The 56414-nt window shown below is 64.2% G+C and carries 52 protein-coding genes and 7 tRNA genes (2 of these 59 running past the window's edge); 28 read left to right on the top strand and 31 right to left on the bottom strand.

Features of this window, described 5'->3' with window-relative positions:
• The 19 genes from HMPREF3151_RS05740 to HMPREF3151_RS05650 form a co-directional block, all read right to left on the bottom strand.
• Nucleotides 1–1342, bottom strand: partial view of a RelA/SpoT family protein gene (locus HMPREF3151_RS05740; protein ID WP_070474395.1) — the 5' portion only. Its footprint begins 935 nt before the window's first position; only the first 1342 of its 2277 coding nucleotides appear in the window; the start codon lies at nt 1340–1342; the stop codon falls past the left edge of the window.
• A 47-nt stretch (nt 1343–1389) separates the two neighbouring features.
• Nucleotides 1390–1965: an adenine phosphoribosyltransferase gene (locus tag HMPREF3151_RS05735; RefSeq protein ID WP_070474391.1), complete on the bottom strand. Its 576-nt coding sequence runs from the start codon at nt 1963–1965 to the stop codon at nt 1390–1392.
• A 17-nt stretch (nt 1966–1982) separates the two neighbouring features.
• On the bottom strand, nt 1983–3605 hold the full coding sequence (locus HMPREF3151_RS05730; RefSeq protein WP_070474389.1) for an ABC transporter substrate-binding protein: 1623 nt from the start codon (nt 3603–3605) through the stop codon (nt 1983–1985).
• 13 nt (nt 3606–3618) lie between these two features.
• Nucleotides 3619–4836, bottom strand: coding sequence for a protein translocase subunit SecF (gene secF / locus HMPREF3151_RS05725; RefSeq protein WP_083290207.1), 1218 nt, complete (start codon nt 4834–4836; stop codon nt 3619–3621).
• A gap of 2 nt (nt 4837–4838) precedes the next feature.
• The gene (gene secD, locus HMPREF3151_RS05720) at nt 4839–6761 is read right to left on the bottom strand and encodes a protein translocase subunit SecD (RefSeq protein WP_070474384.1); all 1923 of its coding nucleotides are present in this window, start codon (nt 6759–6761) and stop codon (nt 4839–4841) included.
• A gap of 156 nt (nt 6762–6917) precedes the next feature.
• A complete protein-coding gene (gene ruvB / locus HMPREF3151_RS05715; protein ID WP_070474378.1) occupies nt 6918–7994 on the bottom strand; it encodes a Holliday junction branch migration DNA helicase RuvB in 1077 nt (358 codons plus the stop codon).
• 12 nt (nt 7995–8006) lie between these two features.
• Nucleotides 8007–8621, bottom strand: a complete 615-nt coding sequence (gene ruvA / locus HMPREF3151_RS05710; protein ID WP_070474371.1) for a Holliday junction branch migration protein RuvA — start codon at nt 8619–8621, stop codon at nt 8007–8009.
• Nucleotides 8618–9151 (bottom strand): crossover junction endodeoxyribonuclease RuvC, encoded by a 534-nt coding sequence (gene ruvC / locus HMPREF3151_RS05705; RefSeq protein ID WP_070474368.1) that lies wholly within the window; start codon nt 9149–9151, stop codon nt 8618–8620. Before ruvC ends, ruvA begins: the two co-directional genes overlap by 4 nt.
• Nucleotides 9152–9276: 125 nt before the next feature.
• Nucleotides 9277–10029 (bottom strand): YebC/PmpR family DNA-binding transcriptional regulator, encoded by a 753-nt coding sequence (locus HMPREF3151_RS05700; protein ID WP_070474365.1) that lies wholly within the window; start codon nt 10027–10029, stop codon nt 9277–9279.
• Between the two features lie 66 nt (nt 10030–10095).
• Nucleotides 10096–10551: a hypothetical protein gene (locus tag HMPREF3151_RS05695; protein WP_070474362.1), complete on the bottom strand. Its 456-nt coding sequence runs from the start codon at nt 10549–10551 to the stop codon at nt 10096–10098.
• Entirely contained in the window at nt 10548–11639 is a 1092-nt protein-coding gene (locus HMPREF3151_RS05690; RefSeq protein WP_070474358.1) for a glycosyltransferase family 4 protein, read from the bottom strand. The genes HMPREF3151_RS05695 and HMPREF3151_RS05690 overlap by 4 nt, the downstream gene beginning before the upstream one ends.
• A gap of 5 nt (nt 11640–11644) precedes the next feature.
• On the bottom strand, nt 11645–12589 hold the full coding sequence (locus HMPREF3151_RS05685) for a phosphatidylinositol mannoside acyltransferase (protein ID WP_070474355.1): 945 nt from the start codon (nt 12587–12589) through the stop codon (nt 11645–11647).
• On the bottom strand, nt 12590–13225 hold the full coding sequence (gene pgsA, locus HMPREF3151_RS05680) for a phosphatidylinositol phosphate synthase (protein ID WP_070474352.1): 636 nt from the start codon (nt 13223–13225) through the stop codon (nt 12590–12592). It abuts the gene before it with no gap.
• Nucleotides 13218–13838 carry an ATP adenylyltransferase gene (locus tag HMPREF3151_RS05675; RefSeq protein WP_246815212.1) on the bottom strand — a complete coding sequence of 207 codons (621 nt, stop codon included), beginning with the start codon at nt 13836–13838 and terminating at the stop codon, nt 13218–13220. The genes pgsA and HMPREF3151_RS05675 overlap by 8 nt, the downstream gene beginning before the upstream one ends.
• Nucleotides 13810–15864, bottom strand: a complete 2055-nt coding sequence (thrS, locus tag HMPREF3151_RS05670; RefSeq protein WP_070474346.1) for a threonine--tRNA ligase — start codon at nt 15862–15864, stop codon at nt 13810–13812. The genes HMPREF3151_RS05675 and thrS overlap by 29 nt, the downstream gene beginning before the upstream one ends.
• Nucleotides 15865–15973: 109 nt before the next feature.
• Nucleotides 15974–17191: a Dyp-type peroxidase gene (locus tag HMPREF3151_RS05665; RefSeq protein ID WP_070474343.1), complete on the bottom strand. Its 1218-nt coding sequence runs from the start codon at nt 17189–17191 to the stop codon at nt 15974–15976.
• Nucleotides 17192–17204: 13 nt separating this feature from the next.
• Nucleotides 17205–17831: a copper chaperone PCu(A)C gene (locus tag HMPREF3151_RS05660; RefSeq protein ID WP_070474340.1), complete on the bottom strand. Its 627-nt coding sequence runs from the start codon at nt 17829–17831 to the stop codon at nt 17205–17207.
• Nucleotides 17832–17841: 10 nt separating this feature from the next.
• Entirely contained in the window at nt 17842–18441 is a 600-nt protein-coding gene (locus tag HMPREF3151_RS05655) for a copper resistance CopC family protein (RefSeq protein ID WP_070474337.1), read from the bottom strand.
• 260 nt (nt 18442–18701) lie between these two features.
• Nucleotides 18702–18773: transfer RNA gene (locus tag HMPREF3151_RS05650), tRNA-Val, on the bottom strand.
• Nucleotides 18774–19008: 235 nt separating this feature from the next.
• Here HMPREF3151_RS05650 and HMPREF3151_RS05645 point away from each other — a divergent pair.
• The 9 genes from HMPREF3151_RS05645 to msrB all read left to right on the top strand — a co-directional run bounded on the left by HMPREF3151_RS05645 (nt 19009) and on the right by msrB (nt 21999).
• A tRNA-Gly gene (locus tag HMPREF3151_RS05645) sits at nt 19009–19084 on the top strand.
• A gap of 19 nt (nt 19085–19103) precedes the next feature.
• A tRNA-Val gene (locus HMPREF3151_RS05640) sits at nt 19104–19175 on the top strand.
• A gap of 35 nt (nt 19176–19210) precedes the next feature.
• Nucleotides 19211–19286 (top strand) — tRNA-Gly (locus tag HMPREF3151_RS05635).
• A gap of 43 nt (nt 19287–19329) precedes the next feature.
• Nucleotides 19330–19403, top strand: a tRNA-Cys gene (locus HMPREF3151_RS05630).
• Nucleotides 19404–19418: 15 nt separating this feature from the next.
• Nucleotides 19419–19490: transfer RNA gene (locus HMPREF3151_RS05625), tRNA-Val, on the top strand.
• Between the two features lie 35 nt (nt 19491–19525).
• Nucleotides 19526–19601, top strand: a tRNA-Gly gene (locus tag HMPREF3151_RS05620).
• 40 nt (nt 19602–19641) lie between these two features.
• The gene (locus tag HMPREF3151_RS05615; protein ID WP_070474334.1) at nt 19642–20328 is read left to right on the top strand and encodes a dihydrofolate reductase family protein; all 687 of its coding nucleotides are present in this window, start codon (nt 19642–19644) and stop codon (nt 20326–20328) included.
• 88 nt (nt 20329–20416) lie between these two features.
• Nucleotides 20417–21601, top strand: a complete 1185-nt coding sequence (locus HMPREF3151_RS05610; protein ID WP_070474331.1) for a glycosyltransferase family 87 protein — start codon at nt 20417–20419, stop codon at nt 21599–21601.
• Nucleotides 21598–21999, top strand: coding sequence for a peptide-methionine (R)-S-oxide reductase MsrB (gene msrB, locus HMPREF3151_RS05605; RefSeq protein ID WP_070474328.1), 402 nt, complete (start codon nt 21598–21600; stop codon nt 21997–21999). The genes HMPREF3151_RS05610 and msrB overlap by 4 nt, the downstream gene beginning before the upstream one ends.
• Before the next feature lie 54 nt (nt 22000–22053).
• Here the strand turns inward: msrB and hemQ are convergent, their stop codons facing one another.
• Nucleotides 22054–22755, bottom strand: a complete 702-nt coding sequence (hemQ, locus tag HMPREF3151_RS05600; RefSeq protein WP_070474326.1) for a hydrogen peroxide-dependent heme synthase — start codon at nt 22753–22755, stop codon at nt 22054–22056.
• Nucleotides 22756–22907: 152 nt separating this feature from the next.
• Here hemQ and HMPREF3151_RS05595 point away from each other — a divergent pair, with 152 nt between their 5' ends.
• On the top strand, nt 22908–23522 hold the full coding sequence (locus HMPREF3151_RS05595; protein WP_070474533.1) for a DUF3000 domain-containing protein: 615 nt from the start codon (nt 22908–22910) through the stop codon (nt 23520–23522).
• A gap of 11 nt (nt 23523–23533) precedes the next feature.
• Entirely contained in the window at nt 23534–24739 is a 1206-nt protein-coding gene (locus tag HMPREF3151_RS05590) for an HRDC domain-containing protein (RefSeq protein ID WP_070474323.1), read from the top strand.
• Here the strand turns inward: HMPREF3151_RS05590 and dxs are convergent.
• From dxs to dut, 4 genes are all read right to left on the bottom strand, one after another.
• Nucleotides 24736–26661 (bottom strand): 1-deoxy-D-xylulose-5-phosphate synthase, encoded by a 1926-nt coding sequence (gene dxs / locus HMPREF3151_RS05585; RefSeq protein WP_070474321.1) that lies wholly within the window; start codon nt 26659–26661, stop codon nt 24736–24738. The two genes, HMPREF3151_RS05590 and dxs, sit on opposite strands and share 4 nt — an antisense overlap.
• Before the next feature lie 106 nt (nt 26662–26767).
• Complete coding sequence (locus tag HMPREF3151_RS05580) at nt 26768–28018, bottom strand: class I SAM-dependent RNA methyltransferase (protein ID WP_070474532.1); 1251 nt, start codon at nt 28016–28018, stop codon at nt 26768–26770.
• A gap of 9 nt (nt 28019–28027) precedes the next feature.
• The gene (locus tag HMPREF3151_RS11560) at nt 28028–29005 is read right to left on the bottom strand and encodes a DUF3710 domain-containing protein (RefSeq protein WP_083290205.1); all 978 of its coding nucleotides are present in this window, start codon (nt 29003–29005) and stop codon (nt 28028–28030) included.
• A gap of 84 nt (nt 29006–29089) precedes the next feature.
• Nucleotides 29090–29572: a dUTP diphosphatase gene (dut, locus tag HMPREF3151_RS05570; protein WP_256365527.1), complete on the bottom strand. Its 483-nt coding sequence runs from the start codon at nt 29570–29572 to the stop codon at nt 29090–29092.
• A gap of 164 nt (nt 29573–29736) precedes the next feature.
• On the opposite strand from dut, the gene HMPREF3151_RS05565 reads away from it, so the two are divergent.
• Nucleotides 29737–30279 (top strand): DUF3093 domain-containing protein, encoded by a 543-nt coding sequence (locus HMPREF3151_RS05565; protein WP_070474526.1) that lies wholly within the window; start codon nt 29737–29739, stop codon nt 30277–30279.
• 97 nt (nt 30280–30376) lie between these two features.
• Here the strand turns inward: HMPREF3151_RS05565 and HMPREF3151_RS05560 are convergent, their stop codons facing one another.
• Entirely contained in the window at nt 30377–30670 is a 294-nt protein-coding gene (locus HMPREF3151_RS05560; protein WP_063936811.1) for a DUF4193 domain-containing protein, read from the bottom strand.
• Nucleotides 30671–30837: 167 nt separating this feature from the next.
• Between HMPREF3151_RS05560 and ppgK the strand changes: the two genes are divergently transcribed.
• Together ppgK and HMPREF3151_RS05550 are read left to right on the top strand one after the other, a co-directional pair.
• Nucleotides 30838–31596, top strand: a complete 759-nt coding sequence (gene ppgK / locus HMPREF3151_RS05555; protein ID WP_070474318.1) for a polyphosphate--glucose phosphotransferase — start codon at nt 30838–30840, stop codon at nt 31594–31596.
• A gap of 204 nt (nt 31597–31800) precedes the next feature.
• Nucleotides 31801–33231 (top strand): RNA polymerase sigma factor, encoded by a 1431-nt coding sequence (locus HMPREF3151_RS05550; protein ID WP_246815211.1) that lies wholly within the window; start codon nt 31801–31803, stop codon nt 33229–33231.
• An 82-nt stretch (nt 33232–33313) separates the two neighbouring features.
• On the opposite strand, the gene HMPREF3151_RS05545 is transcribed toward HMPREF3151_RS05550, so the two are convergent.
• Genes HMPREF3151_RS05545 through HMPREF3151_RS05535 form a run of 3 tightly spaced genes read right to left on the bottom strand, consistent with a single transcriptional unit; the run spans nt 33314 to nt 35991 of the window.
• The gene (locus HMPREF3151_RS05545; RefSeq protein ID WP_070474312.1) at nt 33314–33928 is read right to left on the bottom strand and encodes a DUF4190 domain-containing protein; all 615 of its coding nucleotides are present in this window, start codon (nt 33926–33928) and stop codon (nt 33314–33316) included.
• 48 nt (nt 33929–33976) lie between these two features.
• Nucleotides 33977–35740, bottom strand: a complete 1764-nt coding sequence (locus tag HMPREF3151_RS05540; protein ID WP_070474309.1) for a DEAD/DEAH box helicase — start codon at nt 35738–35740, stop codon at nt 33977–33979.
• Nucleotides 35737–35991 (bottom strand): DUF3039 domain-containing protein, encoded by a 255-nt coding sequence (locus tag HMPREF3151_RS05535; RefSeq protein ID WP_070474523.1) that lies wholly within the window; start codon nt 35989–35991, stop codon nt 35737–35739. The genes HMPREF3151_RS05540 and HMPREF3151_RS05535 overlap by 4 nt, the downstream gene beginning before the upstream one ends.
• A gap of 51 nt (nt 35992–36042) precedes the next feature.
• Here HMPREF3151_RS05535 and HMPREF3151_RS05530 point away from each other — a divergent pair, with 51 nt between their 5' ends.
• The 6 genes from HMPREF3151_RS05530 (at nt 36043) to galE (ending at nt 41444) form a co-directional block, all read left to right on the top strand.
• Entirely contained in the window at nt 36043–36468 is a 426-nt protein-coding gene (locus HMPREF3151_RS05530; RefSeq protein WP_070474307.1) for a DUF3099 domain-containing protein, read from the top strand.
• Nucleotides 36469–36493: 25 nt separating this feature from the next.
• Nucleotides 36494–38053, top strand: a complete 1560-nt coding sequence (locus HMPREF3151_RS05525; protein ID WP_070474304.1) for a DUF7782 domain-containing protein — start codon at nt 36494–36496, stop codon at nt 38051–38053.
• 16 nt (nt 38054–38069) lie between these two features.
• Nucleotides 38070–38504 (top strand): D-aminoacyl-tRNA deacylase, encoded by a 435-nt coding sequence (dtd, locus tag HMPREF3151_RS05520; protein ID WP_070474302.1) that lies wholly within the window; start codon nt 38070–38072, stop codon nt 38502–38504.
• 113 nt (nt 38505–38617) lie between these two features.
• Nucleotides 38618–39619 carry a sigma-70 family RNA polymerase sigma factor gene (locus HMPREF3151_RS05515; RefSeq protein ID WP_070474299.1) on the top strand — a complete coding sequence of 334 codons (1002 nt, stop codon included), beginning with the start codon at nt 38618–38620 and terminating at the stop codon, nt 39617–39619.
• 137 nt (nt 39620–39756) lie between these two features.
• Nucleotides 39757–40434 carry a metal-dependent transcriptional regulator gene (locus HMPREF3151_RS05510; RefSeq protein WP_070474296.1) on the top strand — a complete coding sequence of 226 codons (678 nt, stop codon included), beginning with the start codon at nt 39757–39759 and terminating at the stop codon, nt 40432–40434.
• 20 nt (nt 40435–40454) lie between these two features.
• Nucleotides 40455–41444 carry a UDP-glucose 4-epimerase GalE gene (gene galE, locus HMPREF3151_RS05505; protein ID WP_070474293.1) on the top strand — a complete coding sequence of 330 codons (990 nt, stop codon included), beginning with the start codon at nt 40455–40457 and terminating at the stop codon, nt 41442–41444.
• A 33-nt stretch (nt 41445–41477) separates the two neighbouring features.
• Here galE and HMPREF3151_RS05500 read toward each other — a convergent pair whose 3' ends face one another.
• Nucleotides 41478–42629 (bottom strand): DUF4192 domain-containing protein, encoded by a 1152-nt coding sequence (locus tag HMPREF3151_RS05500; protein WP_168160602.1) that lies wholly within the window; start codon nt 42627–42629, stop codon nt 41478–41480.
• A 200-nt stretch (nt 42630–42829) separates the two neighbouring features.
• Between HMPREF3151_RS05500 and HMPREF3151_RS05495 the strand changes: the two genes are divergently transcribed.
• From HMPREF3151_RS05495 to HMPREF3151_RS05470, 6 genes are all read left to right on the top strand, one after another.
• Complete coding sequence (locus HMPREF3151_RS05495; RefSeq protein WP_083290203.1) at nt 42830–43915, top strand: PAC2 family protein; 1086 nt, start codon at nt 42830–42832, stop codon at nt 43913–43915.
• Nucleotides 43916–43948: 33 nt separating this feature from the next.
• Entirely contained in the window at nt 43949–46489 is a 2541-nt protein-coding gene (locus HMPREF3151_RS05490; protein ID WP_083290202.1) for a DEAD/DEAH box helicase, read from the top strand.
• Nucleotides 46490–46587: 98 nt separating this feature from the next.
• Nucleotides 46588–47835: an NAD(P)/FAD-dependent oxidoreductase gene (locus HMPREF3151_RS05485; protein ID WP_070474285.1), complete on the top strand. Its 1248-nt coding sequence runs from the start codon at nt 46588–46590 to the stop codon at nt 47833–47835.
• Between the two features lie 148 nt (nt 47836–47983).
• Nucleotides 47984–51415: a bifunctional proline dehydrogenase/L-glutamate gamma-semialdehyde dehydrogenase gene (locus HMPREF3151_RS05480; protein WP_070474282.1), complete on the top strand. Its 3432-nt coding sequence runs from the start codon at nt 47984–47986 to the stop codon at nt 51413–51415.
• Nucleotides 51416–51450: 35 nt separating this feature from the next.
• Nucleotides 51451–52965: an amino acid permease gene (locus tag HMPREF3151_RS05475; RefSeq protein WP_083290201.1), complete on the top strand. Its 1515-nt coding sequence runs from the start codon at nt 51451–51453 to the stop codon at nt 52963–52965.
• A gap of 56 nt (nt 52966–53021) precedes the next feature.
• Nucleotides 53022–54050, top strand: a complete 1029-nt coding sequence (locus HMPREF3151_RS05470) for an ornithine cyclodeaminase (protein ID WP_070474278.1) — start codon at nt 53022–53024, stop codon at nt 54048–54050.
• A gap of 86 nt (nt 54051–54136) precedes the next feature.
• On the opposite strand, the gene HMPREF3151_RS05465 is transcribed toward HMPREF3151_RS05470, so the two are convergent.
• Together HMPREF3151_RS05465 and HMPREF3151_RS05460 are read right to left on the bottom strand one after the other, a co-directional pair.
• Nucleotides 54137–54661, bottom strand: coding sequence for an alkylhydroperoxidase, AhpD family (locus HMPREF3151_RS05465; RefSeq protein ID WP_070474275.1), 525 nt, complete (start codon nt 54659–54661; stop codon nt 54137–54139).
• 43 nt (nt 54662–54704) lie between these two features.
• Nucleotides 54705–55301, bottom strand: a complete 597-nt coding sequence (locus HMPREF3151_RS05460) for a peroxiredoxin (RefSeq protein ID WP_070474272.1) — start codon at nt 55299–55301, stop codon at nt 54705–54707.
• Between the two features lie 117 nt (nt 55302–55418).
• Here HMPREF3151_RS05460 and HMPREF3151_RS05455 point away from each other — a divergent pair, with 117 nt between their 5' ends.
• Nucleotides 55419–56375 (top strand): hydrogen peroxide-inducible genes activator, encoded by a 957-nt coding sequence (locus HMPREF3151_RS05455; RefSeq protein ID WP_070474270.1) that lies wholly within the window; start codon nt 55419–55421, stop codon nt 56373–56375.
• 15 nt (nt 56376–56390) lie between these two features.
• Nucleotides 56391–56414: the beginning of an ATP-dependent RNA helicase HrpA gene (gene hrpA, locus HMPREF3151_RS05450; RefSeq protein ID WP_070474268.1), read on the top strand. The gene runs 3951 nt beyond the window's last position; the window shows 24 of its 3975 coding nt (coding positions 1–24); it begins with the start codon at nt 56391–56393; the stop codon falls past the right edge of the window.

Below are 56414 nucleotides of genomic sequence, written 5' to 3'. Positions count from 1 at the left end.
CAGTGTGGACTGCGTACGCGAAGTCCACAGGGGTGGAGCCTGCAGGCAGGTCCACCACGTCACCCTTCGGGGTGAAGGCGAAGATCTGCTGGCTTGTCAGGTCGTAACGCAAAGAATCGAGGAACTCGTTCGGGTCAGCGGCCTCCTTCTGCCAATCGAGCAGCTGCCGCATCCAGGCCATCTGGTCCACTTCGGACTGATCGCCCTTGTGCGAGCCCTTCGTCTCCTTGTAGCGCCAGTGCGCCGCCACGCCAAACTCGGCGTTGTAGTGCATCTCGTGGGTGCGCACCTGGACCTCAAGGGGGCGACCCGTGTGCGTCATCACGGTCGTGTGCAGCGACTGGTACACGCCGAAGCGCGGATTGGAGATGTAGTCCTTGAACCGGCCCGGCATCACGGAGTACAGCGAGTGCACCACGCCGATGGCCGCGTAGCAGTCGTTGACGGAATCAACCAGTACGCGGATGCCCACCAGATCAAAGATCTCGTTAAAGTCGTGGCCCCGCACCGACATCTTCTGATAAATCGACCAGTAGTGCTTCGGCCTGCCCATCACCTCGGCAGTGATGCCGTTGGAGGCGAGCTCCTTCTGCAGGACGTCGGTAATTTCCCGCAGCGCCCTGTCGCGGGACGGCGCGTGGTCCGCGACCATGCGCACGATCTCCTCGTACTTCTTCGGCTGCAGGATGGCAAACGCGAGATCTTCCAGCTCCCACTTCACGCTCGCCATTCCCAGGCGGTGAGCCAGCGGTGCGATGACGTCGAGGGTCTCCTGCGCTTTCTTCGCCTGCTTCTCCGGAGGCAAGAAGCGCATGGTGCGCATGTTGTGCAGGCGGTCCGCCACCTTGATCACCAGCACGCGTGGATCTTCTGCCATGGCCACGATCATCTTGCGGATCGTCTCCGCCTCGGCCGCCGCGCCGAGAGCAACCTTATCCAGCTTGGTCACTCCGTTGACCAGCTTTGCCACCTCGGGGCCGAAGTCGCGGGTCAGGTCGTCGAGGGAGTAGTCGGTGTCCTCGACAGTGTCGTGCAGAAGCGCCGCCACCAACGTTGTGGTGTCCATGCCGATTTCGGCGCAGATGGTCGCCACCGCGAGCGGGTGGGTGATGTACGGATCCCCCGATTTACGGAAAACCCCCTCGTGCAGGTGCTCCGCAGTGGAGTACGCGCGGTCGAGCAGTTCCGCGTCTGCCTTGGGGTGGAATTTGCGGTGCAACGACAGCAGCGGGTCAAGCACCGGGTTTGTCTTCGAGCGGCTGTTGCCCGTCAGCGACCGCGCCAGACGGGCAGACATGCTGCGCACGGAGGGGCCTGTCCTCTTCACCGGCTTGTCAGTCATTCCTAGCCTCCGATTCCAGAACTTCTCCCGCGACTAAAAACGTAATCCTACGCGTTCTCGGGGTGCTCCTCGCCGAGAACCACCAGCGGGGCGTCGCCAAGCTTGCTGCGCCCGCCGAGGCCCGGCACCTCGAGAACGACCACATAGCCTGCGACGGTGCCGCCGGCGCGCTCGATCAAATCCCGGGCGGCGACGAGGGTGCCGCCGGTGGCCAGCACGTCGTCTACAAGCACGATGCTCTTGCCGGTGATATCCACGCCGTCCGCCGGAATCTCGAGCGCGGCCGAGCTGTACTCCGTGGTGTACTCCTGAGTGATCACCGGCGGCGGCAGCTTGCCCTTCTTACGGATGGCCAGGATGCCGGTGCCGAGCTCATACGCCACAGCTGAGCCGAGCAGGAACCCGCGCGCGTCCAGGCCGCCGATGAGGTCGGCGCCGAGCTTGCGGCTGGCGGTGGCCATTTCCGCAATGACGATGTTCAGCGCTGCCGGATCCGCGAGCACCGGGGTGAGGTCCTCGAACAGGACGCCTTCTTCCGGGAAGTCCTGCACCTGACGGATCTTCTCCTTCAGGGCGTCGCGGGCGGTGGCGTAGCGGTTGCCGTCGATAGGTGTGGGGGCCATTGGTGTGGATTCTCCTGTTACTTTTCGGACGGGGTTGTTTCTGTGTTCAGCTGCCACCGGTCCATGTTCCAGCCGATGCCGGCAAGACCTGTGTACGGCACCACGTTACGCACTGCGCCATCCACGGCGAAGGTGCGGGGCTGCGCGGCGAGCGGAATGGACGGCAGCTGCTTCCACAGGTGCTCTTCCTGGGCGCGAAGCGCACCAAGTTCCTGGGCGCGGTTATTGGCGGATGGGAACTCCCGCATGGGGTCCGTGGCGTGCAAAATCACGTCGGCCGCGCCGTCGGTCCAGGTCTCATTGCCCCACTCGTCGTACTCCGCCCGTGGCAGATCCGCGAGCGTTTTTCCGCCCTCGGTCACGTCGGTGACTGTGATGCCGGCAGGCTCGCAGGTGCGGCGGATGGAATCCACCATGGCTGCGAACCGCGCGTCCGGGTACGGATAGCCGATGCGGATCTCAGTGCCATACAGCGCGGATGCGCCTTCGATGTCCACCTCGAGGTGCGGCGCCGCGACATCCTTGAGGCGCGCTGCCAGCGGATCTGAGTGCTGCAGCACGTGCAGCGGCGCAACGGGCACGTCGATGCCCGCTGCGTCGCTCGATGCCTTTGCGACGGCACGCAGGTCCACGCACTTGGCAAACGCCTGCCGGTTCTCGTGGATCGCCCACATACCGACCTGCGGGAAAGTCAGCGCCTCGGTGAGTTCACCGATCTGAGAGTCAACGCTGAGGCGGTTGCCCTCGGCGTTGACGTCGTGCCATGCCGGCGATGTCTCTCGCAGATCGCCTATGCGGAGCGCCTCATCCTCAGACAACTCGGCGGAATCAGCGGAACCGGGCCAGACAACCATCTCCGGGGTTTGTGGCGCGTCGCCGTAGTAGTGCTCGTTGGCCACCAGTGTCACTTCACCGCGCTCGCCCACCTCCGCGATCTTGAACGGCCCGAAGGACACCTGCAGTTCGGGATCAAACTCTGCCAGATTGAAACCGTGCCGCCACACGTCGCCGATCGGCTTGAGGCGGGAAAAGTCGTTGGACTGCAAATCGCCATCGAGCTCTTCCACACTTTTACCCAGTTTTGCCGCGACGGCATGAGCCGGCAGCACGGTGCCGGCGTCGAAAAGCCCGCGCCAGCGCGCGCCGCGCTTCTCCTTAAAGGTGAGCGTGAATTCCTTGGACCCGGGGGTGCAGGACAGCCCTTCCGTGTCATCGAATAGCGGCATGTGCGAGCCAAACATGCCCGGGTAGTGGCCGGCCGTGAACGTGAGGAGGAAGTCGGAGCACGTGACCGGTGTGCCGTCGGAAAATACCGCGGCATCGGACAGGGTGTATATCACCTTGCGCTGGTCGCCCGGTAGCACCTGGGTGGTGACCAAATCCGTGTTCGGGATCATCTGGCCGCTCGGCCCAGGCACGTACACGCCTGGATACAAACGCACCGAAAGCAACTCCGCTAGATCGGTGGCACCTTCTAAGGCGCCGGCGTTTGTGGTGCGCAACTCTCCAAGTGCCTGATAACCGAACAACTTTTTCGATTCCTGGTCCTCGCGGTCGTCCGCGCTGCACGCGGACAGAGCGAAGACGCTGAGTGCCGTCGCCGCGACTGCGGCGACCGCACGGGTGAAACGTCCTGCCATGGTTTGCCGCCGTCTACCTACCTGGACGCCAGGTCGTGGAACCGGTGGCACCGGTGGCACCGGTGGACTCGTCGACCGTCGATTCGGTACGGCGTACCGGAGCGGCAACCTGACGCTTCTCGTGGACAACCTCTTCGGTTGCCTCGTCCTCGACCTCGCCAGCGCCGCGGGCGCGGTAGCGCTCCACTGCGGCGTTGTGGTCCTTGTACTTCTTCTTGCGGTTAACCAGGCTCACCAGCAGCGGGGTGGCCAGGAACAGCGAGGAGAAAATGCCTTCGACGACACCGATGAGCTGGATCAGGGCGAGATCCTTCAGGGTGCCCACACCAAGCATCCACACGGCCACGATCATCAGCGCCACAATCGGCAGCGCCGAAATCACGGAGGTGGAGATGGAACGCATCACCGTCTGGTTGACGGCCAAGTTCGCCTCCTCGGCGTAGGTGGAGCGGCGCGAATCCAACACACCCGAGGTGTTCTCGCGCACCTTGTCAAACACGATGACCGTGTCGTACAGGGAGAAGGTCAGCACAGTGAGCAGACCGATGATCATCGCCGGGGTGACCTCGAGGCCGAACAGAGCGTAGATACCGGCGATCAGCACCGCGTCGACGATGAGCGCAGCCATTGCCGCTGCCGCCATCTCGCGCTGCAGGCGCACCGCCACGTACACCGCAGCGGCGACCAGGAAGACAGCCATGGCAAGCAGCATGCGGTTGGTGATGGTGGAGCCCCAGGACTCGGACACAGTGGAATCACCGATTGCGTCGGCGTTGGGCTCGCCGGTGTGGTCTTCTACCTGGTATTCGTCGAAAATTGCTTGACGTGCGGCGTCAATCTGCTCCTGGGTGAGGTGGCCGGAATTGATCTCCAACGTGCGGGTGTCGCCGGAGCCGACAATCTGGGTCAGCTCAGGGGTCACACCAGTCGCATCGACGAAGGTCTCCTCCACCTCCTCGGCAACGAGCTCGCCGGCGGGCATGGTCATCTTCGTGCCGCCTTCAAAGTCGATGCCCATGTTGAAACCGCGCAGCAGCATGGCCAGCAGGGAAATAACCACCAGAGCGAGGGTGATGCCGTACCACAGTTTGCGGCGCCCCACGAAGTCGATGGCGCCGCTGCCGTCGTAGAGCGTTTCCGCTGAACGCTTGGTTTTCACGGGGGCGAGGGTGTCCCCTGTTCGCCCTGCCTCAGCGGAGGTCTGAGCCGGAGTTGCCTTGGTTCTCGACATGTCTAGTTCTCCTCAATCGTTGCGGCTGGCTGAAGCACTTGCTTGTCGACGTCCCCCGGCTGCTCGACGTGTCGAGCCTCCGACCGACGTGCTTCGGCGGTCTTAAACGCTTTACCCATGCCGTTGACGGACGGCTTGGACCAGAACCGGCTGCGCGACGCGATAATAAGCAGCGGTGCGGTAACCAGGAAGGTGACAATCAGGTCGAACACGGTGGTCAGACCCATGGTGAAGGCGAAGCCCTTCACGTCGCCAACGGCGAGGAAGTAGATGATCACAGCACCGATCAGGGTGACCATGTTGCCGGTGATGACCGTGTCCTTCGCCCGCTGCCAGCCGGAGGCGGTGGCAGAGCGGAACGTCTTGCCCTTGCGCACCTCGTCCTTGATGCGCTCGTAGATGACGATGAAGGAGTCGGCCGTGGCACCGATACCGATGACCAGGCCAGCGATGCCGGAGAGGTCCAGGGAGTAGCCGATCCAGCGGCCCAGCAGCACCAAGGTGCCGTAGACGAGCGCACCTGCGGCGACGAGCGACGCGAGCGAGATCAGGCCGTAGAGGCGGTAGTAGGCGAAGACGAACAGAGCGACCAGGATCAGGCCCACCAGGCCGGAGTACAGGCCGGCCTTCAGGGATGCCTGGCCGAGTGACGGCGGCACGGACAGCGCGGTGCCGCCCGGCTCGCCGTTTTCACCGGCAAACGACAGCGGCAGCGCGCCGTAGCGCAGGTTGTTGGCGAGGCCTTCCGCCTCTTCCTGCGTGAAGTTGCCGGTGATGGACGTTGCGGAACCGGGCGGGGTCGCGCCCTGGATCACCGGCGCGGAAATCACCTGGGAGTCCAGCGTGATGGCAATCTGCTTCTGCAGCATCTCGCTGGTCAGGCGCGCCCACGTCTCGGAGCCATTGGGCTCGCCTGCCTGGCTAAACGCGAAGCTAATCTCCATCTGGCTGGACTGCGGGTTGAAACCGCCGGTGATCGCGCGGTTGGTGTCGATCTGCTCACCGGTCAGGCGCGGGCCGTCAGCGTCGGTAACGCCGTTGAGCAGGGGCACCTCGTCGAGAAGCAGCGCCTGGCCGGTTGTCGGGTCGCAGGAGACCAGCGGCAGGTCGGCCTTGTCGGAGCCAGCCAGCGGGTCGGTGATCTGGCCCATGCAGCGCGCCGACATCAAGGTCAGGGCAGCGAACTGCTCGGTCGGGTCGGTGGACTGGCGGGTGCGGCGGAGCATGTCCGTCGTCTCCTGCCGGCGCTCCGCCGCCTCGACCGGACCGTTCGGCTCCGGCAGCGGCTCAGCACTCACCTGCGGGACATCCTTCGGCGCCTCCGGGGCTTCTTCCTTCGGCGCGATGTCCTTGCCTACGCCGCTTTCATCCTGCGGCTGTTCTGCAGCCTCTTCGGCTTGCTTCTCCGCGGCTTCCTTACGCGCGGCAATCTGGGTGAGCACGGCCTGGCCTTCCTGCGGGGAGAAAATGCCGTACTTGACCCACTCATTGGTCATGTCCAAAGTGACGTCGTCGATTGTGGTGCTGTCCGCTGCCGGCGGGTCAAGCACCGGGCGGAAGAACAGCTGCGAGGTCTGGCCGATGTTGCGGATCTCCGCCGTGTCGTCGCCGGCCGCCTCGATGACAATCGTGTTGCCGTCCACAACCACGGAGGCTCCGGAGACACCCATGCCGTTGACGCGGTTTTCAAGGATATTGCGCGCGTCCTGCAGTTGCTCGTTCGTCGGTTCGTCGCCCTGCGGGACCAGAGTGACACGGGTGCCGCCCTGCAAATCAATGCCAAGCTTCGGCTCAGCGGTTTTGCTTCCGGTGAAAAAGACTAGGGCGTAGACGCCGATGACAATGAGGGTAAACAGCGCGAGCAGCCGAGCAGGCCAGCGCTTCTTTCCCTTCACTTCGCGGGACCGCCGAGTGTTGTTGGACACTGAGCTGACTCCTCTGCTTTCCGAGCTCCAATTTTCTCCTCCACCGGAGCCCACAACACCCGATAAGAGGCACAAATGAAGGGCGTGCCGGTGGAGACACAACGGAACATGCTACGGCATAGCCCCGAAAAACTGGCAGTCCGGTCCGCGCCAGCCTTAATAGAGCGACATTTGTCCCGGTGCATCAGGGGGTGCCTGCAGCCCCAGGTGCTCCCACGCCGCGGCGGTAGCTACTCGCCCTCGCCCGGTTCGCGACATCAATCCCGCGCGCACAAGGTAAGGCTCGCACACCTCCTCGATAGTGCCGGGTTCTTCACCGACGGCAATGGCGAGTGTGCCCACGCCCACCGGCCCCCCGCCATGGCCGCGGATCAGTGCGTCGAGCACCGCCCGGTCAAGGCGGTCTAGTCCTAGCTCATCCACGTCGAAAACGCTGAGCGCTGAACGCGCCGCATCAAGGTCGACGTGGCCGTCCCCATGCACATCAGCCCAGTCGCGCACGCGGCGAAGCAGACGGTTGGCAATTCGCGGCGTGCCGCGCGAACGCGAGGCGATTTCTACCGCGGCATCTGTGTCGATGCGCACGCCGAGGATGTCTGCCGCGCGGCTGACCACCTGGGTCAGATCCTCCACGTCGTAGAACTCCATCTGGGCGGTAAATCCGAAGCGGTCGCGCAACGGCCCCGTGAGCATGCCAGCGCGGGTGGTTGCACCGACGAGGGTAAACGGCGGAATCTCCAGCGGGATCGAAGTTGCGCCAGGGCCCTTGCCGACGATTACGTCGATGCGGAAATCCTCCATCGCCATGTACAGCATTTCCTCGGCCGGACGGGCGATGCGGTGGATTTCGTCGATGAAAAGCACGTCACCTTCCATCAGGTTGGACAGCATCGCCGCCAAATCACCCGCGCGTTCCAGCGCAGGACCCGAGGTCATCCGCAGCGAGGTCCCAAGCTCCTGCGCCACGATCATTGCCATAGTGGTCTTACCCAGACCTGGTGGGCCGGACAGCAGGATGTGGTCCGGCGTCACCCCGCGGCTGCGCGCACCTGCGAGCACGAGGTTGAGCTGCTCGCGCACTTTGGGTTGGCCGATAAACTCGTTGATCGACTTCGGGCGCAGCGAGCGCTCAATGTCGTGCTCGTCTGCCTGCGCGTGTGCGTCTACTGGCGACGGCGGCTTCGCCGCGAACCCCTCCGGCAGTTCGAACTCGGTCTTTTCCACATCCGACACGGTGTACCTCCCCTACTTCTTGCCCAACTGGCTCAGCGCCTGGCGCAGCAACGCGGACGCGTTCTCCTCCGGCAGCTCCTCCACCAACGCGTCGACCACCGGCCGCGCCGAGCGTTCCTGGAACCCCAGGCCCACCAGCGCCTCGACCACCTGCTCGGAGACGAGCGAGGAGCCCTTTCCAGGTGCGGACGCGCCAGCAGTGGACGGAGAATCTCCATTCGGGATGAAGGCCTCCACCTTGTCCTTGAGCTCGAGGGCGATGCGCTCCGCCATTTTCTTCCCTACACCGGGGATGGACTGGATCGTCTTCGCGTCTCCGGCGGCGATGTGGGAGGACAGCTCGCCCGGGTCAAACACGGACAGCGACGCGAGGGCCAACTTCGGGCCTAACCCGGAGACACCCTGGAGCTTGTGGAACATCTCGCGGGCGTCCGCGTCGCCGAAGCCGTACAGAGTGACACCGTCGTCCTTGACCACCAATGACGTCATCACCCGGGCCTGTTCGCCGCGGATTAAGCGGCTGAGCGTTTGCGGAGTGGCGAGGAAGCGGTAGCCCACGCCCGAGCACTCTATGACCGCATGGTCGAGCCCGATAGTGAGCACTTCGCCGTTGAGAGAATCGATCATTGCTTCGCCGCTTTCATGGTCAACTGGTTGGTCCGTGCGATCAAGGGGGCGCGCCAGCAGTGGCACACCGCGATAGCGAGCGCGTCGGCCGCATCCGCCGGCTTCGGCGCCTCTGACAAGCCCAGGATGCGCGTGATCATCACCGTCATCTGCTTCTTATCCGCCCGCCCATTGCCGGAGATAGCCTTTTTCACTTCTGACGGGGTGTACATGTGCACCGGGATGCCCCGCTCTGCCGCCGCCAGCACCATCACGCCTACCGCGTGTGCTGTGTGCATGACAGTAGAGACGTTGCCGCGTTCAAAAATGCGCTCCATGGCGATGACGTCCGGGCGGTAGTCGTCGATCCACTCACCTACCGCGCGCGACAGACGCAGCAGCCGCTCCGCCAGCTCCGCCGTGGACGGAGTACGCACGACGCCGACGGCGACGGGGATGATCTGCCGGCCACGGCCCGCCTGCACAACGGAAAGGCCGCAGCGCGTCAAGCCCGGGTCGATCCCCATGACCCGCAGACCTTCCAGCGACATCGCATCCTCCCTTCCACACATGTGACACATATGTTCTACCACAGGAGGCGCAACAAACGCCCGCGCCACCAACGGCGGCGCGGGCGTTGCGCATAGCGAAAGACTGCGAAAGGCCAGTAAAAGGCCTAGTCCTCCAGCTGAGCCACGACCTCGTCAGAGAGGTTCATGTTGGTGTACACGTTCTGCACGTCGTCCGAATCCTCCAGTGCGTCGATGATGCGCATCATCTTCTTCGCACCCTCGACGTCGAGGTCAACCTCAACGTCCGCACGGAATTCCTGGCCGGCCTCCTCAATCTCGATACCCTCGCCGACGAGTGCCTCACGCACTGCCGGCAGGTCGGTCGGCTTGCAGGTGATCTCGAACTCCTCGCCGAGGTCGTTGACTTCCTCGGCGCCAGCGTCGAGCACCGCCATGAGCACGTCGTCCTCGCTGAGCTCGCCCTTCTGGATGGTCACCACACCGGTGCGCTCGAACATGTAGCCGACGGAGCCCGACTCACCTAGGTTGCCGCCGTTTTTGGTCATCGCGGTGCGCACCTCGGTGGCCGCGCGGTTGCGGTTGTCCGTCAGACACTCGATGAGCACTGCGACGCCGTTGACGCCGTAGCCTTCGTACATCACGGTCTCCCAGTTCGCGCCGCCAGCTTCTTCGCCGGAGCCGCGCTTGCGGGCGCGCTCGATGTTGTCGTTCGGCACCGAAGCCTTTTTGGCCTTGCGGATCATGTCGTCAAGGGTGGGGTTCGCGGCCGGGTCGCCGCCGCCGGTTCGTGCCGCGACCTCAATGTCCTTGATCATCTTCGCCCACAACTTCGACCGCTTCGCGTCGTTTGCGGCCTTCTTGTGCTTCGTGGTTGCCCACTTTGAGTGGCCCGCCATAACGCACCCCTTTTCCTCGGTTGACGTGTAACAGACGGCATTATACGCACCGCCGCGCCAAAGCTTTTACCGGTCGTCCCGCGCGAACTGTGGCAATGCCGCCGTGCCACCGAGCCGCAAGAAGCTCACCGACGGGCGAAGACGCAGCGCACGCGTATCCGCGACAGCGTCGTCGTAGAAGCGGATGGCCAACTCAGCTCGGATGTCCGCGTCGTTGAGCGGGCCCGGCGCACCCGCTCCTGCGTACCGTTCAGCCACCTGCGACGCCAAGTGCTCCTCTTGCGCGAGACGCGTGCGCACATCCTCAGGTGTCAGTCTGACCTGCTCCGTGCGCTGCGCTGCAGCACCGAGCTCGGGGTAGATTGCGGCGATGACGGCGCAGCGCCGGTCCAGAGCCGCTTGTAAAGCATCGCGCGAACGGTCGAGCCGGATGTGCAGGCGGTTGAGCCGCTGCGCCGTGTTGTAGGCCCATGCGGTCAGCGCCGTGACCACCACCGCCAACACCACCCACATGAAAGTCATAGCCACCCTTCCACCCCGACCTTCTCCCCAATCGACACCGCCTCGTACACCGCCAGCACTTGACGCGCCACGACAGACCAGTCGAAGTCTTCTGCCCGTTTCACGCCGCGGGCGGCCAGGTTGGCGCGAAACGGGACGTCGTCGATAAGCAACTGCAACTTCTGCGCGAGCGCCGTAGCGTCGCCGGGCGCGAACAGTAACCCCGCGTCGCCTTCGCACACTGCGGCGAACGCCGGAATGTCGCTGGCGACGACGGCGCAACCGGCGGCCATCGCCTCCACGAGAATGATCCCGAAAGATTCACCGCCAAGGTTCGGCGCCACAAAGATGTCGGCGCGGCCGAGGATCTCCGCCTTCTCATCCTCGGAAACCAGGCCCGCAAACTCGACGCCCTCGACCTTGCGGGGCGCGCCAGCTCCGATGACCGTCACGCGTGGCTTGTGCGGTAGCTGCTCCATCGCCTGCAGGAACACGTCCAGGCCCTTGCGGGGCTCGTCCAAGCGGCCCAGGAACACCACCTCGGCGGTGCGCTCTGGGGACTCCGACACGTGCCGTGCCGCCGCAAACCTGCCGGTGTCCACTCCGTTGGGGATGATCACGGGGTCGGTGCCCACCTGCTGCGACTGCCAACGCCACGCTTCTTCGCTCACGGCGATGCCTGCGCGGATCTTCTCCAGGCTGCCACGCAACGCAGGCAACGCGAGCTTCAGCGCGTAGGAGGACTCTGCCGAGGCGTGGTATGTGGCCACGATCGGGCCGGTAGCCATGCGCAACGCCGCCATGGAATAGCTCGGCGAATTCGGTTCGTGCACGTGCAGGATGTCAAAGTTGCCGCGCTCGATGAACTGCCGCGTTGTGCGCCGCACCTGGGGGCCGAAGGACAGGCGTGCGACCGAACCGTTGTATCGCACCGGTACTGCAGCCCCGCCCCGTGTCACCCACGCCGGAAGCTCGGCACTGCTGGAGGCTGGCCCGAGTACTTCAGCGTGGTGGCCCATCTCGCGCAGCTTGACCGCAAGGTCAAGGACGTGGGCTTGAACTCCGCCCGGCACGTTGAAGGAGTATGGACACACCAGACCAATTCTCACCCTGGCTACCTCCCCTGTTCGCGGTGCTTTCGCAGCCGCTGTTCCATCTCCCGGCGGCGACTCGGCTTCGGCGCGTCCTTAGGCCACAGCGGTTGCAGCATGTGCCAATCCGCCGGGTGTGCGGCGATGTTCTCGGCGAACTGGTCGGCCACCCGTTGCGCCGTTTCTTCGAGCGTGGTCACCTCCAATGGGGCGGAGATGCTGAAGCCCCAGCCGGGGTTGCGCCGGGTGCCCGTGAACCAAGAGTGGGCTACAAGCAGCGTCGCACCGGTATCCTTCGACAGCTTGGCCGGGCCCACCGGAAACGTCGTTTCCTCGCCGAAGAACGTCACCGGCACTCCGTTGCGTGAAAAGTCCCGCTCCCCTAGCAGGCACACTATGCCGCCGGCGGCGAGCACCTCCTTCAGCCGCTCGAACGGGGGCTGCTCACCCCCGGTCAAAGGCACAACATCGAAGCCGAGCGACTCCCGGAACTGCACGAACGCATCGAACAGCGCCTCAGGTTTCAGGCGTTCCGCGACGGTAGTGAACCCGCCGTAGTTTTCCGCCAGCCACGCCCCCGCCATGTCCCAGTTGCCCGTGTGCGGCAGCGTCAGCACCACCCCGCGGCCCCGCGCAACGGCGGCATCCAAGTGCTCGCGTCCGGCGACCCCTGCCGAAAGCGTCGAGTTCAACCCCGGATCGCCCGCCATCCGCGGCAGACGGAAGGCCTCCAGCCAGTAGCGTGCGTACGAGCGCAGGGCGTCTCGGACTAGCTCCCGGGTGACGTTTTCCGGCCCCACCACACGCGTGAGGTTGCGCCGGAGCATGTCCATGCCCGCGCCGTCGCCGGAGACGAGGTCGGCGGCCCACTCAGTGGCCCGCGCGGTCAACGGCGCAGGCAGCGCGCCGGCGATCTTCCAGCCGGCGATGTAGCCCGCGGCGACGAGCCGCTCCCGCGCGGAGACCATCTACGCCCCCGCCGGCGGCGCGATCTTCGCGTCCGCCCCCTTGTCACGCCCGGCAAACATCAGGCGCTGAACCACAGTGATCACGGAACCGACCAACAGGATCCATAACGAAACCACCACGGCGTTGGGCACACCGAAGCCCTCCAGCGCAATGCCGCCGAGCCCCAGAATCAAGCGCTCAGGACGTTCAATCAGCCCGCCGACGATCTTCAGCCCGCCGGCCTCGCCGCGGGCCTTGATGTAGCTGATGGTCTGCGAGAGCACAATGACCGCCAGGCACACCGCCACGTTCACGGGAGCCGCATCCGCGACGTAGATCAGCCACATCGCGATCGCCCCAAAGAGTGCACCGTCGGTCAGCCGGTCGCAGCTCGCGTCCAGCGTCGCCCCGAACGCGGTGCCTCCGCCGCGCAGCCTGGCCATCGTGCCGTCGACCATGTCGAAGGCGGCGAAGAACAGGCTGAGCACGGCCGCCCACACCAGGTGGCCTGTAGGGATGAGCACCATCGCCGTGAGCATGGTCAGCGCGGTGCCCGCAACGGTGGTCGTGTTCGGGGTCAGCCCGATCTTCAGCAGCCCTTTCGCCACCGGCTCGACCACTGCTGCGGCGGGTTTGCGTCCGTGCACGCTAAGCATGGTGTTCACCTGATTCAATCGCGTCGACTTCGCGCCAGCCGTCGGCAAGCAGCGCCCGCGTTTCCTGTAACAGTTGCGGCAGTACTTTGGTGCCGCCGATGACGGTCATGAAGTTCGCGTCGCCCGCCCAGCGCGGCACCACATGCAGGTGCAGGTGGTCGCCGACCGACCCGCCCGAGGCCTTGCCCAGGTTGAGCCCGACGTTGATCGCTTCCGGTTTGGACACGCGCTTGAGCGTTTTCACCGCGTGCTTCGCAAACACCATCAGCTCGTCGGTCTCCGCGTCGGTGAGTTCTTCCAGCTCAGCGACCTTGCGGTACGGCACCACCATCAGGTGGCCGGCGTTGTACGGGTACAGGTTGCACACCGCGTACACCGTCTTGCCGCGCGCGACGATGAGGCCGTCCTCGTCGCTCATCTGCGGGATTTCCAGGAATGGATCGCCTGTGCTTCTCGACGATCCTCCGGTCTCCCCCGTCTCGCTTTCCGCCGGCATCTGGGTGATGTAGCTGGAGCGGTACGGCGCCCACAGGCGGGCAAGACGGTCCGGATCGCCCACGCCGGTGTCGACGTAAGTCTCGCCGTTAGTTGGCGGCTGCAACGGTTTCCTCACTCGGCTGATCGTTGCGCTTGGCAGCGATCCAGTCCGCGATCAGCTCCACAGCGCGCTCGACCGGCACGCCGTTAATCTGGCTACCGTCGAGGAAGCGGAAGCTCACCGCGTTCGCCTCCACGTCGCGCTCGCCCGCGAGCAGCATGAACGGCACCTTGGACGTGGTGTGGGTACGGATCTTCTTCTGCATGCGGTCGTCCGAGTGGTCCACCTCGGCGCGGATGCCGCGCTCGCGCAGCTTTGCAACGACACCGTCCAAGTGGTCGGCGAACGCGTCGGCCACCGGGATACCCACCACCTGGTGCGGGGCCAGCCAGGCCGGGAACGCGCCAGCGTAGTGCTCGAGCAGCACGCCGAAGAAGCGCTCGATGGAGCCAAAGAGAGCGCGGTGGATCATCACCGGGCGCTTCTTCGAGCCGTCTGAGGAGGTGTAGGTCAGGTCGAAGCGCTCCGGCAGGTTGAAGTCCAGCTGAACAGTGGACATCTGCCAGGTGCGGCCGATGGCGTCGCGCGCCTGCACGGAGATCTTCGGGCCGTAGAATGCGGCACCCGCCGGGTCCGGCACGAGCTCCAGGCCGGACTTCTTGGCCACGGACTCCAGGATGTTGGTGGAGCGCTCCCAGATCTCATCGTCGCCGATGTACTTGTTCGGGTCCTTGGTGGACAGCTCCAGGTAGAAGTCGTCCAAACCGTAGTCCTGCAGCAGGGAAATGATGAACTCCAGCACGCTGGTCAGCTCGTCTTCCAACTGCTCCTCGGTGCAGTAGATGTGAGCATCGTCCTGCGTGAAGCCGCGGGCGCGCGTCAGGCCGTGGACCACGCCGGACTTCTCGTAGCGGTAGACGGTGCCGAACTCGAACAGGCGCAGCGGCAGTTCCCGGTAGGAACGCCCGCGCGAGTCGAAGATGAGGTTGTGCATCGGGCAGTTCATCGGCTTGGCGTAGTAGTCCACCGGCTGCTTGGTCACGTTGCCGTCTTCGTCGACCTCGCCGTCGAGCTTCATCGGCGGGAACATGCCGTCGGCGTACCAGTCCAGGTGGCCCGACTTCTTAAACAGGTCGCCCTTGGTCACGTGCGGGGTGTTGACGAAGGAGTAGCCGGCGGCGACGTGGCGCTCGCGCGAGTGCTGCTCCATGGTCATTCGCACGATGCCGCCGTCCGGGTGGAACACCGGCAGGCCAGAGCCGACCTCGTCCGGGAAGGAGAACAGGTCCAGCTCGTTGCCCAAGCGGCGGTGGTCGCGCTTTTCCGCCTCTTCGAGCATGGTCATGTACTCTTCGAGCTTTTCCTTGGACTCCCAGGCGGTGCCGTAGACGCGCTGCAGGCCGGCGTTGTTCTGATCGCCGCGCCAGTACGCGGCGGACGAGCGGGTGAGCGCGAACGCCGGGATGTACTTGGTGGTGGGCACGTGCGGGCCGCGGCACAGGTCGTGCCACTCCACCTCGTTCGTGCGCGGGTTGACGTTGTCATAGTGCGTCAGCTCGCCGGCACCGATTTCGGTGGCCTCATCGGAGTCCGGATCGACGTTGCCTTTGTCGTTGATCAGCTCGAGCTTGTACGGCTCGTCCTTGAGGTCTTCTGCAGCCTCTTCGGCGGAGGCGTAGACGCCGCGGACAAACTTCTGGCCCTGCTTGATGATCTTCTTCATGCGCTTTTCCAGCGCCTTCAGATCCTCGGACGTAAACGGCTCCGCAACGTCGAAGTCGTAGTAGAAGCCGTCCTCGATGGCCGGGCCGATACCCAGCTTGGTGCCGGGGAACTCGGCCTGCACAGCCTGGGCGAGCACGTGGGCGCAGGAGTGGCGGATCACGGAGCGGCCGAGCTCAGTGTTTGCAGGTACCGGCGTAAACGTCGCGGTTGCTTCGGGGACGTGCGAGAGGTCTTTCAGCTCGCCCGCTTCGTCCTGGACGCACACGACGGCGTCCTCCCCCTTATTCGGCAGGTTCAGCTCCCGCATGGCCGCGCCGACGGCGGTGCCGGCGGGAACCTCGAACGGTGCGAACTCGACTGCTGCTTCGGTAGACATATCTGTCGTGCGCTCCTTTGCGCGTCACTGGGCTGCGTCATACCTGGACGCCGCCCATCTTCTACGTTCTCTCCCGACGGCGCAGGTGGCGCGCCGGACGCCAGGGAGTCTACCCTTGGCCGCCCGAAAGTACGGCTTCGCCCCAGTATGCGTCGCCGCTTCCTTCCCCACCGGGCTCTCGTGTGCCCGGCGGGATCCAGTACACCGCAGATCCGATGTGCGTGGTCCACTCGTTGAGCCGGTCAACTTCTAACAGCCGTTGCAGCACCGGGGTGAACTGCACGTCCGGGTCCTTCTGGTACGCCAAAAAGACCAGCCCCGCGTCAGACAGCTCGCCGGGCGCCGGCGGCAGCGAATAGTTGTACGGCCTGCGCAAAAACTTCTGTTCCGGGTGGTCCGCGGGCGGCATGGCACGTGCCATGTGGGAGTTTTTGTCGATCACGGGCAGCCCGTACTCGTCCAACGCCTCCAGGTCGGGGGCATCGAATTCGTCTTTGCCGGTCAGCGGTGCTCCGTCGTCAAGTCTGCGCCCCACCGCCACTTCGCGGGAGGTGCGGTCCAACCGCTCCCAATCGTCGAGGTCCATCGCAATGCGGCGCACAACGAGCGACGACGACCCGTCGTCGGCGAACACCTGCTCGGCGTACTCTTCGTCCGAATGCGGGTTGACGGTACCGTCCACCTGGCCGAAGAGGTTGCGCGGAGTCTGGCCTTTAGGGATGGAGCCAAACGCGTTCATGAACCCCTGCTGCAGCCAGTGGGTGTCCACGTAGTCCATGCCGGCGCGCGTCATGTGGCGCAGCGCCCAGGCGCACATCACCGGGTCGTCGGAGCAGATCTGCAGCACCAGATCCGTCTGCCCCCACTCCGGCTGCAACTGCTCGCGCGGCATCGCGGGGATGTCGTGCAACCACTTCGGCTTGGCGTCTGGCGCCGCGATTTCGAAGACGCGCTCGCCGAACCCGCAGGTGATGGTGAGGTTAGCGGGCCACTGCACCATCTCCGGCTCCAGGCTGGACAAAGGGTTGCGGCCGGCGGTCAGCTCGCGGGCGTCTTCGGTCCACAGCCGCATGAGCCTGATTATGCCGCTTCCGTCCACCCCGTCCTTCACCCTGAAGCCGGCAAGGTTGAGCGACGCCTGTGTCGGTGTCTGGATGCCTGCCTGATGCTCACCGTCGAAGGCGACGGATGCTTCCGTCAACGGTTCGAAGTTGGGGTCGGAGTTGCTCGGCGCGTCGTCGCACGCTGAGAGCAGCATGCCTGTCGACGCCACCCCGGCCACCCCAGCCGTTCCGGCCAAAAACCCCCGCCGGCTCACACCCGGCATGCCGCATCCTCCTTTAGTGCTTGTGCTCGTCGTGACCAGCGTGGTCGCCGGGGTCAGCGTGATCGCCCAGATCGCCGTAGCTTTCGTCGCCCGGCAGCATTGTGCGCACGGCGACATCAGGCACGGTCGCGGTCGCGCCGCCTTCGAGCAGCAGTGTCACATCGATGGTGTCGCCAGCCTCGATGGCTGGCGCGTAGCCCATCACCATGAAGTGGTCGCCTCCCGGTGCCAGCTCGTGGGTTCCGCCCGCGGGAATGTCGAAGCCGCCGTCCTTTTCGCGCATCACTCCGTCTACAACCTCGTGGATCTGGTAGTCCGCTTCTCCGAGCGACGTGGTAAATCCCACGACCGAGATGTCATTGTCCGAGTTGTTGTGCAGCGTGCCGAAGATCGACGTCATGTCGCTGCCATCCGCAGCATCTTTCGCCGCCTTCGCACGAACAGCTCCGTCCTCGAGCGTGACCGCGTCGTTTGCAAGATCCGCGGCCGGAACATCAGTCGCCGGATTGCTGGTTGCCGCTTCCGAGGTGACCTCGTTGTAGGAGGACTGCTCCTGCTCAGCTGCGTCGTTGGCCGCATCACTGCAGCCCGCCAGAACCAGAGCCGCTGCTGCAAGACCCGTGACGGTTCGCTTCTTCATTAGTGTTCTCCTACTTGTCCGTATCGGTGTTGGTTTCAGAGATTCGGCGGCTCTTCGCCAGAGCCCCGAAGCCGGCACCGGCAACGACCAGCACGCCGGCTAGGGCGAGCAGCACCTTCATCGTGGAACTCATACCGTCGGCCGCGTCAACGACAGGGTCCTTGCTTGCATCCGCGGTGGCTTCGGCATCGTCGCCCTGGGCGTTCTCCGCCCCGGAGGGGCTGAAGCTGAACGAGGTCATCCCCTTCGTTGAATGGCCGTCGGAGGACACGATTTGGAAGCCGACCTTGTAGTCGCCCGGTTGCGCGTCGAGGTCGGCCGGAAGGTCGAGGGTGACAAACCGTCCTTCAATGTCGGGCTCGCCGGAGTGCACGACCTCGGATTGCCCGTCGACCTCGCGGGAAAGCGCGACCGTGTTGAAGCCATCCTGGATCTCCCCGGAAAACTCCAGGGTGATTGCGTCCGGGAACTCGCTGACCACGCCCTTATCCTCCGGGTCCGCGCCAATGACGGAGTCGTGGGCGACGGCCGGTGCCGCCGCGATCAACGTCGCCGTGGCCGCCGCCGCTGCGACTGCGCCACCTCGTGCAAAACCTGCCGGGATGAGCATGGTGCCTCCTCTAGTAAAACCAACGCGCCGGTTGGCGCTAAGAGCACTAGTCGTATCCCCGCCCATGTTAGTTCCCGTCACACCCGCCCCAAAACTATGAACGGAGCAACCCCAACCCAAACGACGATATCGGCATAAAGCCTCCAGGCCGAGCCGCGACCTGGGTTTTTCCAAGAGCTAACGCCGCAAATGCCGATATCGTCGTTTACGGGGCAAACGAAAAACGCCCCAGGCTGTTTCCAACCTGGGGCTCTCCCTAGTGGTCCTAGCTGGGATCGAACCAGCGACCTTTCCGGTGTGAACGGAACGCTCTTCCACTGAGCCATAGGACCGAACGAGAAGAGAGATTACACGCCACACCGGAAAGAACCGAATCGGCTGGTCAATGCGGATAACGAGGATGGCCAACCACGGGACGTCGAGAAGCGCTTGCGCCGCAGAACAAATTGCACCCGCGTAATTCGCACCTAACCCCCACAACATGCCTGTGACGTGCCGATTTGTAACGGTGGGCAATATGCGGATAAAGTCTGTTCTCGCATTCGACGCGGACAGCGTAGAACGCATGCGGATGTAGCGCAGTTGGTAGCGCATCACCTTGCCAAGGTGAGGGTCGCGAGTTCGAGTCTCGTCATCCGCTCCAGTTCCCCAGCGGAACATGAGCGCGATTAGCTCAGCGGTAGAGCACTACCTCGACACGGTAGGGGTCACTGGTTCGATCCCAGTATCGCGCACAGAGGGTTTGTCCCCTCGGTAACTGAATAGCAATGCGGATGTAGCGCAGTTGGTAGCGCATCACCTTGCCAAGGTGAGGGTCGCGAGTTCGAGTCTCGTCATCCGCTCCAAGTACTTCGGGGTTGAAGCCGAATACTTCGGAGGTAACTCCACGGTGGATTGGTCGAGTGGTTAGGCAACGGTCTGCAAAACCGTGTACACGGGTTCGATTCCCGTATCCACCTCCAAGCTGCAATAGCCTTGCGCGATTAGCTCAGCGGTAGAGCACTACCTCGACACGGTAGGGGTCACTGGTTCGATCCCAGTATCGCGCACAGAGGGTTTGTCCCCTCGGTAACTGAATAGCAATGCGGATGTAGCGCAGTTGGTAGCGCATCACCTTGCCAAGGTGAGGGTCGCGAGTTCGAGTCTCGTCATCCGCTCCACCTCAACCCCGGCCCGCGCGGCCGGGGTTATTCTTTTGCCATGGTCACTTCCGCGAACGACATCCTCGGACCGGTCCTCGCCCCTGAGAGGCGTGAAACACGTGCGGCAATGGTGATGACTCTCTTCGGCGCCTTCGGTCGCGACGGCACTTCGGGCGATCTTGGCAACGAGCTCGATTCCGAGTTCCTGCAGGAGCTCCGCGCGTGGGCGGATGTCGTTCTCGTTTCCTCCGGCACAGTCGCTGCGGAGAGGTACGGTCCTTCGGACACCCCGATGGCCGTATTGTCGCGTTCTCTAGACATCGACCCCTCGCTCGGGGTGTTCTCCGGCCAGGACCCCATCATTGTGTGCCCGGAGCGATCGCTTAACGACGACACGCTGGCCGCTCAACGCACCGCCCTGGCAGAAGCAGGCGCGCGCTTCCTTTCCGCTGGCGATGGCTCACCTTCTGAAGTCATCGACGCCCTGCACCGCGATGGGTTCAATCGCATTGCCTGCGAAGGTGGCCCGAGCGTGTACGCCGATATGATCGGCAGCGGCCTACTTGACGTCGTGCACGTCACCTTGGATCCCTCCGTAAGCGCCGCGGACGGACCGTGGGGGTTGCAACGCATCAGCAAACAACGCCCATTCGAACGGCGATATGCGTTGGAAGCCGCCCACACGTCTGTAGGCGCGGGCGATTCGATGCTCTTCCTGCGCTACCGGTGCGTGTGCGAAGGGTAGCTGCGCCCCGGCAGGTACGGTTAGGCGCGTGATTGATACTCCGCCGCCACGTAGCGTCCCCGAAGAACCCGCAGCGGGTTCAACCGCAGTGCAGGCCCAGCCGGCTGCCCAGAGCGCCGGTGTCTCGTCTGCGATCGCTGCTGCAGCCTGGCCTGTCGCGGCGCTTCTGGTCTTGCATCGGCTGTGTATTCTCGCGCGCACGGGGTCGGTGACGGACGATTTCACCACAGTGTGGTCTGCGGCGCGCCGATTCGTGGAACGCGTCCCCGTGTACAACGAGGTCTACAGCCACGTCAATCCGCACTACCTTTACAACCCGGGCGCGACCCTGCTGCTGTCGCCGATGGGGCTGATCTCTGACATAGACCTGGCGCGCCCGCTGTTCATCGCGGTCAACGCCGCGTGCATCATCGCCGCTTTGGCGTGGCTGACCAAACTTTCAGGCCGCCCGCTTTCCGGGCCAACGTTGCCTGTCGCGATAGCACTGGCCTTTTGCACCGAGGCGGTGACAAACACGCTGGTGTTTTCCAACATCAACGGCATACTCCTGCTCGCCTTGGTTGCCTTTATCGCGCTGCTTCTTTCCCGCCGGGACACCAGCGCGGGTGTGGTGCTGGGATTGGCCATTTTGGTCAAGCCGATGTTCGCCCCGCTGCTGGTGCTGCCGCTGCTGCAGTTTCGCTGGCGCCCCGCACTCGGAGCGATTGGTGTTCCTGTGATGATGAACCTCATCGCGTGGCCGCTGACCCCGAGCGCCCGCGACTACCTCGATGTGGTTGTTCCGTATTTGAAGGTCACGCGCGACTACGCCAACTCTTCCCTGCCGGGTTTCGCCGTGTACTTCGGCATGCCCGGCTGGGCGAAAGCCGCACTGTTCGTGGTGCTGGCTGTCGCGGTCGCAGGGGCGGTGCTCGGGCTATTGCGCGTGCGCCACAGCCAAGAGCTGCTCTACCTGGCTGTGGGCTCCGGAGTGCTGCTCGCCGGGGTCTGTCTGCTGTCCTCTCTAGGACAGGCCTATTACTCCATGATGCTGTTTCCCGCGCTGTTTACGGTGTTCTCTCCGGATAGCCCCCTGCGCAGCTGGCCTGCTTGGCTCGGTGCGACGCTGTGCCTTTCCCCTCTGAGCTGGTCTAGCCCGCATCATCCGTTGACCGGCAGTTGGCTCAACACGTTTTTACCCACAGCCGGGTGGGCCGTGTTTATTGTCGCGTGCGCCGCGTGGGTATTGTCTAGGCCAACCTTGCTCGCTCCGAGGGAAAGGATTGGGCGATGACGAATTTCAAGGACTTCACCGACGCGCAGTGGCGTGAGAAGCTCAGCCCGGAGGAGTTCCACGTTCTGCGTGAGGCAGGCACGGAACCCCCAGGTGTCGGCGAATACACCAACACCACCACCGAGGGCGTATACCGCTGCCGTGCGTGCGGTGCCGAGCTGTTCCGTTCCACCGAGAAGTTTGACGCCCACTGCGGCTGGCCCTCGTTCTTCTCCCCGCTGGCGGGCGACGCCGTCATCGAGCGCGAGGACACTTCCCTCGGCATGGTGCGCACGGAGGTGTTGTGCGCCAACTGCCACTCCCATCTGGGCCATGTGTTCGCCGGCGAGGGCTTCAACACCCCCACCGATCTGCGCTACTGCATCAACTCTATCTCGCTGACGCTCGACGAAGCGTAGAAAAGACGCCGTCAAGCAATTGCTTTGACGGCGCCGCCTCCGGTGCGAGGCCGCTTAGGGCAGCACCGAGATGATCTCGCCGATGTCGCCCACGCGGCGGCCCGTCTGGAACGGGATCTCTTCGCGCACGTGCAGGCGGGCCTCGGTGTATCGCATGGTCTTCATCAACGCTTCGATACGCTCCAGCGTCGGCGCCTCGAATGCGAGCATCCACTCGTAGTCGCCGAGTGTGAACGCTTCCACGGTGTTGGCGCGCACATCCGCGAAATCGCGGGCCGCCATGCCGTGCTCCGCAAGGATGCGGCGGCGCTTTTCCGGCTCCATCACGTACCAGTCGTAGGAGCGCACGAACGGGTAGACCGTGATCCAGTCCCCCGGCTCCTCACCCATGATGAAGCTGGGCAGGTGGGACTTGTTGAACTCAGCCGGACGGTGCAGCCCGTTGCCAATCCAGCTCAGTTCCACCTTCTGACCGAAAGCGGTTTCCCGGCGGAAGTCCGCGAGGGCCTTCTGCAGATCCTCGAACTCCTCGGCGTGCCACCAGATCATGAAGTCGGCGTCGGCGCGGATCCCGGTGTTGTCGTAGATGCCGCGAACCGTGACCACGCCCTCCTGCTCAAGGTTGGTGAAGAAGGCGCGAGCTTCGTCGATAAGCTTGCTGCGCTCGGTGCCAAGCACCCCGGGGACTGCGCGGAACACCGCGAACTGCAAGAAGCGCTGCGTGGCGTTGAGTTTGTCAAAGTCGAGCTTGGCCATGGATTTTGCCCCTTTCCTGCCGCACGGCAGATCAAACAAAAGTCGTAGGACATTCTACGCCCTAGGTTGCGACACTCACGGCGCGCCTCCCCCAACGACGCGGGTTGCTGGATACGTTTGACCCTGTGATGAAACCGGACACCACCTCCCCCATGTCCGCCGGAGGCGCGGGCGCCAACAGGGACGACCACGGCAACAGCGATTCCTGGCCCGCAGAATTCAGCGCGGCCGTCGAATCCATGCACGCGGCGCGCCTGCGCCCCGAGATCACCCTGGGCACTATCCGCCCTCCGCAGCGCCCCGCACCGTTTAGTCACGCCGTCGGCCTAGAAGTCGCGCATGCGGACGAAGAGAACGTCCCGGTGAACTCTGAAAGCGATGCGTTCGGCCGCCTGATCTTGTTGCACTCCCCCGCCGCCGAAGAGGCATGGGAGGGCTCCATGCGCCTGGTCGCCTACATCCAGGCGGATATGGACGACGCTGTCGCTTCCGACCCACTGCTGCCGGACGTGGCCTGGCAGTGGCTCAACGAGTCCTTGGCCGAAACTGGCGCGCGCCACACCAACCTCGGCGGCACCGTCACGTCGACTGCCTCGGTGCGGTTCGGCGAGATTGGTGGGCCGCCTCGCGCGTACCAGCTGGAAATGCGCGCTTCCTGGACAGCTGAAGGCACCGACCTTCAGCACCACGTCGAGGCGTTTTCAAAGGTTCTGGCGCACGTCGCAGGTTTGCCTCCGGAAGGTGTGGCCCAGCTCGGTCCGCGCTAAAATCTCACCTGATGAGTGCACGGCTGGACTACCACCTTGTAAACACGCCCGCCGCCTTCCGTGAAGCGGCGGGCGCACTCGCGCACGGCCGCGGTCCGTTTGCTGTTGACACTGAGCGCGCCTCGTCGTTCCGCTACGGGGACCGGGCCTTCCTCGTGCAAGTGCGCCGTCGCGGCGCAGGCACGTTCCTGATCGCGCCCGAAGGTCACCGCGACGAGGTACGGGACATTCTCGGCCCTGTTCTCAACGGCGGAGAATGGATCATCCACGCGGCCAGCGAAGATCTGCGCAGTCTGGCGCTGCTCGGGTTGCACCCGGGCGTCCTTTTCGACACTGAGCTCGCCTCCCGCATTGTCGGCTACGACAGACCAAACCTCGCGGCGATGGTTGAGCGTTTCGTCGGCGTGGAACTGGAGAAGGGACACGGCCACGAAGACTGGTCCCGCACGCCTCTGCCCCGCGCTTGGCAGGACTACGCCGCACTCGACGTGGAATACCTCAACGAGCTGGCCGAAGCGCTCACGGAAGTCCTCGACGCTCAAGGCAAGCTGCGCTGGGCATTCGAAGAGTTCGCGCACCTCATCACCGTCTACTCGTTGGCTCCGCGCCCTGAGAAGTCCTGGCGCGATATCAAGGGACTTTCTACATTGCGGGACCAGTCCGGACTCCAAGTCGCCCGCGAGCTCTGGCACGCCCGCGAGCAATTGAGCGAGCAACGCGACATCGCCCCCGGGCGCCTGCTACCAAACCGGGCACTGGTTGATATTGCGCTCGCGGAGCCTGACTCACCTCGCGGGTTAACTCGTGCGGTTGGCGGTAAGGGATTACCGCCACGGGAGGTCCGGCGCTGGCTCGGCGTGGTCGAGCGCGCTTTGGCTACTGACCCTGGCACGTGGCCTCAGCGCCGAGACGCGCGGGCTAACGGCACCCCGTCAAAGTCCGGGTGGGAACGCCACTACCCGGAATCGTGGCAGATGCTCCAACTGTGCCGCAAAGACATCGCCGCGAGTGCCGAGGATTTGGACATCCGGCCGGACATTCTTCTCACCCCCGCGATCCTGCGGGAGACGGTGTGGCACGCCCCTGGCCGCGGCCCCGCCTGGGACACCCATCAAGCAGCGACGGCCCTGGAAAAAGCGGGTGCGCGGCCGTGGCAAGTGGAAATCACCGCACCAATTTTGGCTGCGGCGCACGCCGAGATGACGCAAATGACCTAAGCGTCCTGATCCGCGAGGCTCGCCGCCCACTCACGGACCTGCTTGGCAGCCGATGCGGGGTCGAGGCCGTACTCCTCCAAGATCTCGCCGCGCGATGCGTGCAGCGGGAAGATGTCCGGAAACGCGAGCTGGCGCACCGGGGTATCCACCTCCGCTGCGGCGAGAGCCTCTGCTACGGCGGAGCCAACGCCACCGCGGACCACGCCGTCTTCGTACACCACCACAAGGTCTGCTTCCGTGGCCAATTCCAGCACGTCGGAGGAGACGGGGACGACCCAGCGCGGGTCCACCACGGTTGCACGGATGCCGTCGGCTCGCACCGCTCCTGCGACTTCGAGGCCGTACTTCGCAAATGCGCCGACGGCAACGATCAGCACATCGATCTCGTCCCCGGCGCCCTCGCCTTCCGGACGCGCCAGCACGTCAGTGCCGCCGGCGAGTCGCTCCAAGGCATCAATATCGGAGCCGACCGCCCCCTTCGGGAAGCGGACGACAGTCGGCCCATCGTCCACCGCGATAGCCTCGGAGAACTCTTCGCGCAGACGCGCTGCATCGCGCGGCGCTGCGATCCGGATCCCCGGAACGATGGAAGCGATAGCCATGTCCCAGACACCGTTGTGGCTGGCACCGTCCGACCCGGTCACGCCCGCCCGGTCCAGCACCAGGGTCACAGGTTGATCAATGAGCCCCACGTCCATGAGCAGCTGGTCGAAGGCGCGATTCAGGAACGTCGAGTAGACCGCAACAACCGGGTGCAAGCCGCCCAGCGCCATGCCCGACGCGGATGCGACAGCGTGCTGTTCTGCAATGCCTACATCGAAGAACCGGTCCGGGAACTGCTCCGCAAAAGGCTGCAGGCCGGTCGGTCCCGCCATCGCGGCGGTAATGGCCACGATGTCATCGCGCTCGTGGCCGACCCGCAACAGCTCCTCAGTAAACACAGAAGTCCAGCCCGGCTCAGATGTGGCGAGCGACTGTCCAGTCACCGGATCAATCACGCCCGTGGAGTGCATCTGATCAGCCACGTTGTTCACAGCCGGGGCGAACCCGTGGCCCTTCTCAGTGACCACGTGCACGATCAGCGGGCCTTCGTAGCGCTTCGCGTACTTGAAGGCGTTGAGCAGGCTCTTGATGTCGTGCCCTTCAACAGGGCCGACGTATTTCATGCCCAGCTCCGGGAACATTTCGGTGGGCAGCACCTGGTACTTCACGCCCTCTTTGAGCGCATGCAGCGCGTCGAAGGTGCGCTCGCCCACCCAGCCCATGGACTTCAGCGTCTTTTTGCCGGACTCCATCACTTCGTCGTACGCCGGCTGCATGCGAAGCGCCGCAAGCTGGTCGCGCAGCTTTGTCAGGTTGTTGGCAAACCCGCCGATGGTCGGTGAATAGGAACGGCCGTTGTCATTGACAACGATCACCACATTGCGGTTGGCCGCCGCGATGTTGTTCAGCGCCTCCCAGCACATGCCGCCGGTCAACGCCCCGTCACCGACGACGGCGACCACGTTGTCGCCGTCCCGGCCTTTCAACGCCTTCGCCTTGGCAAGGCCGTCCGCATAGGACAGCGACGCGCTGGCGTGCGAGGACTCGGTCCAATCGTGCTCCGACTCCGCGCGCGCGGTGTAGCCCGAAAGACCACCCTTCTTGCGCAGCGTGTCGAACTGCCCACCGCGCCCGGTGAGGATCTTGTGCACGTACGACTGGTGGGACGTGTCCCAAATAATCGGGTCGTTCGGCGAGTCGAAGATGTAGTGCAGCGCGATGGTCATCTCCACCACACCCAAGTTCGGGCCGAGGTGGCCGCCGGTTGCAGAGACTTTCTGGATCAACATCTCGCGGATCTCGCCGGCCAGATCGTCGAGCTGCGCAGGAGAGAGCTTGCGGACATCCGCTGGCGTCGCAATATGCTCAAGCAGTGCCACAGTCCCGTCGTACTCCTTCGCATTGTCAGGCGCGCCCGGATTGGGCGCAGCTGCCGTTTCGTTCACGCTAGTTTACACGCTGGCGCTCAGACGAAGATTCGTCCCGCTACACCGGCTCAAGCACCGCGATTGCTTCGAAGTGGTGGGTGTTCGGAAACGCGTCGATAAGCTTCATCTGCTTAACGCAATAGCCGTGTTCGCCAAAACCCGCCAGGTCGCGCGCGAATGTTGCCGGGTCGCAGCCGACGTGGATGATGCGCTCCGGTGCTGCCTGAGCGATCGCACGAACCACGTCCGCACCCGCGCCCGCGCGCGGCGGGTCCAGCACAACCAGCCCCGGGCGCTCCAACTCGCCCACGACCGCCGCCGCATCGCCGTGGTGCACGCGCACATCACACGAAGCTGTGACCTGCTGGCGGCGGGAGGTTGCGGCGCTGGAGTAGTCCACAGACTCAATCCGGCCACCACCGAGCGCCTCGTTCATCGCTGGAACGAGCGCCCCGACGCCACCGTAAAGGTCCCAACCCACGCGGCGCGTGTACTCACCCGCGCCCCACTGGGCAATCACGTCGGAATACGCCTCGGGTGCTTTCTGGTGCGCCTGCCAGAACGCAGTTGGCGGGAAGACGAAGTCGAACCCGCGCACCCGCTCTACCAGCTCACCTGGACCTTCAAGAACGCGCTCGACGCGCTCCACGCGGCGTCCGCGTTGCGCAGCCTGAGTCTCCACCACGTGCCGGCTACCGTCTGAATCGACTGCGGCAACGAGCTCTGCGCCGGGAGTGAAGCTGTCGGCTGCTTCCCCGACGATCCCGTCGAGTAAGCCCAGCACTGGCTGGGTGCACTGCACACCTGCCACGACCTCGGTGGAACGCGCCCGCCGCATTCCGGCGTTGCCCTGGCGGTCCACGCCCAGCCTGGCGCGGGTGCGCCACCCGGTCGCCGGCTGGAGCTGGACCGCCTCCACTGAGCCGAGATCGACGCTGTCAAGTACTCCGGAACGGGATGACAGCGCGCCCAGCTGACCAAGCAGCACCTCGCGCTTGAGCCGGAGTTGCGCGTCTGCGTCAATATGGGAAAAGTCGCAGCACCCCGCGCCCGCGGCAGCCGCGGGGCAAGTGGGATCGACGCGGTGCGGCGAAGGCTCGAGCACAGCGGTCGTCTCTGCGCGGGCCCAACGCTTCTTCACCTTCGTCAGCGTCGCCGCCACCGTGTCCCCGAGGATTGCGTCACGGACAAACACCACACGCCCGTCTGGCGCGTCGGCGATGCCTTCGCCGCCGTGCGCCATAGCCCGGACACGCAAGCGCACCGGCTCGCCGGCCTTGACAGCGGGCGCACCGGTGCTATGAGCCATCTCCGCCACTTACTCGGCAGCAGACGGGGCGTCGCCGCCTGCCTTAGTGCTGCCGCCTGCGGCGCGACGCTCGCGCAACTCCTGCAGCTGCTTCTGATTCTCAACGTTCTGGGCGATTATCTGCTTCAGCGCATCGCTCAGTGCGTTCGGGTTGCCCTCCGCCGGTGCCTGCGCGGACGCTTGGCCCTGACGCGCCTTCGCCTCAGCCGCAGCCTGCACCTGCTGCGCCAGCTGCGCGGGCAAAACAACCTGCAGGGAGTTGCCGGCCAGAATCGGGTCATCACCGCGGTAAACAAAGGAGCGGGCGACAGTTTCGCGGCCGATCTCGGCGAGTTGGTCTTCCGAGCCGGTCGGAGCTGCCAGGGTGACACGGTAGAGCCAGCGCGGGCCCTCCACGCCGATGATACGGATGACACCGTTCGTTCCGGTGCCCACGATCTCCTGGCCCCACGGGCCCTGCTGGATCTCCACCGGCATGCCTTCGGAGCGCATGCCCGCGATGATCTCCTCCGAAGACTCCTCCCAGAGGCCGCCGGTGCGCGGCGCGGCGAATGCGACCGGGGTGATACGGCCGTAGCGGGTAACCACGTGAACCATCTTCGGGCCTTGCTCGCCCATCTCCACCTGCACCTGGGATTCCTTCGGCAGCGGGACGCGGATCGAGCCAAGGTTCAAGGTGACGTTGGAAAAGTCGGAGAAGTCGAAGTCCTCGATGTCCACGTTGTCGCCGTCGAACGGGCCGGTGGAGCCTCCCACCGGGTCGTAGTCCGTCAGCGCTTCCACACCAGCCGCGGCCGAGGCGACAGGCGCGGCCGCGGGGGCAGCTTCCTGCGTTTCGACGGGCGAAGCCTCCTCAGCCGCCTCAACTGCAGACGCTGCCTCGGACTCAGCCGCGGGCTGGTCCTGCTTCGGTTCGAGCGGCGAGGACTCTACAGGATTCTCCTGCTTCTGCTTCTTCTTTTTCTTGCCAAACGGCCAAAATGCCATCGGTGGTCACTCCCTAAATCGGTGGTCGCAGATGAGTGTAATTCTTGTGTTTGCCGCTATTGACTGTAGTCGGGGCACGCGGCGCTAGTGCGTACCGGTCGAGCCGTACCCGCCGTCGCCGCGCTGTGTCTCGTCCAGCGCCTCAACCTCAGTGAACCCCACCAACTCGACGCGCTGGATCACGAGCTGTGCGATCCGCATCCCGCGGGTGATTTCGATCGGCTCGGAACGGTCGGTGTTGAGCAGGCAGACCTTCAGCTCTCCGCGGTAGCCCGCGTCGATGGTCCCGGGCGTGTTGACGATGCTCAACCCGTGCTTGGCAGCCATGCCGGAGCGTGGATGGATGAGGCCGACCGTGCCCACTGGTAGCGCGACGGCCACTCCGGTGGACACCAGCGCGCGCTCCCCCGGCTGCAAAACCAAGTTTTCTGCGGAATACAGATCCGCGCCAGCATCTTCCGGGTGTGCCCGCATTGGCATGGGAAGCTCCGGATCAAGGCGCTTGACTGGGATCGGCGGCAGCGAATCGCCACCGTAGGTGCTGTACGTGCTGTTTTGGTTCTCCACCCGCCCCACACTACGTCAGTGCCGCTACCGCGGCGCCACTCCGCCAGAGACGCCAAGCCACTCCGCCCGGGGCGCCAGTGCACTGGGCCAGGGCATTGGGCCGCCCTCCCCCGCAGTTGGCGCGCAAGTATGCCCCTGCACAGGGCCCGCCTATTGTGGAGTACGTGAGTGAGACCGCATCGACCCCTTCAAACCCCCGCTCCGAGGATGCAGCACCAGCTGCGACGGCACCCAAGGCAAAGGTGTTGTACACGGAGCGCCAGTGGGTGCCTTGGTATTGGTGGGCTGCCCTCGCCGGGCTCGCCCTGTTGCTCGCCGGGCAGTTCGGCCTCAACCGCAACGTTTGGTGGTTCGCGGTTCCGCTAGTGCTATTCACGGCACTTTTCGCGTGGTTTTTGTTCTGGCTGTCGCGCACCACAGTAAGCGTCGAGCAAGACCCTGACGGTACGCGCTGGCTACTCGTGGAGGACGCGAATCTGCCAAACACAGTGGTGTCGCGCTCGATGGTGGTGCCGGGTTCCGCCCGCCAGAATGCGCTGGGACGCCAGTTGGACCCGGCGGCGTTTTTGGTCTCGCGCCCATGGGTCAGTGAGCATGTCCTCATCGTTCTGGACGACCCAGAGGACCCAACGCCGTACTGGCTGATCTCTTCGAAGAACCCCGAGGAGGTGTTGGCGGCTTTCGCACCCGGCACTGCTGCCGGGTAGCCGGACGATCCGGACAACCCGGACAACACCGCGAATGACGAAGGGCGGCCCCTCCTGACAAGGTGGGGCCGCCCTTTAGCCGTCGATAAGCGATTGCTTACTCGCAGTCGAGGCAGATCTTCGAGCCGTCGTCCTCGGTGTAGGCGAGGCGCTTGTTCTTCTGCACCAGGAAACAGGATGCGCAGGTGAACTCGTCGTCCTGTCGCGGCTTGACCTCGACGTTGAGCTCCTCGCCGGACAGGTCCTGGGTCGGAGGCTCCACCGGTTCCACGATCTCGCCGTCGTCATCCATGCTGCTGCCAGCTACTTCAGCAGCCTTGAGGCCTTCCAAGGAGTCGGTCTCAATTTCATCGTCCATGCGGCGGCGCGGCGCATCGTAATCGGTGGCCATGGTGGTGTGTCCTCCAGCTCAGCGTGGTCGCCCCTGGAAGGGGCCTGAATGTCGTTATTTGAGCGGAATACTAGGTCAAACACATAGCCCTGTCATCTTTCCTGCTCAGGCGTCGAAAACTTCGCTTGCAAGGCGGGGGTTGCTTTGCGTTTGTACACTTCCACTCCATGACGCAAAAGGCTCTGGGTTTCGGTGTTGATATCGGCGGTTCCGGCGTGAAGGGCGCCGTGGTGGATCTGCAAACCGGCGATTTTGTGGGCGAGCGGGTAAAGATTGCCACCCCTAAGCCCGCGACCCCGGAGGCGGTTGCCGAGGTTGTCAGGCAGATCGTCGGCGAATGCGAGTGGGAGGGCCCGGTCGGCATCACTCTCCCGTCAGTGGTGACCCAGCAGGTCGCGCGCACCGCAGCCAACATCGATGCGTCGTGGGTGGGCGCCAACGTGCACGGTCTCTTCACCGAAGCGCTGGGCCGCGAGGCCGTCTCTGTACTCAATGATGCGGACGCGGCGGGCATTGCCGAGGTCGCCTTCGGCGACGATGCCGCCCGCAGTGGCGCGGTTATCTTCCTCACCTTCGGCACCGGCATTGGTTCCGCGTTTCTGGTTGACGGCACCTTGTTCCCCAACACGGAACTCGGGCACATGCTTATCGACGGCACCGAGGCCGAGCATTTCGCCTCTTCCGCCGCGAAAGACCGGGATGAGCTCAGCTACAAAAAGTGGGCCAAGCGCGTAGATACAATCCTTCACGAATACGACCGGCTGTTTAACCCGACGGCGTTCGTTGTCGGTGGCGGCATTTCCCGGCACGCGGACAAGTGGGTGCCGCTTTTGACCGTGGACACCCCGGTGGTTCCGGCAGCGCTGCGCAACCGGGCCGGCATCGTGGGAGCCGCGATGGCCGCCCAGGACCATGTCGCACCGTAACCCCACCCGGGGGTTGATGTACGGTGGTTGCCGTTCAACGGTCGGTCCGCGGGGCACGGAATACTCCGCGTGGACGGCTGTTAATATTGGCGTTCTGAAAATTTTTGGACGCATACGTACCCTGGATTGCCAGTGGTAAGGTCCGATTGACTCGAAAGGGCGTACGTGGTAGCCAGCGAAGCTTCAAGCAACAATGCCGACGACGTGACTGCAGTTTCGTCCGACGGTGGCGCAGGCAGCGTTGCCAAGTCCAGCGCGAAGAAGACAGCCAAGAAGGCTGCGAAGAAAACCGCGAAGAAGACCGCCAAAAAGACGGTGAAGAAGGCAGCAAAGAAGACGGCGAAAAAGACTGCGAAGAAGGCCGTTAAGAAAACCGCGAAGAAGACGACTGCGAAGAAGGCCACAGCGAAGAAGGCAACTAAGGCGGTCAAGGAAGCCGCGGATGCCGACGAGCTGGAGGACGAGGTCCAAAACGTTGACGGCGATGCGGATTACGACCCGGAGATCGGCGACGAGGACGAGGCCTTCGATGAGGACATCGACGACGCACTCGGCGACGACGGTGAGGATGAGGAAGGCCTGGGCGAAGATGACGCCGAGGACGACGAAGACGACGAGGAAGACAGCAGTTCTTCTGTCTGGGACATCGAGGAGTCCGCTGCCCTGCGCCAGGCACGCAAGGACGCGCAGCTGACGGCCTCCGCTGACTCGGTGCGCGCCTACCTCAAGCAGATCGGCAAGGTGGCCCTGCTCGACGCGGAGCAGGAGGTGTCGCTAGCAAAGCGCATCGAGGCCGGACTGTACGCGCAGTACCGCCTCGACGAGATGGCGCGTGCGGCCGCCGAAGGTGACAAGGACGCGAAACTCACCCCAGCGGTGAAGCGCGACCTGCGTTCCGTTGCGCGCGATGGGCGGAAGGCGAAAAACCACCTGTTGGAGGCGAACCTTCGTCTGGTGGTCTCCCTAGCGAAGCGCTACACCGGCCGCGGCATGGCGTTTCTGGACCTGATCCAGGAGGGCAACCTCGGTCTCATCCGCGCGGTAGAGAAGTTCGACTACTCCAAGGGGTACAAGTTCTCCACCTACGCCACCTGGTGGATCCGCCAGGCCATTACCCGCGCGATGGCGGATCAAGCCCGCACCATCCGTATCCCGGTGCACATGGTCGAGGTCATTAATAAGCTCGGCCGCATCCAGCGCGAGCTGCTGCAGGATCTTGGCCGCGAGCCGACCCCGCTGGAGCTGGCGAAGGAAATGGACATCACTGAAGAAAAGGTGATGGAGATCCAGCAGTACGCCCGTGAGCCGATCTCGCTTGATCAGACCATCGGCGACGAGGGCGACAGCCAGCTCGGCGACTTCATCGAGGACTCCGAGGCTGTCGTGGCTGTGGACGCGGTGTCGTTCACGCTGCTGCAGGACCAGCTGCAGGACGTGCTGCACACGCTGTCCGAGCGCGAAGCCGGCGTTGTGCGCCTGCGCTTCGGGCTTACCGACGGCATGCCGCGCACCCTCGACGAGATCGGGCAGGTCTACGGCGTGACGCGCGAGCGCATCCGCCAAATCGAGTCCAAGACCATGTCGAAGCTGCGCCACCCGTCGCGCTCCCAGGTACTGCGCGACTATCTGGATTAACCCGCAGCGTGGGTTTGCCCTGCAACGCATAAACGCCCCGACCGATCGTGGTCGGGGCGTTAGCCGTCGAAAAGCAAAGCGCTTAGTTGTTCAGGCTCTTATCAACCTCGTCCTCGATGCAGGACTGGTACTTGGCGCTATCGCCCTGGAACTGCTCGCACGCCTCGAAGACGCCGTCGTCCAAGAGCTGCTTCGCCACAGAGAAACCGAAGATCAGCATCAGGGCGGACAGGATGGTGGCGATGGCACCCATGACGATGCCGGAGATCGCCATGCCCTTGCGGGAACCCGGGCCGACGATGGAGTTCGCCTTCTTCACACCGACGATACCCAGGATCAGCGCAATCACGCCGAGAATAAGACCCGGGAAGAGAAACAGCAGCCCCAGCAGGGACAAAATGCCCAGGATCATCGCGGCAAGAGCCACACCGTTGTTCTGCTGCGGCGCGGCTGCCTCGTAGCCGTACGAGGTGGGTGCCTGGTTGTAGTTGTTCCCCGCCATGCCATAGCCGGCGTGGCCCGGCTCGCCACGGGTGTAGTCCGGCTGCAGCTGCTCGTGGCCGGTGTAGTCGCCGTAGTTGGAAACGCCCTCCGGGTGGCCGGCTGCCGGGTTGGTGCCGTACTGGTCGCCACCGTAGGGGTTTTCGCCGTTCGGATTCTGGCCGTTCGGGTTCTGGCCGTTGTAAGGGGTGCTCATCACAAATCCTTTCGTTTCATTGCGGTGCACGCCACCCTACCGCCGGGACTACCAGTCTCGCAGGAAGGCTATGCGCTCGCGCAGCTGTTCGGCGTTGCACAGTGCGGTCGGCGGTCCACCGCAGGCTTTGCGCACCTCGGTGTGGATCGCGCCGTGGGGCCGGCCGGTTTTGCCGGCGGCGATAGCCACGCGCGTGTTCAGCTCTTTGCGCAGCGCGGGGATTTCGTCCGCGGCGGTTGTGGCGCTGGGGGCGGCTGAATCTTGGACCGCATCGGGCTTCTTCACCGGCTCGCCGAGCACCTCCGCCCGTTCCCGCGCCTTGCGTTCTTCTGCCTTGCGCGCCCGCTCCTCTGCGTCGCGGGCATCCAATTGGTCGCTTTGCCGCTTGGCAAGAAGTGTGCGCACCTGATCCGCGTCGAGCAGCCCTGGCAGGCCGAGGAAGTCCTGCTCTTCGGCGGATCCGGCTTGGGTGGGCGTGCCGTAGGTGGAGCCGTCGAAGATCAGCGAGTCCAGCTCGGCGGACGCGCCGATGGATTCGTAGGACGGCATGTCGTCCGGTTCTGTCTGCGTGCGGTTGGCTTGGTCCAGCAGCTCGTCCGACCAGCCTGATTCCCTATGGGGTTTGCCCAGGACGTGGTCGCGCGAGACCTCCATCTCCTCCGCCAGGCGCAGCAGCACCGGCACGGAGGGCAGAAACACCGACGCGGACTCGCCCGGCATGCGGGAACGCACGAAACGGCCGATCGCCTGCGCGAAAAACAGCGGGGTGGACGCTGATGTGGCGTAGACTCCCACGGACAGGCGCGGCACGTCCACCCCTTCGGAGACCATGCGCACCGCCACCATCCACTCGTCGCGCGAAGCGGAGAACTCGTCGATGCGGTCGGAGGCGCCGGGCTCGTCGGAAAGCACCACAGTCACCGGGGTGTTGGACAACTTCTCCAAGATCTTTGCGTAGGCGCGGGCGGTGGTCTTGTTCGTGGCGATGACCAATCCGCCTGCGTCCGGCATGTTGGCGCGGATCTTCATCAACCTGGTGTGCGCGGCGGTGAGCACCGCGGCGATCCAGTCGCCCTTCGGGTCGAGCGCGGTGCGCCAGGCGCGGGTGGTTTGCTCGGCGTTCAGCGGTTCACCAAGGCGCGCGGAGTACTCCTCACCCGCCGAGTCCTTCCACTGTGCCTCGCCGGAGTACGCGAGAAACACCACCGGGCGCACCACGCCGTCGGCGAGCGCATGCGAGTAGCCGTAGGTGTAGTCGGCTTCCGAAACCAGGTGGCCTTCGCCGTCCTCGACATAGCGCACGAACGGGATCTGCGAGTCGTCGGAGCGGAACGGCGTACCGGTCAGTGCCAGGCGGTGCTCGACGTCGTTGTAGGCCTCGTAAACGCCGTCGCCCCAGCTCTTGGAGTCGCCCGCGTGGTGGATCTCGTCCAGAATCACCAGCGTGCGGCGCGCCGACGCCACAGCGTGGTGCTTGAACGGGTGCATACCCACCTGCGCATACGTGACCACAATGCCGTCGTAGGAGGCGTTGACGGCTGAAGAGTTAGTGAAATTTGGGTCCAGGGATAGACCAAAACGCTTCGCGGCATCGGACCACTGGTGCTTCAGGTGCTCCGTGGGCACGACGACGATGATGCGCTGGACAGTCTTGTCCTCTTTCAGGCGCGATGCCAAGGTCAGCGCGAAGGTTGTTTTGCCCGCGCCCGGGGTTGCCACGGCCATGAAGTCGCGCGGCTTGTCACGGAGAAACGAATCAAGGGCCTCCTGCTGCCATTTGCGCAGCTGGGGCCCAGAAGTCGCGGCGGTCACTTGCGGCGCAGCCCCTTGTAGATCCGCTCGCAGTCGGGGCAGACCGGCGAGCCGGGCTTGGCCTGCTTTTTCACCGGGAAGGTCTCGCCGCACAGCGCCACCACCATTTTGCCGGAGATGGCGGAATCGACGATCTGGTCCTTCTTCACGTAGTGGAAGAACTTGGGGGTCCCGTCGTCCGTGGTCGACGAGGTGTCTTCCTTGAGATCCGGGCGCTCGAGCGTCTTCGTCGTCGTATTCACGGCAACCATCATGCCCCAATTTGGGCGAGAGGTTAAGCCGGAGGGCTAACCTCAGAGTTCATGAGCGCCAACGACCATGCATCCACTGGGCGCGCCTCCCGCCGCTTACGCCGGAGCAGGAAGTCCCGCGCGCTGATCACGGATGCTTCTTTCACTCCGGAGCAGAACCGGCAGTCGCGAGAGAAGCAGTACGCCGTCTTGCAAGGGTTGCGTCTGCCCTTCATCGTCGCGGCAGTGGCTGCGGCGTGGGCGAATTGGTGGGTGCTCGCCGGCATTTTGTTTGTGGTGTCTGTCCCGTTGCCGTGGATCGCCGTGGTGCGCGGGAACGCGCAGGGAGAGGTGCGGGATTCCCGCCAGAAGAACGTGTATAAGCCCGCCGTGGCCCGCCAGGAGCAGCAGATGCTGGCGCAGCAGCAGCGAGCGGCGCTGGATTCGGCGGAGAAAGACCGGGGCAGCTCCCCCGCTATCATCGAGCACGACGAATAACCCTCTCGTACTGCAGGAGCTATACGTGACTGACCCTGGAGACCTCTCCCCTCATCTTCCCGCAGTTGCCCAGGTGCTCGCCGACGAGCTCAGCGCGGCTGGTTTCAGTGCGGACGGCATCGCGGCGCACCTGGGTCCGGAGGCCACCGAGGCGCTGTACCGCCGTGAGCCGGGAGTGGTTCTGGCCGCATGTTCCGACGACGCGCGCCTGTCGCGCCTGATCAGGTTCTTCTTGCTGCGCCGTCCGGCCACAGCGGAGGCGCTCGGCGACATGCTCACCCCGAAGCTCGCGCTATCGCTTATCGACGACCATTTGGTCCTGCCCGTCGCCGACTCGTCCACGTACCGCATCGCCGTTGACGTGCGTCCCCACGTGGTCGCCGGCAAGCCGAGGTTGATGCTGTCCGACCTCGACGCGTCCATGACCGATCACGTACCGGGCCGCGACCACGTCCTCGGCGTCGGGTCGGCGTCACTGTCGCTGCTGTCCGCCACGCCGTGCACCCCGGTGGATTCAGTGCTGGATTTGGGCACCGGCTCGGGCATCCAGGCGCTTGCGCAGGCAGACGCCGCCACGCGGGTGGTGGCAACCGACGTCCACGCCCGCGCACTGGAATTCGCCGAGGCCACCATGCGGGCGAACGGCGTGGATAACGTGGAGTTGCGAGAGGGTGAATGGTTCGAGCCGGTGCAAGGCGAGACATTCGACCGTATTGTGGCCAACCCGCCGTTTGTTGTGGGCTTGCCGGAGGTGGGCCATGTCTACCGCGACTCTGGTTTGGACCTCGACGGAGCGACTGAGCTGGTGCTCAACCAGGCACCGGACCACCTCGCCGAGGGCGGACGGGCGTTCATTCTCGGTTCGTGGGTGCATGTGCTGGATGAGTCCTGGCAGGCCCGCGTCGCATCCTGGTTGCCCTCCCACGGCGTGAGCGCCTGGGTGTTGCAGCGCGACGTGGTCGATCCCGGCATGTACGTCTCCACGTGGCTGCGCGACGAGTCCATCGATCCCCGCTCAGACGACGGTGTCGCGCGCACCGTGCAGTGGCTCGACCACTTTTCGGACAACGATGTCCATGCGGTGGGCTTTGGCTGGATCCTCCTGGAGGACATTGGCGATGCTCCCAGCGAGATCACCTGCGAGGAGCTTTCCCAGCCGTTTACAGACCCGCTCGGCCCGGAGGCGGAAGAGTATTTCACCCGCACCGCGTGGCTGCGCGACAAGGACCGCGACGGCGTCCTCGATGCGAACTACGTGGTCCGGCCCACCGTGGCACTGGAAGACATCAAGCTCGCGGACACCGACCTCGGCATGGGGTTCGCGGACGAAACGCTGCGCATCACCCGCACCGACGGGCCACGGTTCTCCCACACCATCGATGCGGGCATCCTCTCGCTGATCTCGGGGCTGCACCCGAACGGTCTGCCGTTGCGGGACGTAGTCGGCCTGTATGCGGCGTCGCGCGGGTTGGGGCAACCGGAGGACGTCGACAAGCTTGAAGCGGATGCGGCAGGCGCTGTGGTCGACCTCGTGCGCCACGGGCTGATCCTGCCCGCTGAAATCGCGCAACTGACTCACCTATAGACAGATCGGAGCATCAATGAAGGCTGTACTTACGCGTGTGACAAGCGCGTCGGTGACCGTGGACGGCGAAACCGTCGGAGTGATCGACTGCCCCGATACCGGCGGAATCCTCGCTCTCGTTGGCGTGGGGCGCGACGATGCGGATGATGCGTGGGAGACGGTGGCCCGCAAGATCGCGGAGCTTCGCATTCTCGAGGGCGAACGCTCGGTGGAAGACGCTGGCGCTCCGGTGTTGCTGGTCAGCCAGTTCACGCTGATGGGCCGCACGGCGAAAGGACGGCGCCCGTCTTGGAGTGACGCGGCACCGGGCGACGCCGCGGAACCGGTGATCGGCAAAATCGCCGAGACGCTGCGCTCGCGCGGCATCCATGTCGAAGAGGGCCGCTTTGGCGCGCAGATGCAGGTGGCAAGCGTCAACGACGGCCCCTTTACCGTCATCGTGGAAGCGTGATCTGAATATATTTCTCACGGGTGGGAACACCAGGCGACAGCCGAGCGTTGCCCATCTAGACTGCCCAGCTGTCCCATCCAGCTTTTCCACCTAGTCCGAGGAGGCGTTGCCACATGACCCAACCGGATCACGCTGCACAGGGAACCCAAGAATCCGGGGAGACCGTCGACCGCGGTAGCCGGCGGAATCAGACCAACGACAACCCTTCTGCGGACCTCGTCCGCGTCTACCTCAACGGCATCGGCAAGACAGCCCTGCTCAACGCTGAGGAGGAGGTCGAGCTCGCCCAGCAGATTGAAGTTGGCCTGTACGCGCAGCGTCTATTGGACGACCCGGAGGTGAAGTTGACCCGCGCAAAGAAGCGCGACTTGAAGATTCTGGCGAAGGAAGGCCGTAAGGCCCGCGCCCACCTGCTTGAGGCCAACCTGCGTCTCGTGGTGTCCCTGGCGAAGCGTTACACCGGCCGCGGCATGCCGCTTTTGGATCTGATCCAGGAAGGCAACTTGGGCCTGATCCGCGCGATGGAAAAGTTCGACTACTCCAAGGGTTTCAAGTTCTCCACCTATGCCACTTGGTGGATCCGCCAGGCGATCACGCGCGGTATGGCGGATCAGTCGCGCACGATCCGTCTCCCAGTCCATCTGGTGGAGCAGGTGAACAAACTCTCCCGCATCCGCCGCGAGATGTACCAGTCCTTGGGCCGCGAGCCCACGAACGAGGAGCTGGCGGAGGAATCCGGCATCGAGGAATCCAAGATTGAGATGCTGCTGCGCCAGTCGCGCGACCCGGTGAGCTTGGACATGCCGGTCGGCGCGGACGAGGAAGCGCCGTTGGGCGATTTCATTGAAGACGCCGAAGCCACCGACGCCGAAGACGCAGTAGTAACCACCCTGCGGCACGACGATATCGAGGACATTATCAACGGGCTCGAGCAGCGCGAGCAGGATGTCATCCGCATGCGCTACGGCCTGACCGACGGTGTGCCGCGCACGTTGGACCAGATCGGCCGCCGGTTCGGTCTCTCGCGCGAGCGCGTCCGCCAGATCGAGCGCGAGGTGATGGCGAAGCTGCGCGCCGGCGAACGCGCGGACCGTCTGCGCGACTACGCGCTGTAAGTGATACGGCCACCCGAATAGTCCAGCCCAGCAGCCCGTTCCAGGTTCACCGATACCGCCACGGGGGCTGGGCTAAAGTATTGCCCACATGGTTTTCGGACCTCTAACCAGCACCGCGATTGGAAGGGAGCATCACAGTGCGTGACCTTGTTGACACCACGGAGATGTATCTGCGCACCGTCTACGAACTGGAGGAGGAAGGTATTACGCCTCTGCGTGCGCGAATCGCGGAACGCCTCGAACAGTCCGGCCCCACCGTCTCGCAGACGGTCGCGCGCATGGAGCGCGACGGCCTGATCGTGGTCGAGCACGACCGTTCCCTGTCGTTGACCGAGGAAGGGCGTCGACGTGCCACCGCCGTCATGCGCAAACACCGTCTTGCGGAGCGGCTGCTTACCGACGTACTGAAGCTTGACCTCGCCCAGGTCCACGAAGAGGCGTGCCGGTGGGAGCACGTGATGAGCGAAGAGGTGGAGCGCCGAGTTGTCGCGGTGCTGGACAACGCTGACCGCTCCCCCTTCGGCAACCCGATCCCGGCGCTCGACGAGTTGGGCGCAACTGCTAGCACCGCCGATCAAGCGGGCACCCGTGCCAGCGATCTTCGCCTCAAAGAACCGGTGCGCGCAACGGTGGTGCAGATCAGCGAGATTCTGCAGGACGGCGCATTGCCTAAGGCCGCGGGGCAGCTTGTGGGCCAGACCGTCGATCTGCATCCTTTGGAGGGTGGCGCTTTAGAAGTCTCCACCGATGAGGGCGAGACGTTCGTGCTCACCGCGGATGTCTCGCACGCCCTGCGCGTGGAGCGTCAGGACTAGAAGGCACAGAAAGGATCTCCATGAAGCTTGTCGTCACCGGCGGTGCTGGCTACGTGGGTAGCGTGTGCGCTGCCACGCTGCTCGAGGCGGGCCACGAAGTGATCGTCGTGGACGATCTATCCACCGGCAACCGGTACGCCGTGCCGGAAGGCGCCACGTTTGTCGAGGGGGAGATACGCGACGTCATTGACGATGTGCTTGCTGCGGACGGCAGCGGGCAGGTGGACGGCGTGCTGCACTTCGCCGCGAAGTCGCTCGTCGGCGAGTCCATGGAGGATCCTGCCAAGTACTGGCACGGCAACCTCGATGTGTCCTTGGCGCTGCTTGATTCAATGCGTCGGCACGACGTGAATTCGCTGGTCTTTTCCTCCACCGCAGCCACGTACGGCGAGCCCGAAGTTGTGCCTATCACCGAGGATGCCCCCACCCGGCCGACCAACCCGTACGGTGCGACGAAGTTGTCCATTGATCACGCGATCACGTCGTACTGCAATGCCTACGGTCTGGGCGCGACCAGTCTGCGCTATTTCAACGTCGCCGGCGCATACAACGGTATCGGGGAGAATCACATAACGGAGACGCACCTGATCCCCATCGTGCTGCAGGTGGCGATGGGTTACCGCGACAAGATCATGATGTACGGCGACGACTGGCCGACGAAGGACGGCACGTGCGTGCGCGATTACATCCATATCCGGGATCTCGCAGATGCGCACGTGCTCGCGCTCGAGGCCAACTCCCCCGGCACGCACCAGATTTACAATCTGGGCTCCGGTGACGGATATTCAGTGCGCGAGGTTGTCGAGGTGTGCCGCGAGGTCACCGGCCACGCAATTCCGGCGGAGGTTGCTCCACGCCGAGCGGGGGATCCGGCGACGCTGATCGCGTCTTCGGAGAAGATCCGCGATGCCCTCGGCTGGAACCCGACACGAACGCAGCTGCGAACGATTGTCGAGGACGCCTGGGAGTTCACCCGGCAGCTCGGTGGCCAGTCGCATGCAGCACGCTAGCGCAACAGCTGGCTGAACCTCGTGGAGTCGACATCACCCTTCGAGTTCACTCCAAGTGTCTAGACATCCTTGACGGCACAATTCGAGCAGCGATTGGCCTTGCCCAATGTCCATCACGCTGCTCAATAGTCCGGATAGCTTGTGTCCTGGCACTTCGTTTTCTGCGCACGCCAGCGCTGTAGTGGCCCAGCCGATGAGCCCTTGCGACAGGGCGATCATGCCCCATAGGCACAGTGCGTTCGCCCTGATTACACCACTAAAGTTTCGGGCGATAGTTAATAGCACTGCCCCTGCCGCCCGCGGCCGCTCGAGCGCATCGACGATGAGAAAATCGCGCAATCTGCTGCCAGAAAGCATGGCGGCAACTAACTCGACATCGTCCACGCTGGTGAACACGTCGTCGATAATGAGGCTGCCTTCGGTGTCGATGAGCCGGGCGTTTGGCGCGGCTATATAGGTATCGCATGCCTGTCTGATCTGCGCTCGGGCAGCCTGTGGAGCCGTTGTGAGAAAACCGAACAGCTGGGTGCCGCGCTCACAGGCGCTGGGAGCCAGCGTCTCCCCCATCTCCACATCAGCTTCGCATACTGGATCGAAGTGGGAAAACACTTCGCTTTTATGCAGCTCGGGCAGGACCCCGTGGTCGATTAGCGGGCGCATCGGTTCTGCCGCCGCGACCGATGTCACCGTGCCCTGTTCGTACTCTTCGCTCCATTCCCAGACTGCCTGGGCTGTGTCCGGGTCTGGGCCGAATACGAGTTGGTAATGCGTGCCGTCTGCGATTTCGGAGACAATCCAGCAGGCTTCGACGATCTCCCCGAAAGCGTCCGCCGCCATTCGCAATCCTTCCGCAGCGGCCGCAACCATCTGCGATTCCGGAACACGAGTCACGATCACTGCGAAGGTGGCCACATGTCGGATAAGCGGGATGCGCTGGAGCGCGCGTTGAATACTTTCGGTGTTTCCCACATCGGCATCGACGTAGGCTCCAATTTCCAACGCCGGAGAGGCTCCCGGCGGGCTGTATGCGTTGATGAGCACTACTGCCTCGTTTGGAAAGTAGCCCAGCGCTGCTGGGATCGACGCGATGAGTTGCGCAGGCGAGCGCAGAAGCTGCGCACTCGGGTATGGCGTGATCGGACTGGTCGGTCGGTTTGTTTCATGCGGTTGTGGCTGAATATCCATAACTGTTAGACGCTGGCAACGGCGCGCCGGTTCCATGCGGCCGCGAAGTTTCCTCAACGCCTTTCCATACGGGACGCTCAGGCCGCGGTGCCGGTGTCCGGCCGCCCGTCGGGCACAATGGAATGATCCAGCGCCGCCAACCGTTGTGTGGGAGGAGCACTACAGCCGGTAAGGCGATTAAAACCAGGAGGCCGAAGACCATGACGCAGGAACGTCGCATGTACGAACTTGAGTACCCAGCTCCGCAGGTGAGCGGGGAGGCGCAAAACGGCCCTGCCCTTATCGTCGCGATGCACGGTTACGCCGATGCGGGCCACGCCATTGAGTCTGCAGCAGACCACCTGAAGGCTGCATTGGAGTCGCGGACGGTGGCTACCTTCAGCAACGACGAGCTGATTGATTACCGTTCCCGCCGCCCAACGGTGACACTGGCGCATGCCGAGATCACTGATGTCGCGGACCTGCAGCTGGATATGCGCGTTGTCCGCGATGAGAAGGGTCAGTCCTTCCTATTGCTCTCCGGTCCGGAGCCGGATCTGCGTTGGGAGGCGTTCAGTAATGCTGTAGCGGATCTCGCAGAACGCTTTGGCGTGAGTAAGACCATCTGCCTCTACGCCGCACCGATGGGAGCACCCCACACCCGCCCGCTGGTGGTTTCCGCTCACGGCAACGACCGCGAATTGGTCGGCTCAATGTTCACTTTCGACGGCATGGTCAGCGTGCCGGGGTCTGCATCGGTCTTTCTCGAGCGGGAGCTGCACAAGCGCGGCCGCCCGGTCGCTGGCTACACCGCGCACGTGCCGCATTACGTGGCCGCATCGCCGTACCCGCACGCGACGTTCCAGCTGTTGCAGTCCGTCGAGGATTCCACGAAGCTGCAGTTCCCGCTGCGCTCTTTGGAAGCGGACATGCGCCGGGTGTCGCAGCAGCTCGCGGAGCAGACGCATAATTCGGATGAGATCACGAACGTCGTGCAGGCTCTCGAAGAACATTACGACCGTGAAATGCAGGAGTACCGGGACCGTCACCCGCAGGCGATGATGCCGGGTGAGGCGCAGATGCCCAGCGGCGAGGAGATCAGCGAGGCATTTGAGAACTACCTCACCGCCATCGAGGACCGGGACCGCGACGAGCAGCGCAGCCTCCCTCACAGCGAGGAGGCCGATCAGCGCCTGCGCGACCACTTCTTCATCGATCCATCTGCCCCCGAGCGCTCGCTTGACGACGACCAAGGGGGTTCCACCGGAGACGACAACCGCGGCGGGGACGGCGACGACCCCCGTTAGCGTGTCGGCCGGTCGGCTACGGTGAATGCTGTGATGCTGACCGATTTGCTTGAAGACATTGCGCAGGCCCCTGAATCGCTGTTCGAGGATGCTGTATGGGACTCGTTCAACTCGTGGACGACATCCCGCGGCATCTCGTTGTATCCAGCGCAGGAAGAGGCGTCGCTAGCACTGCTGGCGGGCGATAACGTCATCTTGGCCACCCCCACCGGCTCGGGGAAGTCGATGGTGGCCAACGCCGCGCACTTCATCGCGATGTCGCGCGGCCAGCGCTCGTTCTACACCGCGCCGATCAAGGCCCTGGTGAGCGAGAAGTTCTTCGCTCTGTGCGAGATTTTCGGCGCGGAGAATGTCGGCATGATGACGGGTGATGCGACCGTGAACTCCAATGCCCCGATCATCGCTGCAACAGCAGAGATCGTGGCCAACATCGCATTGCGCGAAGGCAAGGACGCCCGGATCGACCAAGTGGTGATGGACGAGTTCCATTACTACTCCGAGCCGGAGCGTGGTTGGGCGTGGCAGGTGCCCCTGCTCGAGCTGCCGAAGGCACAGTTTCTGCTCATGTCAGCCACGCTCGGCGACACCGCCTGGTTAGAGAAGGATCTCACTGAGCGCACGGGCCGCGAGACCACGTACGTCGGCGGCGCGGAGCGTCCGGTGCCGCTTGATTTCCACTACGTGTTTTCCCCGGTGCACGAGACCATCGAGGAGTTGCTGGAGGACAACAAGGCACCCATTTATGTGGTGCACTTTTCCCAGCGTGAGGCCACGGAACGTGCCCAGGCGTTGACGAGCATGAACATCATCACTCCCGAGGAAAAGCAGCGCATCGCGGAGGAAATCGGGGACTTCCGCTTTACGACGACCTTCGGTAAAACCCTGTCCAAACTGGTCCGCCGCGGCATCGGTGTCCACCACGCGGGCATGCTGCCGAAATACCGCCGATTAGTAGAGCGGCTCTCCCAGACCGGGTTGCTCAAAGTCATCTGTGGAACCGACACGTTGGGCGTGGGCATCAACGTGCCGATCCGCACGGTGCTGATCACGGGCTTGGCCAAGTTCGACGGCACCCGCCAGCGCATCCTGAAGTCCCGCGAGTTCCATCAAATCGCCGGGCGTGCCGGACGTGCGGGCTACGACACCGAGGGCACCGTCGTGGTCGAGGCGCCCGAGCACGAGATCGAGAACGTGAAGCTGCGCCGGAAGGCGGGCGACGACCCGAAGAAGCTGAAGAAGATCCGCAAAAAATCCGCCCGCGACGGCGAGGTCAGTTGGTCCGAGAACACCTTCGAACGCCTCAAGGTTGCCGAGCCGGAGGAGTTGACCAGCCAGTTCAAGGTGTCCAACTCCATGCTGCTCAACGTTGTGGCGCGGCCCGGTAACGGCTACGAGCACATGCGCCATCTGTTGCGTACGAACCACGACCCACGCGCGAAACAAAACCGCGACATCATCCAGGCCGTTAACCTGTTCCGCGGCCTGATCAATGCCGGAGTGGTCGAACGCACGCCGGACTCTCCCGCATTCCGCCCGTACACGCTCACCCAGGAGCTGGACCGCGACTTCGCGCTGAACCAGCCGCTCTCCCCTTTCGCGCTGGCATTTCTCACTTTGCTGGACCCGGAGTCGGAGACTTACGCGCTGGACGTGATCTCCGCGTTCGAGGCCATTCTGGACGATCCGCGCCAGCTGCTGCAGGCCCAGCAAACTGCGGCCCGCGGCGAAGAGATCGCTGCGCTGAAGGCCGAAGGGGTGGACTACACAGAACGCATGGCCATCATCGAGGACGTGACCTACCCCAAACCGCTCGCCGACGAGCTGGACGAGGCGTTCGACACGTTCACCCAGGGCAACCCCTGGGCTAAGGAATTCGAGTTGTCGCCGAAGTCCGTGGTGCGCGACATGATCGAGCACGCAATGACGTTTTCGGATCTCATCGCCACCTACGGCTTGGCCCGCTCCGAGGGCGTGGTGCTGCGCTACCTCACTGACGCGTGGCGCACGCTGTCGTACTCCATCCCGGACGCGTACATGAACGAGGAGCTGGAAGACATTGTTGTCTGGCTTGGCGAGTTGATCAGGCAGGTGGATTCCTCGCTCATCGACGAATGGGCGCACATGACTGGGGACGACCAGCCGGTCAGCCAGGACACCATCGACCGCGAGCTCGCGTTCGGAGTGGAAGATCCCACTGCGCTCACAGCGAACCGACGCGCCTTCACCATCATGGTGCGCAACTACTTCTTCCGCCTGGTGGAACTGTTCGCCTATGAAAAGGAGGACCAGCTGGCGGAGATGCTGGAGTATCTGGAGCCGGATGCCCGGGTGGACTGGCCGGGAGCGATGGACGACTACTTCGACGAATACGACGACGTCGACCTGGGCCCCGACGCGCGGGGGCCGGAATTATTCCATCTGGCGGACACCACGGGTAGGTCCTGGAGAGTCACGCAGATCATCAAAGACCCGGAGGGCGACAATGCTTTCCAATTGCACGGGACTGTCGACCTGGATGCCTCCGATGCGGCCGGCGAAGTACGGCTCTCGGAGTTGGTGATCAAAGGGGGGTAACCGAAGGAACGTCGATAGGCGAAATGCGGGGCGGCGAGCGGTGCGCTGCGGTACATTGCCCTCAGCACAATCGAAATTCTTTGTGAGGAGGACCATAAATGACCCGCACGATCGTCGTGGGAGCCGGCATGACCGGCCTCTCCACCGCTTGGCATCTACAGGAGTACGGCCATGAGGTGGAGGTGCTTGAACGCATCGACGTCGCAGCTGGATCGTCCTGGGGCAACGCCGGCTGGCTGGCACCGGGTAAGACCATTCCCCTGTCAAACTCAAGCCTGTGGGCGTACGGTCCGACCGCACTGTTTGATAAGCACGCCGCGCTCGATGTGCCGGTGCGCATCGACCCGAAGCTGTGGCGGTTCTGCGCGAACTTCATGGCGCACGCAACCGGCCGCGCCTGGGACAAGACGATGGCGGGTCTGACAAAGGCGGACCTCGCAGCGCTAGCCGCGTTCGACGAGCTCGAGGCCGGCGGCGTCAAGGCCACCACCCACGAAGGCCCTTTCATCATCGGCTTCGAAAACGAGAAGAAGGCTGGCGGCTTTCTCAAAGAGGTCGAAGGCGCGCAGCGCCACGGCCAGGACATCCCGTTCGAGCAGATCACGCTAGACGACGCCCGCACGGACGCCCCGATGCTCACCGACAAGGTGGGCGCGACCTACCGCATGGGCGGCCAACGCTTCATCGAGCCGGGGCCGTACTGCCAGGCGATTGCGGACTCCATCGTGGAGCGCGGCGGCAAAGTCACCACAGGCGTGGAAGTTGTCGAGGTCAGCTCCACCCGCAAGCCTGCCGTGAAGCTCGCCACCGGCGACTGGCTCCACGCCGACAACGTCGTGCTGGCAACCGGCGCTTGGCTGCCGAAGCTGGCCAAGGACCTCGGCGTGACCACCCTGGTCCAGGCAGGTCGCGGCTACTCCTTTTCCGTGGAGACCGCAGAGCCGGCGACCTGCCCGGTGTACCTGCCGGACCCGAAGATCGCCTGCACCCCGTACCAGGGCCGGTTCCGCATCGCGGGCACGATGGAGTTCCGTGGCCCCGACGAGCCGTTCCAGCCAGGGCGCATCGCGTCCATGATCCACACCACCAAGCCCTTCTTCCGCGGCATCGACTGGGAGGACCGGCAGGACGAGTGGGTCGGCTCCCGCCCGGTGACCCCGGACGGCCTGCCGCTTGTGGGCGCAACCAAGGTGCCGAACGTGTACACCAATGGCGGGCACGGTATGTGGGGCATCATCCTCGGACCGCTGTCCGGCAAGATGCTGGCGAAGCAGATTGAGACCGGTGAGGTGGACGAGACCATCGCGCCGTTCGACCCGCTGCGCGGCCCCTTCGGCGGACTCTAACCCCCTCCCCCCTTAGCCCCGGAAACCTACGTTTTCCGGGGCTTTTGTGCGTCTGCAGCGAATCTTTTGCAAAACAGTGGTCTATCGCGGAGTTTTGCATTAGTTTGTGGGCTGTCACATAGGACTGTTTTAGTGGTAAGGAACACATATGCCGAACTTGCTCACCAACCAGCTCCCGCCGGAGAACACCGCTGACCTCGACCATGTTGTCGATGCCGCGGTGGCCCGCGCACATCACTGGATGGAAGCGACCGCTGACGCTGATGCGGACGATGCCCAGACACAGCAACTCGCTGAGATGCTGCGCGACGACAACGGTGTCCGCTTCACTATGGACTTCGTCGACCGCGTGATGCGCCCCGAAGACAACCGCGTGGCAGCGAACGCGCTACGCGCGATCACCAAGGGCGTCGACGCCTCCTTCCTCGGCCGCATCAACGCCCTACTCGTCGGTGCCGGTGCCTTCGTCGGCCCGTTCCTGCCCTTCGTCGTTGTCCCGGCGGCGCGCATGCGCTTGCGGCAGTTGGTGGGCCACCTCGTGCTCGACGCGGAGTCCGACGCGTTGAACAACCTGCTCGACAACGCCGAGAAGCGCGGCGAGCAGCTCAACCTCAACCTGCTGGGTGAGGCCGTGCTCGGCGAGAAGGAAGCGACGGACCGCGCGGAGCGCACCCTGAACCTGATCAAGAACCCGCGGGTGACCTACGTGTCCGTCAAGGCGTCTTCCATGGTCTCCCAGCTCAATCACTGGGACTACGACGAGTGCGTGCGCCTGGTCAAAGACCGCATCCGCCCGCTGTACCGCGCCGCGCGCGACCGCAGCCCCCAGGTGTTCATCAACATGGACATGGAGGAGTACCACGACCTCCACCTCACGCTCGACGTGTTCACCCAGCTGCTCAGCGAGGACGAGTTCAAGGACTATCAGGGCGGTATCGTGCTGCAGGCCTATCTGCCAGACACGCTCGGAGCACTGGAGTATCTCGCCGACTTTGCGAGGCAGCGCGTGGCAGGCGGCGGCTCCAAGATCAAGATCCGTCTGGTCAAGGGCGCGAACCTGTCCATGGAGCGCCACCACGCAGAGGTTAAAGGCTGGGCGCAGGCGCCCTACCTGACCAAGGACGAGGTGGATGCGAACTACTACCGCCTGCTCGACTTCATCGTCCGCCCCGAGTACGCCGACAGCGTGGCCATCGGTATCGCCTCCCACAACCTGTTCACCTCCGCACTGGCCTACGAGCTGGCGCAGCGCCGCGGTGTCACCAGCATGCTCGACTCGGAGATGCTGCAGGGCATGTCGCCGGCGCAGCAGCAGATCGTGCGCGAGGCCTACGGCCGCCAGATTCTGTACACCCCCGTCGTGCGCAAGGAAGACTTCGATGTGGCGGTGAGCTACCTCGTGCGCCGTCTCGAAGAAAACGCCGCGCCGCAGAACTTCCTGCATGCCCTGTTCGCCCCAAAGACCGCCAAGCGTGACCCTATTAAGGAGCAGGAGGACGTCTTCCGCTGGGCGGTGGACAATCGCTGGGGCGTGCACAACGGCCCGAACCGTGTGCAGGACCGCACCAACGAGACCGGGCGCCAAGTCGCCGCAGAGGCCGGCACTACCGGCCGCTTCTTCAACGAGCCAGACACGGACCCCGCGCTTGAAGCCAACCGCGCGTGGGCAATCGAGCACCTGACAAACCCGCCAGTCGTGGATACCGGTGAGGAGATCACGGATCCCTCCGTGATTGCCGACCACATCTCGCGCGCCCAGGAAGCGCAGAAGGCCTGGGGCGCGCTTTCCACGCACGAGCGCGCGGACGTCCTCGACGCAATCGGCGACGAGATTGCGCGCCGCCGCGGCGACTTCGTCGCGGTCGCCGCGCACGAGGCCGGCAAGACGGTGGACCAGTCTGACCCGGAGATCTCCGAAGCGATCGATTTCTGCACCTACTACGCCGACAGCGCCCGCCATCTGGACGAGATCGCCGCGGACTTCGAGCCGAACAAGCTCACCGTGGTCGTCCCGCCGTGGAACTTCCCGGTGGCCATCCCAACCGGCGGCGTGGTGGCAGCGCTGGCCGCCGGCTCCGCCGTCATCCTCAAGCCGGCGCCGCAGGTGACGCAGTGCGCGAAGCTCATCGCGGACTGCATCCAGGCGGTCTTCGCTGACAAGGGCATCAACGCCGACACCGTGCAGTATGTGCGCGCGGACGAAGGCGAAGCGGGCAAGGCACTGCTTACCGACGACGCCGTGGACGCCATCATCCTCACCGGCGCCTCCGAAACCGCGCAGCTGTTCAAGTCCTGGAACCCGAAGCTCAACGTCATGGCGGAGACCTCCGGAAAGAACGCGATCATCATCACCCCATCCGCGGACCCGGACCTCGCGGTCAACGACCTGTACCTGTCGGCTTTCGGCCACTCGGGCCAGAAATGTTCCGCAGCCTCGCTGGCCATCCTCGTCGGCTCCGCCGGCGAATCCGACCGCTTGATACACCAGCTGCTTGACGCCGCCTCCACCCTGGTGGTGGGCCCAGGCACAGACTTGTCCACCACGATGAACGGCCTGATCGAGGCCCCGGGCGAGAAGCTCGAGCGCGGCCTGACCACGCTGGAGCCGGGCGAGACGTGGTTGCTCAAGCCGCGCAAGCTCGACGATGAGGGCAAGTTCTGGTCCCCCGGCATCCGCGACGGCGTCACGCCCGGCTCCTGGTACCACCAGAACGAGTGCTTCGGCCCGGTGCTGGGCATCATGCACGCCAAGGATTTGGACGAGGCGATTGAGTGGCAGAATTCCACCGGCTTCGGCCTCACCGCCGGCATCCACACTCTCGACGGCGAGGAAATCACCACGTGGCTCGACCGCGTCGAGGCCGGCAATGTCTACGTCAACCGCGGCATCACGGGCGCGATCGTGCAGCGCCAGCCGTTCGGTGGCTGGAAGAAGTCCTCTGTGGGGCCCGGCGCGAAGGCTGGTGGGCCGAACTACGTCGCGCAGATGGGCACCTGGCGGGAGCGGGCGGAGCTGGCGCCGTCGTTAGGCGTGAGCATCTCAGCGAAGGTGCAGGAGCTTCTCGACGCGTTTCGCGCCAACGTAAGCGACGAGGACTTCGGCTGGCTTTCCCGCGCCGCCGAGTACGACCAGCGCGCGTGGGATAGCGAGTTCGGCCGCGGCCACGACCACTCCTGTCTGCGCTCGGAGGCCAACATCTTCCGCTACCGCAGCACCCTCGAGCCGGTAGTGGTGTACGTGGGCGAGGGCTACCAGCTGCGAGAGGTGTACCGCCAGCTGCTCGCCGCCGCGATCACCGGCACCGAGGTGCGTGTGGTTGCCCCGGATGCGATTGCCCGTGAGCTCGAGGCGGCGGATGTCGCCGTCGACGCACACGCCGTCACCGGCACGCCTGAGCGCATCCGCGTCGTGGGCGTGGCACCCGAGGCGCTCTACGGCGACATCGCCACCGCGGTCATCGACGGGCCCGTGCTCATCGACGGGCGCCGCGAGCTCCTTCCCTACCTGCTGGAGCAGGCCGTCTCAGCGACGCTGCACCGCTTCGGCGTAATCCACGATCCGGCCAACATCCGGAACTAAGACCCCGTCCACCTAGACACACAGGGAGCACCCTGATGACTACTGCCCCTCCACCACAATCGGACGCGTCGTCACGGCCGAAAGCCGGCGTTGTCCCCGACGAAGACGCGGGTCTGCAGAAAGGCCTGTCAACGCGTCAGATCAACATGATCGCCATCGGCTCGGCGATCGGCACCGGTCTGTTCCTCGGCGCGGGTTCGCGCCTGCAGGCGGCCGGCCCGGCGCTGGCGCTCATGTACCTGCTGTGCGGGTTCATCGGCTATCTCATCCTGCGCAGCTTGGGCGAGCTGATCGCCCACCGCCCAACCTCCGGATCGTTCGTGTCATACACCCGCGAGTTCTACGGCGAGAAGGCAGCGTACGTCTCCGGTTGGCTGTACTGGTTCAACTGGGCCGCCACCGCGGTAGCGGACGCGACCGCGCTTGCCATCTACATCCGCTGGTTCGGCCAGTACTACGGCTGGATCAACGATGTGCCGCAGTGGGTCTACGCCCTGATCATTATCGCGCTGGTCACCGGCATGAATCTTGTGTCGGTGAAGTTCTTCGGCGAGATGGAGTTCTGGTTCTCGCTGATCAAGGTGCTATTCCTGCTCACCTTCCTCGCTGTGGGCACCTTCATGGTGATCTTCGGCAATCCGAGCGGCGACATGACCGGACTGACGCTTATCACGGACAACGGCGGCTGGTTCCCCAACGGCGTGCTGCCCGCGCTGATTGTGATCCAGGGTGTCGTCTTCGCCTTCGCCGGCATTGAGCTGCTCGGCACCACCTCTGGCGAAGCGAAGAACCCGAAGAAGGACATTCCGCGCGCGATCAACGCCGTCGTTTTCCGCTTGCTGCTGTTCTACTTCGGCTCGGTCCTGCTGCTGTGCATGCTCTTGCCCTACACCGAATACTCGGGCGATGAGTCACCGTTTGTGACCTTCTTCGATTCCATCGGCGTGCCGTACGCAGGTGCCATCACGCAGCTGGTGGTCATCACCGCTGCGCTGTCCTCGCTCAACGCGGGCCTGTACTCCACCGGCCGCATCATGTACTCGCTGTCCAAGGCGGGCTCCGCCCCGCAGTGGGCGGGCAAGGTGACCAAGGGCGGCGTGCCCTACGGCGGCATCTTGCTCACCACCGGTGTCGCGCTGTTCGGCGTGGTGCTGAACTACTTCGTGCCGGAAGCCGCATTCGAGGTGGTGCTCAACATCGCGGCGCTGGGCACGATGGCCTCGTGGGCAGCGATCTCGCTGTCCCACATGCGTTTTGTCCGGCTGGCGCGCCAGGGCAAGTACACCCGCCCCGACTACCGCGCACGGTTCTCCCCGTTCACGGACATAGTCTCCCTGCTGTTCTTGGTGCTGGTCGTCGTCCTCATGGCCTTCGACTACCCCATCGGCACATGGACGCTGGTGGTGTCGCTGCTGATGTGGCCGGCGCTCGCGTGGGGCTGGTTCAAGGTGCGCGACCGGGTGGAATTCATCTCCCGGTCCCACGTGAACTACGAGAAGATTACCGGCGAGCAAGCCCCCGACATCGACCCGCCGCGGCGCAGCCCGTAGCGCCGCTGCACAGGTATCCAACAACTAAGACAACCCAAACCCCGAAAGGACAATCAATGCCTCAGCTCGTAGACGTGAAGAACATGTGCCGTTGGATCAACCACCACGGCGTGGAGAAACTCATCGCCGGTATCCAGAGCTACATCGAAGAGGACTTCGTGCGCTGGGAAAGCTTTGACAAGATCCCGCGCGTGGCCAGCCACACCCCCATCGGCGTGATTGAGCTCATGCCCACTTCGGATTCCAACGAGTACGCGTTCAAGTACGTCAATGGCCACCCGTCCAACCCGGCCCGCGGCTACCAGACCGTCACCGCGTTCGGCGTGCTGGCGGATGTGGACAACGGCTACCCCACCTTCGAGGCTGAGATGACGCTGCTGACCGCGCTGCGCACCGCCGCCACCTCCGCAATGGCAGCGAAGTACCTCGCACGTAAGGATTCCGAGGTCATGGCGATGATTGGCGCAGGCTCACAATCCGAATTCCAGGCGCTGGGCTTCCGTGCGGCGCTGGGCATCGAGCGTGTGCGCATCTTCGATATCGATCCGGATGCGATGGAGAAATTCCGCCGGAACATCGAGCCGCTCGGCATCGAGGTCTACATGGCCGCCAGCGTCGAGGACGCGGTCGAAGGCGCTGACATCATCACCACCTGCACTGCGGATAAGGCCCAGAACACGATCCTGGACTACTCGCTTGTCCGCCCCGGCGTGCACCTCAACGGCGTCGGGGGCGACTGCCCCGGCAAGACTGAGCTGGATGCGCGAATCCTCGACGACGCCACCGTGTTCGTCGAGTTCCCGCCGCAGACTCGCATCGAGGGCGAGATCCAGAACAAGGACGACAACTTCGAGGTCGTGGAGCTGTGGAAGGTCATTGCCGGCAAGCACGAGGGCCGCACTAGCGACGAGGAGATCACCCTGTTCGACTCCGTCGGCTTCGCCATCGAGGATTTCTCCGCGCTGCGCTACCTGCGCGATTCTGTGGCGGGCACCGAGTTCCAGGAGTTCATCGACCTGGTCGCGGATCCGGAAGATCCAAAGGATTTGTTCTCCTTGACCACGAACGTGCTGAGCCCGCTGTAAAAGGCCCGCTTCACGGCGAAACCTCCGGCAGTTCCCCGCAGATTGCGGGATCCTGCCGGAGGTTTTGCCGTCGTCAAGCTCGATGCTTAGCGGGCGTCCTCGATGGTCAGCGCCTGAGCCACTGCCTGGACGACGCCTGCGACCTTGACGGCCTCCCAGACCTGCTCCTTGGTCACGCCCTCCTCGCGGACGATGTTGGCGTGTGCCACGGCGCAGTGCTCGCAGCCGTTGATGGCGGAAACTGCGAGCGACCACAGCTCGAAGTCGGCCTTTTCCACGCCCGGCTTCGAGATGATGTTCATGCGCAGGCCAAACTTCACGTTGGCGTAGTCGTCGCCGAGCCAGCCCTTGGCGCGGTAGGCGACGTTGTTCATCGCCATAACGGTGGCGGCGCCGTATGCGGCCTCCACCGCCTCGTCGGAGAGGTGCTCCTTGGCTTCCTCAGCGATCTCTGCGATGACCTTCGCGTTGCGGGTCGCTGCCGCGGATGCGAGCAAGGTACCCCAAAGCTGCTGCTCGCTGAGCTCGGTGGAGCGGGTCAGCGAACCGAGGTTGAGCTTCTGGTCCTTCGCGTACTCGGGCAGTGCGCCGCGCAGGTTCTCAATGGACATCGTGTTCTCCTTTGCCGGACGGGGTTGACTAAAACAGGGGGTTTTACTTCAGGGACTCCTGGACCACGGCCATCTTGTCGATGTTCTTGGTCGGGTCGTTCTTCTGCCAGTCGCAGGCGCAGACTTCCTCGGACTGCAGTGCGTCGAGCACACGCAGAACCTCGTCGACGTTGCGGCCGACCGCGTCCGGGGTGACCGAGACGAACTGGATAACACCGTCCGGATCAATGATGAAGGTTGCGCGGTCTGCAACGCCGTCAGCGTTCTCGACGCCGAGTGCGCGAATCAGGTCGTGGCGCACATCAGCGAACATCGGGAACGGGACATCCAGCAGGTCCTCGTGGGTCGCGCGCCAGTTGAAGTGGGAGTACTCGTTGTCGGTGGAGCCGCCGAGCACCTGGGTGTCGCGGTCCTCGAACTCCTCGTTGAGCCTGCCGAATGCGGCGATCTCGGTCGGGCAGACGAAGGTGAAGTCCTTCGGGTAGAAGAAGACGATCTTCCACTTGCCCTCGTACTTGTCCAGCGACACGTTCTCGAAGTAGTCGTCCGGGGAAGACGCGTTAGCTTCCTTCAGGTTGCCGCCCTTCAGCGCGACGAGGTCGAACTCCGGGAAACGCTCTCCAACAGTCATGATCGGCATAGAAATTCCTCCAAAGAAACTGGTCAAAGGGATTTTTCAACGGACAGCAACCAGTATGACATAGATCGCCCCGGCTTTCAACGTAAAAACTTATGAACTTCGTGTAGGTTCATAGGCATGACCAATAGAGAGTATAAACCGACGCTCGCTCAGCTCCGGACATTTGTCACCGTCGCCGAGCAAAAGCACTTCGTCTCCGCGGCGAACAAGCTCGGCATCTCGCAGCCGTCCCTGTCGCAAGCCCTCGCCGCCTTGGAAGCCGGACTGGGTATCCAGCTGATCGAACGCTCCACCCGGCGCGTCATCGTCACCCCCACCGGCGAGGAGCTCCTCCCCTTTGCCAAAGCAACGCTAGAAGCGGCGGACGCGTTCGTGGCGCAATCCCGCGGCGCTCTGGGGGTACTGTCCGGGCCGCTGAACATCGGCGTGATCCCCACCATCGCGCCATATATCCTGCCGACGCTGCTGAAGCTTTTGGAAGATGAGTACCCGGACTTGGAGCCGCGCATCGTGGAGAACCAGACCGAGGAGCTGCTGCAGCGGCTTCGCGACGGCCAAATCGACGTCGCAGTGCTCGCCACCCCGACCGGCGCCACCGGGGTTTCGGAAATCCCGCTGTACGACGAAACCTTCGCCGTTGTCACCTCCCCCGACAACCCAATGGCCGGACGCAAAGATCTCGACCTCAATGCGCTGCACGACCTCGAACTGCTGTTGCTGGACGACGGGCATTGCCTCCGCGACCAGATTGTGGAGCTGTGCAAGATAGCCGAGGTTAACCGCTCCCCCGGCGCACAGTCGGTTACCCGCGCCGCATCGCTGACCACGGTCGTGCAGCTGGTCGTAGCCGGGCTCGGCTCCACGCTGGTGCCCGTCTCGGCACTGTCCGCAGAGTGCGAGCGCCCCGGCATCGCTGTTGCCACGTTCGGCCCCGGCGTGGACGCGAAGCGTACCGTGGGGCTAGCCATGCGGGCCTCATCGCGGCGTCGTCCGGAGTTCGAGCAGCTCGGCGAGTTGATCACCCGCGCCTTCGAGGAAGCGACGGAATCGAACCGCAAGCTGCTGCCGCGCTAGACTCGCGGTCTGGTTATGAATGAGCACGCATCCCCCGAA

The sequence above is a fragment of the Corynebacterium sp. HMSC05H05 genome, assembly GCF_001807265.1.
Lineage (GTDB): Bacteria > Actinomycetota > Actinomycetes > Mycobacteriales > Mycobacteriaceae > Corynebacterium.
This window is presented reverse-complemented; position numbering and strand designations above follow the sequence as displayed.

Bases quoted from the DNA above. Each gene is read 5' to 3' on its own strand.
- ruvA (WP_070474371.1), bottom strand. From the start codon at position 8,621: ATGATCGATTCTCTCAACGGCGAAGTGCTCACTATCGGGCTCGACCAT.
- HMPREF3151_RS05475 (WP_083290201.1), top strand. From the start codon at position 51,451: ATGACTACTGCCCCTCCACCACAATCGGACGCGTCGTCACGGCCGAAA.
- HMPREF3151_RS05590 (WP_070474323.1), top strand. From the start codon at position 23,534: ATGAGTGCACGGCTGGACTACCACCTTGTAAACACGCCCGCCGCCTTC.
- HMPREF3151_RS05655 (WP_070474337.1), bottom strand. From the start codon at position 18,441: ATGCTCATCCCGGCAGGTTTTGCACGAGGTGGCGCAGTCGCAGCGGCG.
- ruvC (WP_070474368.1), bottom strand. From the start codon at position 9,151: ATGTCGCTGGAAGGTCTGCGGGTCATGGGGATCGACCCGGGCTTGACG.
- secF (WP_083290207.1), bottom strand. From the start codon at position 4,836: ATGTCGAGAACCAAGGCAACTCCGGCTCAGACCTCCGCTGAGGCAGGG.
- HMPREF3151_RS05490 (WP_083290202.1), top strand. From the start codon at position 43,949: ATGCTGACCGATTTGCTTGAAGACATTGCGCAGGCCCCTGAATCGCTG.
- HMPREF3151_RS05580 (WP_070474532.1), bottom strand. From the start codon at position 28,018: ATGGCTCATAGCACCGGTGCGCCCGCTGTCAAGGCCGGCGAGCCGGTG.
- HMPREF3151_RS05560 (WP_063936811.1), bottom strand. From the start codon at position 30,670: ATGGCCACCGATTACGATGCGCCGCGCCGCCGCATGGACGATGAAATT.
- HMPREF3151_RS05595 (WP_070474533.1), top strand. From the start codon at position 22,908: ATGTCCGCCGGAGGCGCGGGCGCCAACAGGGACGACCACGGCAACAGC.
- HMPREF3151_RS11560 (WP_083290205.1), bottom strand. From the start codon at position 29,005: ATGGCATTTTGGCCGTTTGGCAAGAAAAAGAAGAAGCAGAAGCAGGAG.
- HMPREF3151_RS05480 (WP_070474282.1), top strand. From the start codon at position 47,984: ATGCCGAACTTGCTCACCAACCAGCTCCCGCCGGAGAACACCGCTGAC.
- galE (WP_070474293.1), top strand. From the start codon at position 40,455: ATGAAGCTTGTCGTCACCGGCGGTGCTGGCTACGTGGGTAGCGTGTGC.
- HMPREF3151_RS05495 (WP_083290203.1), top strand. From the start codon at position 42,830: ATGACGCAGGAACGTCGCATGTACGAACTTGAGTACCCAGCTCCGCAG.
- HMPREF3151_RS05455 (WP_070474270.1), top strand. From the start codon at position 55,419: ATGACCAATAGAGAGTATAAACCGACGCTCGCTCAGCTCCGGACATTT.
- hemQ (WP_070474326.1), bottom strand. From the start codon at position 22,755: ATGGCCAAGCTCGACTTTGACAAACTCAACGCCACGCAGCGCTTCTTG.
- HMPREF3151_RS05735 (WP_070474391.1), bottom strand. From the start codon at position 1,965: ATGGCCCCCACACCTATCGACGGCAACCGCTACGCCACCGCCCGCGAC.
- thrS (WP_070474346.1), bottom strand. From the start codon at position 15,864: ATGTCTACCGAAGCAGCAGTCGAGTTCGCACCGTTCGAGGTTCCCGCC.
- HMPREF3151_RS05730 (WP_070474389.1), bottom strand. From the start codon at position 3,605: ATGGCAGGACGTTTCACCCGTGCGGTCGCCGCAGTCGCGGCGACGGCA.
- HMPREF3151_RS05485 (WP_070474285.1), top strand. From the start codon at position 46,588: ATGACCCGCACGATCGTCGTGGGAGCCGGCATGACCGGCCTCTCCACC.
- HMPREF3151_RS05530 (WP_070474307.1), top strand. From the start codon at position 36,043: ATGAGCGCCAACGACCATGCATCCACTGGGCGCGCCTCCCGCCGCTTA.
- HMPREF3151_RS05615 (WP_070474334.1), top strand. From the start codon at position 19,642: ATGGTCACTTCCGCGAACGACATCCTCGGACCGGTCCTCGCCCCTGAG.
- HMPREF3151_RS05460 (WP_070474272.1), bottom strand. From the start codon at position 55,301: ATGCCGATCATGACTGTTGGAGAGCGTTTCCCGGAGTTCGACCTCGTC.
- ppgK (WP_070474318.1), top strand. From the start codon at position 30,838: ATGACGCAAAAGGCTCTGGGTTTCGGTGTTGATATCGGCGGTTCCGGC.
- HMPREF3151_RS05660 (WP_070474340.1), bottom strand. From the start codon at position 17,831: ATGAAGAAGCGAACCGTCACGGGTCTTGCAGCAGCGGCTCTGGTTCTG.
- HMPREF3151_RS05665 (WP_070474343.1), bottom strand. From the start codon at position 17,191: ATGCCGGGTGTGAGCCGGCGGGGGTTTTTGGCCGGAACGGCTGGGGTG.
- HMPREF3151_RS05500 (WP_168160602.1), bottom strand. From the start codon at position 42,629: ATGGATATTCAGCCACAACCGCATGAAACAAACCGACCGACCAGTCCG.
- HMPREF3151_RS05545 (WP_070474312.1), bottom strand. From the start codon at position 33,928: ATGAGCACCCCTTACAACGGCCAGAACCCGAACGGCCAGAATCCGAAC.
- HMPREF3151_RS05515 (WP_070474299.1), top strand. From the start codon at position 38,618: ATGACCCAACCGGATCACGCTGCACAGGGAACCCAAGAATCCGGGGAG.
- HMPREF3151_RS05465 (WP_070474275.1), bottom strand. From the start codon at position 54,661: ATGTCCATTGAGAACCTGCGCGGCGCACTGCCCGAGTACGCGAAGGAC.
- HMPREF3151_RS05470 (WP_070474278.1), top strand. From the start codon at position 53,022: ATGCCTCAGCTCGTAGACGTGAAGAACATGTGCCGTTGGATCAACCAC.
- msrB (WP_070474328.1), top strand. From the start codon at position 21,598: ATGACGAATTTCAAGGACTTCACCGACGCGCAGTGGCGTGAGAAGCTC.
- HMPREF3151_RS05535 (WP_070474523.1), bottom strand. From the start codon at position 35,991: ATGGTTGCCGTGAATACGACGACGAAGACGCTCGAGCGCCCGGATCTC.
- HMPREF3151_RS05700 (WP_070474365.1), bottom strand. From the start codon at position 10,029: ATGGCGGGCCACTCAAAGTGGGCAACCACGAAGCACAAGAAGGCCGCA.
- HMPREF3151_RS05695 (WP_070474362.1), bottom strand. From the start codon at position 10,551: ATGACTTTCATGTGGGTGGTGTTGGCGGTGGTGGTCACGGCGCTGACC.
- HMPREF3151_RS05685 (WP_070474355.1), bottom strand. From the start codon at position 12,589: ATGGTCTCCGCGCGGGAGCGGCTCGTCGCCGCGGGCTACATCGCCGGC.
- pgsA (WP_070474352.1), bottom strand. From the start codon at position 13,225: ATGCTTAGCGTGCACGGACGCAAACCCGCCGCAGCAGTGGTCGAGCCG.
- dtd (WP_070474302.1), top strand. From the start codon at position 38,070: ATGAAGGCTGTACTTACGCGTGTGACAAGCGCGTCGGTGACCGTGGAC.